Genomic DNA, 57,381 nt, shown 5'->3' on the forward strand with positions numbered 1-57,381 from the left:
CGGGCCACCCTGGCGACTGCGCCGTCCTTCTCGCGCGTGACGCGTCCCTCGACCGTCGACCTGATCCAGACCGAGCTGCGCAACGCGGTGTACGCGGGCGTGCTCGCCGTCGGCTCGCCGATCCGCGAGGTGGAGGTGGCGACGCAGCTCGGCGTGAGCCGCGGGCCGCTGCGGGAGGCCGCCCAGCGCCTGGTCCAGGAGGGGCTGCTGGTGGCGACGCCGGGGCGCGGCATGCGCGTCGCGACGATCTCGCGGGAGCGGCTCCCGGCGCTCTACGAGGCGCGCAAGTCGGTGGAGATCACCGCGGCCCGCCTGCTCGTCCGCTCCGGGGACGACGCCGCGCTGTCGAGCGTGCGCCGGGCGCACGACGAGCTCGTCGACGCGAACCGCACCGGTGACGCCCGCCGGGTCGGCGGGGCCGACCTGAACCTGCACTGGGCGCTCGTAGCGGCGACCGGTAACCCCTGGCTCACCCGCTGGATGACCACGCTCATCGTCGAGGTGCGGATGGCCACCTTCTCCGTGAGCGACGAGTACGTGGTCCGCAAGGACACCGCCGACGCACACGCCGTGATCGTCGAGCGGCTCGAGGCCCGCGACGAGGAGGGCCTCGTCAGGACCATCACCGACATGCTCGACGGCGCCGTCGCGCGGCTGCTCGGCAAGGAGGACAAGCCGGTCGAGACACTCGAGGAGCCGGCGGACGCGCCGGCGATCACCCTCGGCCCGATCGACGCGCCGGACGAGCCGTAGGGCTCGAGCCCGGCCCGCTGGTCGAGCCGTCTCGCTGGTCGAGCCTGTCGAGACCCGGCCCCCGACCGGCCGCCTAGACCCAGGCCGCCGGGTCCGCGAGCACGGCCTGCAGCACCTCGCGGGCACCGCCCGTCAGCGCTGCCTGCGGCCCGGCCTGCGCGGCCCTGACCTGCAGGTCCACGAACGGGGCCGCGAGCACGCGGTCGGCGAGCACGGCCTCGATGTCGGCGCGCAGCCACGGCAGCAGGTCGGTGTAGGCGCCGCCGAGCACGATCGTCGAGACGTCGAGCAGGTTCACGAAGTCGGCGAGCGCCGAGCCGAGGGCCCGCCCGGCGGGGAGGGCGCCGTCGGCCGACGCTCCCCCGCTGTCCGGCACCCCCGGGCCGCCGTCGGCGAGGCGTTCGACGAGCGCGGCGAGCGGGGCGTCGGGCGGTAGCCCCGCCGCGCGCATCATGGCCGCCTTGCCCGCGTACTGTTCCAGGCAGCCGAAGGCGCCGCACGAGCAGCGCGGCCCGGCGGGGTCGACGACGACGTGCCCGATCTCGCCGTTCCAGCCCCGCTCCCCCAGGAAGAGCGCGCGGTCGACGACGATGGCCGCGCCGATGCCGACGTCACCCGAGACGAAGACGAACGAGTCGGGCGCGGCGACGTCGGACCCGCCGGCGAGCTCCGCGAGCGCCGCGAGCTTGGCCTCGTTGGCGATGCGGACGGGCAGCTCGCCAAGGCCCAGCAGGCCGACCGGCTCGAGCGATGACCAGCCCAGGTTGGGCGCCACCTCCAGCAGGCCGGTGCGCGGGTCGACCAGGCCCGGCAGGGCGAGCCGCGCGCCCGCGACCGTCATGCCCGCCGCGGCGACGCCGTCGCACACCTCGCGGGCGAGCTCGCCGAGGCGGCCGAGCACCACGGCGGGGTCGCTGTCGTGGAACGCGCCCGGGACCACGCGGTCGGCCACGACCTCGCCGGTGAGATCGAGCACACGCACGCCCAGGTAGTCCACGTTGACCTCGAGGCCGAGGCCCACGAGGGACCGGGGTGCCGGGACCAGCGGGACAGCGGGCCGGCCGGCCCGGCCGCCGGTCACGGCGGGCAGCTCGCGCACCAGGCGCGCGGCCACGAGCTGGTCCACCAGCGTGGACACCGTGGCCCGGGCCAGACCGGTCGCGGCCGCCACCCCCGCGCGGGAGAGTGGTTCAGGCACCTCGAACACCGCGCGGGCGACGAGCTCCAGGTTGTGCTCGCGCAGGGAGTGCTGGCGGGCCGCGGCGGGGCCCGTCCGCGTGGAGGTGTCGTGGGCGGTCCCGGCGGTGGTCACGCCTTGACTGTAGCCGAGGGCCGGGTAATAGTTCAGTCGTACAACTAATGCGGCGCCGCATGCCGGGGCCGCCCTCGACGAGGAGACCCCGTGAGCGACATCAAGTACTCGTTCGGCCTGTGGACCGTCGGCTGGCCCGCCGCCGACCCGTTCGGCACGGCGACCCGCCCCGAGCTGGACCCGGCCGAGTCGGTCCGCAAGCTCGCCGACCTCGGTGCCTGGGGCTTCACGTTCCACGACAACGACGTCTACCCCTTCGGCTCGGACGACACCGAGCGCCAGAAGCACATCGACTCCGTCAAGAAGGCCTCCGCCGACACCGGCCTGGTCTGCGAGATGGTCACCACCAACACGTTCACGCACCCCGTCTTCAAGGACGGCGCGTTCACCTCCAACAACCGCGAGGTGCGCCGCTTCGGCCTGCGCAAGGTGCTGCGCAACGTGGACCTCGCCGCCGACATGGGCGCGTCCACGTTCGTCATGTGGGGTGGCCGCGAGGGCACCGAGTACGACAACTCGAAGGACCTCAACGCCGCGCACGCGCGCTACGCCGAGGGCATCGACACCGTCGCCTCGTACATCAAGGAGAAGGGCTACGGGCTGAAGATCGCCCTGGAGCCCAAGCCGAACGAGCCCCGCGGCGACATCTTCCTGCCGACCATCGGGCACGCCATCGCGCTGATCGACTCGCTCGACAACGCCGACATCGTGGGCCTCAACCCCGAGGTCGGTCACGAGCAAATGGCCGGCCTGAACTACACGCACGGCATCGCCCTGGCGCTGCACGTGGGCAAGCTGTTCCACATCGACCTGAACGGTCAGCACGGCCCGAAGTACGACCAGGACCTCGTGTTCGGTCACGGCGACCTGCTGTCCGCGTTCTTCACCGTGGACCTGCTGGAGAACGGCTTCCCGAACGGCGGCCCCCGCTACGAGGGCCCGCGCCACTTCGACTACAAGCCCTCGCGCACCGAGTACCTCGACGGCGTGTGGGAGTCGGCCGCGGCCAACATGAAGACCTACGACCTGCTCGCCGCCAAGGCGAAGCAGTACCGCGAGGACCCCGAGGTCCAGGCCGCGTTCGAGCAGGCCGGGATCTTCGAGCTGGGCCAGTCGACGCTCGCCGAGGGCGAGTCGTTCGACTCCTTCCTCGCCGAGGCCGACCCCGACGTCGACGCCCTCGCCGAGAAGGACTACGGCCTGGTCCGCCTGCACCAGCTGGCGCTGAACCACCTGATCGGCTGACCCCTCCGCCGGTCAAGCCACATCCGCTGGTCGAGCCGGCCCACCGCTGGTCGAGCTTGTCGAGACCTCACCAGGTCTCGACAAGCTCGACCGACGTGCGTCCGACACGCTCGACCAGCGTGCGTCCGACGCGCTGTAGCGTGTCAGTCGCCTCTCCCTACGAACCACCTCCTGGAGCACCGATGCCCCTCGTCGCCGGCGTGGACACGTCCACGCAGTCCTGCAAGATCGTCGTGCGCGACGCCGAGACCGGGGCGCTGGTCCGCACCGGTTCCGCCAAGCACCCCGACGGCACGGAGGTGGACCCGCAGCACTGGTGGGACGCCTTCCAGGAGGCGGCAGCCGCCGCGGGCGGCCTGGCCGACGTCGCCGCGATCTCGGTGGGCGGCCAGCAGCACGGCATGGTCACCCTCGATGCCGACGGCAACGTCGTGCGCCCGGCGCTGCTCTGGAACGACACCCGCTCCGCGCCGTCGGCCGAGGCTCTGATCAGCGAGCTCGGCGACGGCAGCCGCGAGGCCGGGGCGCAGGCCTGGGCCGACGCCGTCGGCTCCGTGCTCGTCGCGTCCCTGACCGTCACCAAGCTGCGCTGGCTGCGCGACAACGAGCCCGAGAACGCGGCCCGCGTCGCCGCCGTCGCGCTCCCCCACGACTGGCTGTCGTGGCGCATCGCGGGCTACGGCCCCGCGGGCGACCCGACCGCTCCCCTGGGCCCGCAGCTCGACAAGCTGTTCACCGACCGCTCGGACGCCTCGGGCACCGGGTACTACGACGCCGCCGTCGGCGAGTACCGGCCTGACCTGCTGGAACGCGCCCTGGGCCGGACCGACGTCGTGCTCCCGCGCGTGGTCGGCGTGGCCGAGGCGGGCGCCGTCGCACACCCGAGCATCGCGGGCGCCGACCTCGACCCTTCGACAGGCTCAGGGACCGGCTGCCTCATCGGCCCCGGCGCGGGCGACAACGCCGGCGCGTCCCTCGGGCTCGGCATGACGCCGGGCGACATCGCCATCTCGATCGGCACCTCCGGTGTGGTGTCCGCCGTCGCTCCCAAGCGCACCGCGGACGGCACCGGCGCGATCAACGGGTTCGCCGACGCGACCGGGAACGCCCTCATGCTCGCCGTCACGCTCAACGCGGCGCGCGTGCTGGACGCCGCCCGCGAGGTGCTCGACGTCGACTTCGACGAACTCGCCGAGCTGGCGCTCCAGGCCCCGCCCGGCTCCGACGGCCTGGTGCTCGTGCCGTACCTGGAGGGCGAGCGCACCCCCAACCGGCCCGACGCCACCGGCACGCTGCACGGCATCCGCCTCGCGACGTCGACCCGCTCGCACCTGGCGCGCGCCTACATCGAGGGCATGCTCTGCGGGCTCGCCGACGGTCTGGACGCGCTGCGCGCCCAGGGTGTCGCGGTGGAGCGCGTGATGCTGATCGGCGGTGCCGCGCAGTCCCCGGCCGTGCAGCAGATCGCCCCGCAGGTCTTCGGCCTGCCGATCGGCATCCCCGAGCCGGGCGAGTACGTGGCCGACGGCGCCGCGCGCCAGGCCGCGTGGACGCTCGCCGCGGCGTCGGCCCCGGGCGGCGCGGACGACGTCGCCGCACCCGCCTGGTCGACGACGATCGCGACCACGCTGGCGGCCGACCCGAAGCCCGTGGTTCGCGAGCAGTACGCGGCGGTCCGCGACCTGGTCTGAGCTGTCGGCGGGCGTGGCCGCGCCCGGGAACCACCACGAACTCGGGGTGTGTTGCTCTCAGTAGAACTTGTCTACGCAGAGCAACACACCCCGGATTCGTACGGTCACCCTGGCTGGTCGGAACGCGTGTACCGCAGGTGCCGGAACCGCAGCCCGGAGGACGACGTCGTCCACTCCGTCGCGGAGGCGACCGACCACTCCGGACCGATCTCCGGGGCGTACACGTCGCCCTCGACCTCGGTGTTGATCTCGCTCACCTCGAGCACGTCCGCGACGGGCATCGCGGCGTTGTAGATCTGCGACCCGCCCATCACCCAGATCTCGTCGCCGCCCGGCGCGTCGGCCGCGACCGTGAGCGCCTCGCCCAGGGTGCCGGCCGGCACGACGTCGCCGTCGGCGTCGGGCACCCCGTGAGGGCCGCGCGAGGAGATGACGATGTTGGTGCGCCCCGGCAGCGGACGCCTGGGCAGCGACTCCCAGGTGAGCCGGCCCATCACGACGGGGTGCCCGGCCGTGGTGCGCTTGAAGTGCGCGAAGTCCTCGGGCACGTGCCACGGGATGTCGCCGCCGGCGCCGATCACGGGCCGGCCTGCGGCGTCGCGCGCCTGCCCCCAGATGAGCCCGATCATCAGACGGCGATCGGGGCCTTGATGGTGGGGTGCGAGACGTACCCCAGCACCTCGACGTCCTCGAACTCGTAGTCGAAGATCGAGTCGCGCGGGGCGAGCCGCAACGACGGGTAGGGGTACGGGTCGCGCGCGAGCTGCGTCTCGACCTGCTCCACGTGGTTGTCGTAGATGTGCACGTCGCCGCCGGTCCAGACGAACTCGCCGACCTCGAGCCCGGTCTGCGCCGCGACCATGTGCGTCAGCAGCGCGTAGGACGCGATGTTGAACGGCACCCCGAGGAACAGGTCGGCCGAGCGCTGGTAGAGCTGGCAGCTCAGCTTGCCGTCCGCCACGTAGAACTGGAACAGGGCGTGGCACGGCGGGAGCGCCATGTCGTCCACCTCGGCCGGGTTCCACGCCGTGACGATGTGCCGCCGCGAGTCGGGGTTGGTGCGGATCTGCTCGACGACCTTGGCGATCTGGTCCACGTGCCCGCCGTCGGGAGTGGGCCACGAGCGCCACTGGACCCCGTAGACCGGGCCCAGCTCGCCCGACTCGTCGGCCCAGTCGTCCCAGATCTTGACGCCGCGCTCCTGCAACCAGCGCACGTTGGAGTCGCCGCGCAGGAACCAGAGCAGCTCGTAGACGACCGACTTGAGGTGCACGCGCTTGGTGGTGATCAACGGGAACCCCTTGGCCAGGTCGTACCGGATCTGCCGCCCGAACACGCTGCGCGTCCCCGTGCCGGTGCGGTCGCCCTTGCGGGCGCCGGTGGCGAGCACGTCACGGAGCAGGTCCTCGTACGGGGTGTCGATCTCGGTCATGGGGGCAAGCCTACGTCCGCGACCGCCGGGAGCCCGGGCAGCGCCACGGGTCAGGACCGGTCCGCCCGGAGCTCCTTGAGCCGGGCACCGCGCCGGCGGTAGAGCACGCCCATCGTCACGATCACGAGGGCCACGACGCCGCCCGCCACCGCGCCCCAGGCCGACCCACCACGGAACGCGGGCCCGTCGACGTCGAGGATCCGCTCGCCGGCGTGCGCCGCCGCCGAGGTGCCCATGACGATCCCGAGCGTCAGCAGGTTGGGCACCGCGAACACCACCGCCGCCGCGAGGTACCCGCTGCGCACCTGCCAGGACCGCCGGGTCAGCACGGCCTGCGCGAGGAACAGCACCGGGACCAGAGTGAAGACCGCGCCCACCATGAGCCCCCACCAGGCGCCCGCGGCGAACGAACCGTCCACCGCGTTGCCGATCACCTGGGCCCACCAGCGGGGCAGGAACGCGTCCAGGAACAGGTAGATCAGCCAGACGGCGAGGATCACGGCGGCTACGCCGAGCAGGCGCAGGCCGATGTCCTTCCAGTCCGGCCGCCACGCGGTTCTCCCCCCGCCCGACGTCGCCCCGGTCGCCCCCTGCTCGCCGCTCACGTTCTGCGCCATGGGTGAGATCGTCGCAGCGTACGGGCCGCTCTGCCCGGCGAACGGGAACGTCGCGGAGGCCGTTCGCGTTGAGCACTAGGCCGACCGACCGGGACCCGGAGCGTCCAGCTACGTGACCGTGTCGGTGAGCAGTGGAAGGATCACCCTCATGACGGAGCAGACCACCACCCCGGGAGCCACGCCCACCGAGGACGCCGTGACCCCCTCACCCACGGACCCGCTGTGGGTGGAGCGCAACGGCACGCGCACGTACACGGGCTTCTCGGCCCGCGGCGCGCGCGTGGAGATCGGACCGGCCAGCGCCGGTGCGGTGTTCACGCCGGGCGAGCTGCTGAAGGTCGCGCTCGCCGCCTGCGCCGGGATGAGCAGCGACCGCGCCTTCGCGCGCCGCCTGGGTGACGACTACAAGACCACGATCCGCGTCGAGGACCCCAAGGACATGGCGGAGGACCGGTACCCGGTGCTCACCGAGAAGTTCGAGATCGACCTGTCCGCCCTCGACGACGAGGACCGGGCCAAGCTCCTGACGATCGCCCAGCGGTCGATCGACAAGGCCTGCACCGTCGGGCGCACGCTCGAGGCGGGCGCCCGGATCCCGGACGCGCAGTTCAACCAGCCGGAGGGCTGACCATGACCGACGACAAGAAGCTGACCGCAGCCGAGTCCAACGGCAAGGCCACCCCGGGCGACTCGCTCGTCAAGCCCGACGGGTCGCTGCACGTCACCAAGGCGGACTGGCTCAACTACAAACCGGACGGCCCCCTCGACCATCTGGTGGACCGGGCCGTGACCATCCCCTCGGCCACCATCCACAAGCATGTGGACAAGGTGCGCGCGCGGAACCCCGACGCCTCGCCGGCGGAGATCATCAAGCTCCTGGAGAAGGAGTACATGCGGGTCATCCAGACCACGGGCAGTGCCGTCGGCGCGGCCGCGGCGATCCCGGCGGTCGGCACCGCCGCGAGCGTCGCGCTGTCGACGAGCGACGTGGCGACGTTCTTCGCGTCGTCCGCGGCGTTCTCGCTCGCCATCGCGGACGTGCACGGGATCGACGTCCAGGACGTCCCGCGCCGGCGCGCGCTCCTGCTCGCCACCGTGCTCGGTGACAAGGGTGCGAAGGACGTCGAGGACGCCATCGGCGGCTCCGGTGTCGCGTGGGGCAAGGTGCTGCTCACGAGCATGCCCCGCGGCACGCTCCAGCGCGTCAACAAGGCGCTGACCCACCAGTTCATCAAGAAGCAGATCGCCAAGCAGGGCAGCCTGCTGCTCGGGCGCATCCTGCCGTTCGGCATCGGGGCCGTCGTCGGCCTGGTCGGCGCCCGCGCGCTCGGCCACACCGTCATCGCGCAGTCCCGTGCCGCGTTCGGCCCGCCGCCGGACCGGTTCCCGCGCGTCATCGAGCAGAAGTAGGTCGTTCCCGGCACCGAGCGGCCGATATATGCGGGCGGCGAGGCGGGATTCCGGGACCCGACCTAGGCTGCGGGTCATGGCGGACACGACGCACGGCGCACTCGCCCCGACGTACCATCCCCTGCCGGTCACGATCGCGCGGGCGCACGGTACACACGTATGGGACACCGACGGCAACGAGTTCCTCGACTTCCTGTCGGGGTACTCGGCCCTGAACTTCGGGCACCTGCACCAAGGGCTGGTCGCGGCTGCGATGACGCAGCTGCGCCAGGTCACCCTCACGTCCCGTGCGTTCGACCACGACCGGCTCGAGGAGTTCGCCCAGCGGCTCGTCGAGGTGGTGGGCCCGCTGACGACCGGCGGCGAGGACAGCCTCGTGGTGCCGATGAACACCGGCGCCGAGGCCGTGGAGACCGCGATCAAGGCGGTCCGCAAGTGGGGCTACGACGTACGCGGCGTGCCGGAGGGCCAGGCGACGATCGTGATCGCCGGGGGCAACTTCCACGGCCGCACCACCACCTTGGTCGGGCTGTCGGACGACCCGGTCGCGCGCGACGGGTTCGGACCGTTCGCCCCCGGCTTCGTGCGGGTGCCGTTCGGTGACCTGCAGGCCGTGGCCGACGCCGTCGACGACACCACCGTGGCCGTGCTGATGGAGCCGGTGCAGGGCGAGGCCGGCGTGGTGATCCCGCCGGACGACTTCTGGCCCGGCCTGCGTGCCCTCACCACCGAGAAGAACATCGTCCTGGTCGCCGACGAGATCCAGTCGGGCCTCGGCCGCACCGGCACCACCCTGGCCTGCGAGCTCTGGGACGTGCAGCCGGACCTGGTCTGCCTGGGCAAGGCGCTCGGCGGCGGGATCGTGGCGGTCTCGGCCGTCGTCGGCAGGCCCGAGATCCTCGGCGTCCTGACGCCGGGCACGCACGGCTCCACGTTCGGCGGCAACCCGCTGGCGTGCGCGGTCGGCGTCGCCGCGCTCGACCTGCTCTCGACGGGGCAGTACCAGGCCCGAGCCGCGGCGTCGGGCAAGGTGCTCCAGGAGCGGCTCGACGCGCTGGTGGACCAGGGTCTGCTGACCGGTGCGCGCTGCGTCGGGCTCTGGGCCGGCGTCGACGTGGACCCGGAGCTCGGCACCGGCCGCGAGCTGTGCGAGGCGCTGCTCGAGCGGGGTGTGCTCGCCAAGGACACGCACGCCTCGACCATCCGCCTGTCGCCGCCCCTGTCGATCGTCCAGCCCGAGCTGGAGATGGCGCTCGACATCCTGGAGGAGTCCCTGGTGGCGCTGCGGGACGGCGGCCCGGGCGGCGGCGCCGGCGAGAAGCCGGACGACGACGGGTCGGACGGCGCGGGGGTAACCGAAGAGGCTGTGGCCGAGGAAGCTGTCGCCGAGTCTGAGCCTGCCGAGACGGAGCCTGCCGACGAGGCGCTGACCGACGAGGCACCGGCGACCGAGGCCCCGACCGAGAAGCCCGCGACCGAGGCCCCGACCGAGAAGCCCACCGACGAGACCGACAGCACAACTGCCCCATCCGCGGACACGTCAGACATCCCAGACGCGGAAGTCACCCCGCCCCGCAAGCGCCGCCGGTCACGGCTGTCACCGGCCGCCGGCTGAGCGTATTCTCCCGGGGGTGACCACTACGACGTCGTCCCACCACACCGCTATGCTCCCGGACCTCGCGCAGCTCCAGCAGGCCTACGCCGAGCTTCAGGCCAAGGGCCTGAAGCTGGATCTGACGCGCGGCAAGCCGTCCGCCGAGCAGCTCGATCTCGCCGAGCCGATGCTGGCCCTGCCCGGCGTGGGCGTGCACACCGACGAGACCGGCACGGACGCGCGCAACTACGGCGGGCTGGACGGCGGCATCACGATCCGCCGCATCTTCGCCGAGCTGCTCGACGTGCCCGTGGAGCAGCTCCTCGCGGGCGGGAACGCGTCCCTCACGACCATGCACGACGTCGTCGCGTTCGCCGAGCTGTTCGGCTTCCCCGACTCCCCCAGGCCGTGGGCGCGCGAGGAGAAGGTGCGCTGGATCTGCCCGGTGCCGGGCTACGACCGGCACTTCACGATCTGCGAGGCCTTCGGCATCGAGATGATCCCGGTGCCGATGACGGCGGACGGCCCGGACGCCGAGGCCGTCGCGGCGCTCGTCGCGGCCGACCCCACGATCAAGGGCATGTGGGTCGTGCCCACGTACTCCAACCCGGACGGCGCGGTCATCAGCGCCGACGTCGCCCGCGCGCTGGTCTCCATGCCCGCCGCCGCGCCGGACTTCCGCATCCTGTGGGACAACGCGTACGCGGTGCACCACCTGACCGACGACGAGGTGACCAGCCCGAACGCGATCGCCCTGGCCGCCGAGGCCGGACACCCGGACCGCGTGCTGCTGTTCGCCTCCACGTCCAAGATCACGTTCGCGGGCGCGGGCGTCTCGTTCCTGGGCAGCTCGGCGGCGAACGTCGCCTGGTTCAAGAAGCACCTGTCGGTCGCCTCCATCGGCCCGGACAAGCTGAACCACCTGCGGCACGCGATGTTCTTCGGCTCGGCCGACGGCGTGCGCGAGCACATGCGCAAGCACCGCGCGATCCTGGCGCCGAAGTTCGAGGCCGTGGTCGAGATCCTGACCGAGCGCCTGGGGGGCTACGGCATCGCGTCGTGGACCGAGCCCAAGGGCGGTTATTTCGTGTCGCTCGACGTCGCGCCGGGCACGGCGGCCCGGGTGGTGCAGCTCGCCAAGGAGGCCGGCATCGCGCTGACCCCCGCCGGCGCCACCCACCCGTACGGCAAGGACCCGCGGGACCAGAACGTGCGCCTGGCGCCGTCGATGCCTCCGCTGGACGAGGTCCGCACGGCGATGGACGGTGTCGCCACCTGCGTGCTGCTCGCCGCGGCCGAGGCCGCGCAAGCCTGACCGGCCCGCACCACTCACGAACGTGTCAGACCCTCAGGTCACTCCGGTGACCTGAGGGTCTGACACGTTCGAGGTACCGGTCAGTCCGGGCAGTGCTTGTTCACCACGAGCACCGGGCAGGCCGCGTGGTGCAGCACCGCCTGGCTCGTCGAGCCCAGCAGCAGCCCGCGGAACCCGCCGCGACCGCGCGAGCCGACGACGACGAGGTCCGACGCCGTGGAGAACTCCGTCAGCAGCTCCGCGCCCGTGCCGTCCAGCACGATGCGCCGGATGCGCAGGCCTGGGTTTTCGGCCTCGTACCGGTCGACGAGCACGTCCATGCCGGCCCCGATGTCGGCCAGCACCTGCTCCCGGTCGATCGACGACGGCAGCCACGCCAGCATCCCCGCGTTGCCCACGGGTACACCCGTGACGGCGGTCAGCTCCGCGCCCCACGCGTTGGCCTGGACGATCGCGTGCTGCAGCGCCCGTTCGGCCTGCGGCGACCCGTCCACGCCGACGACGATGCGGCGCACCTCCCGGATCTCCGCGACCCCGGGCGCCACGCCGGTCTCGGCGTCCGCCGCACCGGCGGCGGTGCCGGGCTCGTCGGAGCTGATGTCCGGCGGGGTCCAGGAGACGCCCCGGTTGGTCTCGGCCCGCAGCGGCACGACGACCACCGGACACTTCGCGTGCGCCGGCAGCGCGGACGACACCGTGCCCAGCAGGCGCTCCGTGAAGCCTCCCCGGCCGCGGGTCCCCACGACGGCGAGCCCGTAGTCCGCTGACAGCTCCACGAGCACGCCCGCGGCGTCACCGGTGGCGACCTCCGTCGTAGCGCGCACCCCGGCGTCGGCCACGCGGTTCTGCGCCTCGACCAGGACCGCCTTGGCGCCCTCCTGGATGGTGGTGTCGTCGAGGGCGGCATACCCGCCGTCGAGCGACGCGGCCGTGAACGACGGCAACGAATAGCTGCACACGATGTGCAGCGCCCAGCCCACGCGGTGCGCGTAAGCGGTAGCCCAGTCCAGCGCGTGCAGACTCGCGGCCGATCCGTCCACCCCGACCAGTACGACCTCGGATCGTGTCATCGCCAGTCCTTTCTATGGCAGTGCACCTTTGCCCTCCAACGCTACCGGCGGCGCGGCGGTCTTGGGTAACCGGAGGCAAAAAGTCTGCAGAAAGATGGCAAAGCAGAGCGCCCGCCCGGTCGTGACCGGACAGGCGCTCTGCGAGGTACTACGTGGCTGCGATCAGCCCAGGCGGATGAACGTCGGGTTCGACTGCCAGATGGTGCGGAAGTCGACCACGGTGCCCGGCTTGGACGCGTCGATCATGGTGTTGCCACCGGCGTAGATCGAGACGTGCCCGGGGGTCCACATCAGGTCGCCCGGCTGGGCCTCCGAGGCCGGCACCTGCGTGCCGTAGCCGGACTGCGCCGAGGACGAGTGCGGCAGCGCGATGCCGAGCTGGCCGTAGACGTACGAAGTAAAGCCCGAGCAGTCGAAACCGCTCGGGCTGCCGCCACCGGAGACGTACGGGACGCCGATGTACCGGCTGGCGATGGAGATCACGGAGTTGCCGATCGCCGACGCCGGGACGTCGACGGACGAGGCGGTCGAGACCGTGGTGGCTGCTGCGGCAGCGGCCTCGGCAGCCTCGGCGGCGGCGGCCTCAGCGGCCTCCTCCGCCTCCTTGGCGGCGAGCTCGGCCTGGTAGTCCTCGTTGTCGGCAGCGGAGACCACCGAGACGGCGGACTTCTCGACGCTGAGCTCGGCGTCGGGCGCGACGGTCACGACGGGAGCGTTGGACAGGGACTCACGGGCCTGCGACGTCAGCGCGTTGAGGTCCACGGAGTTCATCTTGGCGGGGCCGGTCTCCAGCGGAGCGGCCTGCGCAGCCATCGCGCCACCGAACGTCGAGACCAGGAGCGCGCCACCTGCGGCGGCGACCGCGGTACGACGACCCACTGCGGCGTTCTGGGCGAGCTCGGTGAGCGGAGTCACGGGGCGACGCGCAGCACGATGGCGTGCGCGGGTGGTACGTGCGGTCACGAAGTACCTCTCCTTGTACGCCTTCGAGGTCAGCTGTCGGGTTCGGGTGGGAGAAATCACCCGGCCGTGCGCTCCCGAAGGATTACCCGGCTTCACCCCTAGGACGCACCCTGGCGCCCGATGGTGGGTCCCCCGCCTCTGTCATGCGGTCGTCTTGGGGCCCCGGCCGGTGACAGAGTTCGGCGTCCGTCCGGAGACTCCCTCGGAATAAACTCCGCGGGAGCGGTCCGAACGTACCCGACGTCACCCCCGATGTCACGTTCCGGCAACGAATGTCATGCCGTGTCGGACAGAGGGTGACACCTTTCCGACAAAAACGACTATTTCGCACCCCTGTCGCCCCGTACCGGGGCGGCCGGATCAGGCCGTCGCGACGAAGAGGTGCCGGGCCAGGTCCTCGCCCAGCTCGAGCGCCGTCCCGGCGCCGTCGACCGTCACCGTGTACGTACCGTCGCTGAGCTCCGCCGTGATCCGCGAGCCGGGCACGAGGCCGGCGTCGGACAGGCGGGCCAGCAGCTCGACGTCCGTCTGCAGGGGCTCCGCGATGCGGGTCAGCGACGCCGCGAGCGGCTCGCCCTTCACGCCCTTCTTGGCCGCGGCCTCGAACGCCGAGGGCAGCGAGATCACGCCGGCCAGGAACGGCACGTCCGTGTAGGCCTCGCCCAGCTCCGACAGGCCGGGGATCGGGTTGCCGTACGGGTCGTGGTGCGGGTGGTCCAGCAGGCCCACGAGCCGCTTCTCCACCAGGTCGCTCATCACGTGCTCCCAGCGGCAGGCCTCGACGTGCACGTGCTCCCAGTCGAGCTTGATCACGTCGGTCAGCAGCCGCTCCGCCAGGCGGTGCTTGCGCATCACGCGCATCGCCTTCTCGTGCCCGAGCTCCGTGAGCTCGAGGTGGCGGTCCCCGGTCACGATCACGAGGCCGTCGCGCTCCATGCGCGCGACGGTCTGCGACACCGTCGGCCCGGAGTGCCCCAGGCGCTCCGCGATGCGCGCGCGCAGGGGGGTGATGCCCTCCTCGTCGAGCTCGTAGATCGTCTTGAGGTACATCTCGGTGGTGTCGATCAGATCCGTCACGTCAGCTCCCGTCATGCGCGCAGCCGTCCAGTCGCCCTGGGCTCGGCGCCCCGGGCGTCGGCCCAGGTTCTAGTCTAGTTCTGTGCCACTGACAATCCCGACACACCTGCTGCCCACCGACGGCCGTTTCGGCTCAGGCCCGTCCAAGGTGCGCCAGGGACAGGTAGATCATCTCGTGGCGAACGCCCACGTGCTCGGTACGTCGCACCGGCAGGCGCCCGTCAAGGACGTGGTCCGCCGCATCCGCGAGGGTGTCACGGAGCTGCTCGGCGCGCCCGACGGCTACGAGGTGGCGCTCGGCAACGGCGGCTCCACCGCCTTCTGGGACGTGGCCACCCTGTGCCTCGTGGAGCGCAAGGCGCAGCACGCGTCGTTCGGCGAGTTCGGCGGCAAGTTCGCCACGGCGACGTCGCGCGCCCCGTTCCTCGAGCCCTCCCAGGTGATCACCGCGGAGCCGGGCACCGTCGCCTACCTCGAGCCGGCCGACGACGTCGACACCTACGCCACGCCGCACAACGAGACCTCGACGGGCGCGATGGCGCCGGTGCTGCGCCCGTCCGGGCCGGACGGCGCGATCGTCCTGACGGACGCGACGTCCGGGGCCGGTGCGCTGCCGGTGGACCTGCGCCAGACCGACGCCTACTACTTCGCCCCGCAGAAGGCGTTCGCGGCCGACGGCGGCCTGTGGCTCGCCGTGCTGTCGCCCGCCGCCGTCGAGCGGGCCGCCCGGATCGAGGCCTCGGGCCGCTGGGTTCCGGAGTTCCTGTCGCTCACGACGGCGATCACGAACTCGCGCCTGGACCAGACGCTGAACACGCCCGCCGTCGCGACGCTCCTGCTCCTGGCCGACCAGGTGGAGTGGCTCCTCGCGCAGGGCGGCCTGAAGTGGTCGACGGAGCGGTGCGCGACATCGGCCGAGATCCTCTACACCTGGGCCGAGAAGCGCTCGTGGGCGACGCCGTTCGTGGCGCGCCCCGAGGAGCGGTCCACGGTGGTCGGGACCATAGACCTGGCCGACGAGATCGACGCCGGACGGGTACTCTCCGAGCTACGCGCCAACGGCGTCCAGGACGTGTTCGCCTACCGCAAGCTCGGGCGGAACCAGCTCCGCGTCGGCATGTTTCCTGCCGTCGAGCCCGACGATGTAGCCGCGCTCACCGAGTGCGTGGACTACCTCGTCGAGCGCATCTGACCAGGCTGATCACGTCCGCAATACCCCTTGGACGGGGAGTTCTGCCTATTGTCCGGTGCACGGGGGCTCTGTAACGTTTCCGCAACAGAGGGAACCATTTTGAGGGGCTGTTCAACAAGATGCCATTGATCGACCACTTCACCTTCGGGATCGTGACGCCCATCCTGGCGTTCGCGATCTCGTGCACCGGCGCTGCGACGGGCCTCGCCTGCACGTCCCGCGCCCGAGCAGCTGCGGGCGGAGCGCGCGCGGCGTGGCTCATCTTCGGCGCCATCGCGCTGGGCGGTACCGGGATCTGGGTGATGCACTTCGTCGCCATGCTCGGCTTCTCCGCCTCGGGCGTGACAATCCGCTACAACATCCCTGAGACCCTCCTCAGCGCCGCCATCGCGATCGTCGTCGTCGGGGCGGGCCTCTTCATCACCGAGCTCGGCAAGCGCAAGCTGCCCGCCATGCTGGTCGGCGGCGCGCTGGCCGGTGCGGGCGTCGCCGCCATGCACTACATGGGCATGGAGGCGATGGAGATGTCCGCACAGATCGCCTACAACCCGGTCTACGTCATCGCGTCGATCGTCATCGCGATCGTCGCGGCGACCGCCGCGCTCTGGTGCACCGTCCACATCCGCGGCACGCTCGCCACCATCGTGGCCACGCTGGTCATGGGCATCGCGGTGACGGGCATGCACTACACGGGCATGGCGGGCGTGTCCGTGGTCAACCCGGTCGACACCGTTCCCACGGGCGCCTCGACCATGCAGCTGCTCGTGCCGCTCGTCATGGCGGTGAGCGTCGTGACGTTCCTGCTCATCCTCGGCATCGGCCTCTGGCCCACCGAGGACGAGCTGCGCACGCAGGCCGAGTTCGAGAACCGGCTCAAGGCGCACAGCGAGCAGGGCCAGCGGTTCGAGAACGTGCAGCAGGAGCTCCAGCCGAGCGTCGGCCAGTTCGCGCAGTCGCACCGCGCGCGCTGACTCCTCGCGGCACCGTACGGCGAAGCGCCCGTCCCCCTTCCCCGGGGGCGGGCGCTTCGCCGTTCCCACCTGGGGCTTCTCCCGCCGTCCGACGCCGCGCGGTGTGACCACACCCACGTACCGTTAGCAAGGCTAATGAACTAGAATGGGGCGGGTGCCGTCGAGCTCCCGCAGGTCCAGCCGTAGCCCGGCGACCGTCGGGGGCGACCTCCGAGTCGCCCTCACCCGAGTGTCCCGCCGCCTGCGCGCCGAGCGCGGTGAGGCCGACCTCCCAGAGGGGCAGTTCGGGATCCTGACGGTGCTGCACCGACACGGCGAGATGTCCCCCGGCTCCCTCGCCGAGCACGAGCGCGTGCGCCCCCCGTCGATGACCCGAGCGGTGAACACCCTGGCCGAGCTCGGCCTCGTCGAGAAGGTGGAGCACGCGACCGACAAGCGCCAGGTCGTCGTCCGTCTCACCACGGCCGGCGAGCGCGAGGTCGCCGAGACCCGGCGGCGTCGCGACGCCTGGCTCACCAAACAGCTGTCCACCCTGACCGTAGAGGAGAGAGAGATCCTTGCAGGAGCCAGCGAGCTCCTGCTGCGGATCGCCGCTCGATGAGCGCAACCTTCGCCAGCCTTAAATATCGTAACTATCGTCTCTGGTTCGCCAGCGCTCTCGTCGCCAACATCGGCACCTGGATGCAGCGCGTGGCGCAGGACTGGGTCGTCCTGACCCTCCTGACCGACAACTCCGGCGTCGCGGTCGGCATCGTGACCGCGCTGCAGTTCATCCCGCACATCTTCCTGTCCGCGTGGGCCGGCCTGCTGGCCGACCGCGTCGACCGCCGCAAGCTCCTGATGATGACGCAGGGCGGCATGGGCGTACTGGGCCTCGGGCTCGGTGCGCTGGTGCTGTCCGGCGCTGCCGAGCTGTGGCACGTGTACGTGTTCGCCACCCTGCTGGGTGTCGTGAGCGCGATCGACGGGCCGGTGCGCCAGACGTTCGTCGCCGAGCTCGTGCCGACCAAGCGGCTCGCGAACGCCGTCGGGCTCAACTCGACGAACTTCAACGCCGCACGCCTCATCGGCCCCGGCGTGGCGGGCCTGCTCATCGCGGCCGTGGGCACCGGCTGGGTGTTCATCATCAACGGCATCGCCTTCGGTGCCGTGATCCTGGCGCTCACCCGCATGCGCGACCTGCGCGTGCAGCCCACCGCCTCGCGCGCCAAGGGGCAGATCCGCGAGGGCCTGTCCTACATCCGCGGGCGCAGCGACATCGTGGTGATCATGGTCGTGATGGGCGTGGTCTCCACGTTCGGCCTGAACTTCCAGCTCACCTCCGCCATGATGGCGCGCGTCGAGTTCGGACGGGGCGCCGGCGAGTACGGCATCCTCGGGTCCGTGCTCGCGATCGGCTCGCTCGCCGGTGCGCTCCTGGCGGCCCGTCGCGAGCGGCCGCGGGTGCGGCTCGTGCTCGGTGCTGCGTTCGCGTTCGCGATCGCCATGGGCATCCAGGCCGTCATGCCGACCTACCTCGGCTACCTGATCATGTGCATCCCGGTCGGCTTCGCGTCGCTGACCATGCTGACGTCGGCCAACGCCGCGATCCAGCTCTCGGTCGCGCCCGAGATGCGCGGTCGCGTCATGTCGATCTACATGATGGTGCTGCTCGGCACCACGCCGCTGGGCTCCCCCGTCGTCGGCTGGATCGGCGAGACGTTCGGCCCGCGGTACGCGGTGCTGATCGGGGCCGTGGCCACGCTGCTGGTCGCGGCGATCGCGACGGTCTGGGCCTACCGGACGTGGCACGTGCGGGTCCGCGCGCGGCTCTCCCGCGAGCACCGCATCCCGCGCCCGTACCTTCACGTGGAGTACCCGCCGGTGGCCGACCCGACCCCGGACCGCCAGGCCCTGGCGGCGTAGCCCGCGGGGCGGGCCGCGGGCCCGGCCCGGGAGGGTGGGCGCGAAGTGCGCTTCTACCCAGTCATTGGGCCCGGAATCGAGCTGATTCCGGGTCCAATGACTGGGTAGAAGCGCACCTTTCGTTTCGGGGTGACGACGACGGCCACGGCGGTCACGTCCGGGCCGACGGGCACAGCGGGCACGGCGGGGAGAGAGGAGCGGGACCACCGAAGGGACCACGCACGCCGGGGTGACTGACGACGAGCGCGACCACAGGGGGCCGTTCTCGACGGTTGTGCACAGGGCGGGCCGACGACGTCTGCCGCGCCGGCGCCGGGCTGGTGAAGTGGGTCCATGCCGAAGTCCTTCGTGATCCCGCGCGCCGCCGAGCCGATCCTGCGCCGGCAGGCCGGCCTGCTGTCCACGGTCCAGTGCGAGGAGCTCGGCATCGGCCGGGAGGTCCGGCGGCGTCTGGTCGGGCAGCTCCGCTGGACCAGCCCCGCGCGCGGCGTGTACGACACCGATCCCGTGCCGCTCGCCGGCCGGGTCCGGGACGACTGGTTCGACCACGCCGCGAGCTGGCGCACCTGGTTCGCGCTGCTCCTGCACGGTCCCGACGCCGTCGCCACCGGCTGCTGCGCGCTCGTGCTGCACGGCGTCTCCGGGCTGCCGCGGGACTTTCCCCTGGAGGTCGCTCGCGAGGACCGGTCGCCCCGGCGCACGCGGCACGACGTCGTCGTCGTGGACTACGCGCCGTTCCCCACGGTGCAGGTGGGCGACCGCGTGGTCGCCCGGATCGACCACGCCGCGGCGCAGGCGCTACGCCGGCTCCCCCGCCAGAACGCACTCGCCGTGCTCGACGACCTCGCCCGCCGGCACGGGTTCACCCCGACCCGGCTCGCAGAGCTGCACGACCTCGTCCGGCGTCGGCACGGCAGCGCCCGGCTCCACGAGCTCTTCGGGCTGGTCGACCCCCGCTCCGAGTCCTTCGCCGAGTCGGCGGCGCGACTGTCGTTCCACGACAACGGGGTGCCGCCCGACGACCTCCAGGTCCGGTTCGCGGCGGACGGCGTGGTCGTCGCGCGCGTCGACTTCGTCTGGCGGCTGCCCGCCGGGCGCTGGCTGGTCGTAGAGATCGACGGCGTCGGGCCGCACAGCACCCAGCAGGCCCTGGTCCGCGACGCCCCGCGCCAGAACCAGCTCCTGGCGGGCGGGCAGACGATCATGCTGCGCTTCCGTCCCGCGGAGAACGACCGACCCGGCGGCATCGGCGCGCAGGTCGCGAAGGTGCTCACGAGACATCACTGGCAACCGGGCCGGTACCCGTACGAGGGCACCCCGGTAAAGCTCCCCACCCCGGCCCTGTCCGGGACGGGAACGTAAAGGTGCGCTTCTACGCAGTCATTGGGCCCGAAATCGGCCTGATTTCGGGCCCAATGACTGGGTAGAAGCGCACCTTCCAGCGGCCGCAGGACGCGGGCCTCCCGCGGACGGCCGCGCGTCAGTGCTAGATGCCTACCGCAGCGCGGATCGGGCCCATCAGGAAGTAGACGAGGAACAGCACCGCCGCGACCCACAGCAGCGGGTGCACCTTGCGGACCTTGCCGACCGCGACCTTGAGCAGCACGTACGAGATGACGCCCGCGCCGATGCCGACCGTGATGGAGTACGCGAACGGCATCAGCACCATGGTGAGGAACGCCGGGATGGCGACCTCGAGGTTCTTCCAGTCGATGCCGGTCACCTGGACCACCATGAGGAAGCCGACGATCACGAGCGCCGGGGTCGCGGCCTCGTGCGGCACCATCTTCACGAGCGGCGCGAGGAACGTGGCGAGCAGGAACGCGATACCGGTCGTGACGGCCGCGAGGCCCGTGCGGGCGCCGTCGCCCACGCCGGACGCCGACTCGACGTACGCCGTGTTGGAGGAGACCGAGCCGGCGCCACCGCCGACGGCGGCCAGCGAGTCGACGATCAGGATCTGCTTGGTCCGGGGCGGGTTGCCCTTCTCGTCGAGCAGCCCCGCCTCGCCGCCGATGGCGACCATGGTGCCCATCGTGTCGAAGAAGTCGGCGATGAGCAGCGTGAACACGAGCAGGATGACGGCGATCGGACCGATCTTCTCGAACGAGCCGAAGAGCGAGAACTGGCCGATCAGCGAGAAGTCCGGCAGCGCCACCACGGAGTCGGGCAGCGCGGGGACGTTGAGCGACCAGCCGCCCGGGTTGTCCTCGGTGCGCTCGCCGATCTTCCCGACGGCCTCGATGACCACCGCGAGCACGGTCGAGGCGACGATCGCGATGAGGATGGCGCCGCGCACCTTGCGCACCATCAGGACGGCGGCCAGCAGCACACCGAACGCGAACACGAACAGCGGCCAGGCGCCGAGCGAGCCGCCCAGGCCGAGCTCCGTGGGCGTGGCGAGGGACGCGGGGATGCGCACGAAGCCGGCGTCGTACACGCCGATGAACGTGATGAACAGGCCGATGCCCACGCTGATCGCGATCTTGAGCTCGCGGGGCACGGCCTTGAAGACGGCCTCCCGGAACCCGGTGACCACCAGGATCAGGATGACGATGCCCTCCAGCACCACGATGCCCATGGCGTCGGCCCAGGTCATGCCCGGCAGCGCCGCCACGGAGAACGCGACGACGGCGTTCAGGCCGAGCCCCGCCGCGAGCGCCAGCGGGAAGTTCGCGATCACGCCCATGAGGATCGACATGACGCCGGCCACGAGGGCGGTCGCCGCGGCGATCGCCTCGATGTCGCCGCGGCCGTCCCCACCGCCGAGGAACTGCCCGGTGCCGTCGGGCACGCTCCCGAGGATGAGCGGGTTGAGCACGATGATGTAGCTCATCGTGAAGAACGTGACCAGGCCGCCACGCACCTCGGTCCACACCGTGGACCCGCGTTCGCTGATCTTGAAGAACCGGTCGACGGCGCCCATTCTCTGGGCCTGGTCCTGAACCATGGTGGGATGTTCCCCTTCGTTACCTGTTGTTGCCCGGCTACATGCCGCGCACCGCAGTCTGGAGCATCTTCTCCACGGAGCGCACCTGGGTCAGCACGTATCCGGCGCTGAGGTGGTGGAAGTCACGGTAGACGGGGTGGCTGACATCCCCGATCCGGCAGGTCTGCGTGTCACAGGTCTGCGCCCAGACGCCGTCCCAGGTGGAGACACCGTACTTCGCCGTTATTTCGGCGCTGATACGGGGAAGTTCACCGTTGGAGTCGTCCGCGTCGGCGCGCACCATGCTGCAGTCGCCGAGGCGGGGCCAGGGGCGGGTGAGGCACTCGAGAGGGTCGACGTCGAGCCGGGGGTTGTCCTTGACGGCCACCACGGCGGAGGCCACGTCGGTGAGGTGGGCGAACAGCTCTCCGTTGGCCTGCGCCCAGGTGCTGTTCGCCTCGGCCTCGGACATCAGGCTGCCGTCGGCGTGCAGCATGCGGTCGCCGTAGATGTGCGCCTGGCTGATCACCACGACGTCGGGTCGCAGGTCGTCGACGACACGCAGGGACTCGGCCTGGAAGGGCCCGCACGGGCCGCGGTCGGCGGGCTGCTCGACCTTGACCTCGGCGGCGGGGCAGCCGTGCCGCCAGCGGACGGCGAGGCGCAGGCCGGCGTCGGACGCGGCGGCGTCGAACGCGGGGATCCAGTGCATCGCGTGCGAGTCGCCGAGCAGCAGCACGGTGGTGGTCGAGGTGACGTCGCCGAGGAGGCAGACCTCGGTGCCCGTCGTCGTCTCGGTGTAGTCGGTGCAGCCGTAGGACGCGGGCTGGCCGCGCGTCTCCACGGCGGTGGCGTAGGGCTCCTGCTCCAGGACGGCGCTGGTCGCGACCCGCGTGCCCGCGACGACGCCGCCCACGGCGAGCCCGATGACCAGGGTCACCGCGGCGGTGCGGCGCCACGACCGCATGGCGCCGCTGAACCGGATCGGGTTCTCGACCCAGCGGTAGGTGGCGAACGCCGCGCCGAGGGCGGCGACCGAGGCGAGCACCTTGATCCAGGTCGCGTCGTTCTGCACCGCGGCCGTGGTGAGCACCACGAAGGGCCAGTGCCAGAGGTACCAGGAGTAGGAGACGTCGCCGAGGCGCTGCAGCACCGGCAGGTCGAGCACGCGGTCCACCCAGGTGCCGGGCGCCGAGACGCTGCCCGCCGCGAGGACCAGCAGCGCGCCGCCCACGGGCAGCAGCGCGATCGTGCCGGGGAACGGGTCGGTCTCGTGCACGAACGCGAACGAGAGCGCGAGCAGCACGAACCCGGCGGTGCCGAGCAGCGCCCGCAGCAGGGCGGGCCGCAGGCGGGAGCGCTCGGCGAGCCGGCCCCAGGGCAGGGTCGCGACGAGGGCGGCGCCCGCGAACTCCCAGGCGCGGGTGGGCAGGATGTAGAAGGCCCAGTCGGGGACGGTCGCCGTGAGCCACGCCGACGTCGCCAGCGACACCACGAAGGTGCCGGCGAACAGGAGCTGCAGCACGCGGCGGGACGGGACCCGGGTGCGCCGGGCCACGGCGACGGCCAGCAGGATCAGCAGCGGCCAGAAGATGTAGAACTGCTCCTCGATGCCGAGCGACCAGGTGTGCAGGTACGGGCTCGGCGTGACGGCGTCGGAGAAGTAGTCCTGCCCCTGGTACGGGAAGAGCAGGTTGGAGACGAACAGCATGGCCGACGCGGCGTGCCAGGCGAGGCGCCCCCAGACCAGCGGCGACAGGATCAGCAGGCACGCGAGCAGCGTGACCGTGACGACCAGCGCGAGCGCGGGCACGAGCCGGCGCATGCGGCGGGTCCAGAACTCGACGAGGTCGACGCGGCCGGTGCGGTCCACCTCACGCAGCAGCAGCGAGCTGATGAGGTACCCGGAGATCACGTAGAAGACGTCGACGCCGGTGAACCCGCCGGGGATCGCGATCCCCGCGTGGTAGACGACGACGGCGAGCACGGCGACCGCGCGCAGCCCGTTGATGTCGGTGCGGAACGCGTGGCCGGTGCCGGAGGTGGCGAGGGCCTGGTCCGCCCCGCCGGTCTCCCGGGCCGGGTCGGAAGGTCGGTCGACGGCGGTGGTCGTCGCCTGCGCCAATTTTTCTCCTGCGGTCGTTCCGGGCGGGTGCTCTTGCGCGCATCACACCATAACGGCCGCGGCGGGCCAGGTTGCCCCGGTATCGCGGAGGCCCTGGGGAGACTCGTCAGTCGAGGAACATGTGGGAGCAGACCAGCCTCGGCTGGGTCGCGGTGCCGCCGTCGGCGACGCAGCCGATCGCGCCGCGCCGCAGCTCCCCGCTGGCGAGGTTCTCGAGGTGCGCCGGGGAGTCGATCCAGGCCTGCACCACGGTCTGCGGCGGGTCCACGCTGCGGCTCAGGTTCTCGGCCACGAGCCCGCCCGGGCACTGGTCCCGCACGGGCGGCAGCGGAGCGTGGGTCAGCTCGGGCGCACCGATCAGCGCGGCGGCGCGCTCCACGGCGACGGGCTCGAGGCACGGCTCGTGCTCCAACGGGTCCAGGCCGATCTGGACCCGGGCGGCGTTCACGCCGTCCTCCAGCGCGGCGGCGTACTGGTCCGGGTCGGTCAGGTCGATGCCGGCGGGCGCGGTCCAGGTCGCCTGGGGCGTCGCCGTCAGCATCGGGGTGCCGCCCCTCCCGGGCAGCGTGGTGCAGGCGGTGAGCAGCGCGCCGGCGGCCACGAGGGTGACGGCGAGGCGGATCGGGTGACGGGGCACGCCGCAGGTTCTCATGCCAGGAACACGTGTGCGCAGATCATGACCGGTGCGGCGGGGTCGCCGCCGTCGGGCACGCAGGCGATCGCGCCGCGGGTCAGGCCGCCGTTCAGGATGTTGGCGCGGTGTCCCTCGGAGTCCATCCAGCCCTGGGCGGCCTCTGCCGGCGTCCAGCCGCCCTTGGCCAGGTTCTCGGCCACGGCCGTGGTGGGGCAGGCGTCGAAGATCGGGCCGAGCGGCGCGTGCGCCAGGTCCTTGCCGACGAGCGCCTGCGCGCGTGCGAGCGCGACGTCGTACGCGCAGTCGTCGTGCGCCAGCGCGGCCAGGCCGTTCGCCGTCCGGTGCCCGTTCACCGCCTCCTCCAGCGCCTGCGCGTACTGCACGGCGTCGGTCAGGTCGGGCGCGGCCGCGCCACCACCCGCGCCACCGCCGGAGCCCGCACCAGCGCCGCCCTCACCCGCCCCGGAGCCGCCACCCGCGCCCGAACCAGCGCCCTCGCCCGGCAGCGGCTCCCGGTCGTTCCCGCGCGACGCCGAGCCGCTGGGCGCTGCCTGCACGTCGACGGCGGCAGCCTCCTGGTCGCGCTCGCCCTCGATCGCCCCCACCGAGGTGGGACCGGCGGACGGTGCCCGCTCGACCGGTATCGCCACGCTGACCACCCCGGGAGCGGCGCCCGGCGCGGGCCGGGGCTCGGCGCCGGGGGTGAGGAGCGCGGCGCATCCCGTGAGGCTCGCGCACACCGCGACGGCCAGCAGGCCCCGTGCGAGCGGCGCCCGCGCCGGCCCACCACCCCCACGGGCGAGGGCCCCGCGCGTGGTGCGCGCAGGCGTGGCCGCGGACGACGTCGTACCGGGTGCTGGGGACACAAGCCGGGACAATACCGGCAAACACGATGGTATGGAATGCCTGAAAAGTCTTATCTATACGCACCGGGATTCGGCACTGTATGTCATGAAGGCCACGAATAGTCCGAACTCCGCACAAAGAAACCCGCCCGCGAATTACGGCGATCGGACGATTCGGGTCGCACGCGGTACATTCATCGCATATTTTTGCGGGGCACCAGCGACCCCTTTTTCGCCGAGCAGCTGAGGTACCCCCACATGTCCGGAACGAGCACGAGTGGCGCGCCCTGGAACGACCATCGACTCGTCTTCATCGGCGGCCTGCACCGCAGCGGCACCGCGCTCGTGGCCCGCATCATCGGGTCGAGCCCCGACGCCTCCGGACTGACCGGAACCGGTACCTCCATGGACGAGGGACAACACATTCAGGACGCTTATCCGGGCGCCCTGGGTAATACCTCCCAATGGTCCTTTCATCCGCAGGCGCACCTCACCGAGGAGGACGCGCGGCGCACCCCCGACGCCGCCGAGCGGATCTGGCAGAGCTGGTCGCCCTACTGGGACCTCGACCGCAGGGTGCTCGTCGAGAAGTCCGCGCCCAACCTGACCAAGACGCGCTACCTCCAGGAGCTCTTCCCGAAGGCGCGCTTCGTGGTGGTCACCCGGCACCCCGTGGTGCAGGCGCTGGCCGTGCGCAAGTGGGCCACCCGCACGCACGGGCGGTTCACCTACGGCTTCCCCCGGCTCGTCGAACACTGGGTGCACGCGCACGACGTCTTCGCGCAGGACGCGCTGCACATCGAGAACCTGCTCGTGCTGCGGTACGAGCACCTGATGCGCGAGCCCGTGCGCGAGCTCGACCGCCTCGCGCGGTTCCTGGACCTCGACCTGGCCGACGGCGGCCGGGTCCGCGCCATGGACACCGACCGCAGCAGCCGTTACGCCGAGCTGTGGGAGACCGGCGGCCGCGGGCACCTCGCGGGCCGCGTGCGGCACCACCTCGCGCACCTCGGCTCGCGGCGCGGCACGCCCCGGGGCGACCTGGTCCGCGACGTCACCGACGTGGCCCTGCTCCCCCGCTACCGGAGCGTGGTCAGCGAGCACCTCGGCGAGCGGATCCGGGCTCACGGCTACGACCTGGACGTACTGGACCGCGCGGTCCCGTGGGCCCCGGCGGCCGTCGGGCCGGCGCCCCTCGGCCCGGCGGCGGGTGCCCGATGACGACCGGTCCCCGCGTCGTCTACGTCACCGGCCCCGGCAACAGCGGCACCGGCACGCTCGCCGGCGCGCTGCGGCAGTTCGGCCTGACGGTGCCACGCCCGGAGGTCTTGCCGGACGCCCCGGACCCCCGCGGCTCCTCCGAGCCGCAGTGGGTCGTGGACTTCCACGAGGCCCTGCTGCAAGCGGCCGACGTGCAGCCGGCCGACCCCCGGCCCCTCGCCTGGCACCTCGTCGACCGGGCGGGCGCCGAGGCGGACGCCCCCGGCGAGATCCGGGCCTGGCTCGCCGCCCGGACGGCGGAGCACGGCGACCTGGTGATCAAGGACCCGCGGCTGCTCTGGTTCCTGGAGCACTGGCAGGCTGCGGCCGCCGCGACCGGCGCGGCGGCGTCGTGCGTCACGGTGCTGCGCCCGCCCACGGAGGTGGTGGGCAGCAGGGTGTCCGACGACGGGGACGCGCTGGTGGACCGGCTGGCCGGCTGGATCAACCTGATGCTCGGCACCGAGCTCGCCACGCGGGCCACGCCGCGCGCCTTCGTGCGCTACTGGGACCTGATCCACGACTGGGACGGCCCGGTGTTCGACGCCGCGGCCGCCCTCGACCTGCCGATGGTCGACCCGCGGGACACGAGCGCCGTCGAGCGGGTGGACGCGTTCATCGACCACACGCAGCACCGCGTCGAGGTCACGTGGGACGAGATGCCGGTGCCGGCGCCCCTGCGCGCGCTGGCGGACGACACCTGGGCCGCCCTCGACGCCCTCCCCGAGCACGACGACGCCGTGACGCGTGCCGAGTTCGACCGGCTGCGCGCCCTGTACCCGTACGTGCACCGGAAGGTCGCCGGGTCTCCCGCACGGCGGATCGCGCGGATGGTGCCGCCGGCCATGGTCCCGCCGCCGGTCCGGCGTGCCGGAATTCACCCGCGCGGCGTCGGGCTACGACGGGCTTGACGAGCCCTTGTCCGTACACTGACAAGGTGCCAACGATCCGCTCCCTGCTGGTCCACCCCGAGGAGCGACGCCCCAGCCCGCCGGCCCCGCACGCCGATCTCTACCGCGTGTTCGGCGCGGGGATCGGGCTGTTCGCGCTCGGGCTCGTGGTCGGGGTCGTGCTGCTCCTGACCGGGCGCGGCACCGTCGAGGGCGTTGCCATCTGCGGCACGGGCGTTGTGCTCGGCGGGCTGGGCCTCGTCTGGGCCCGCCGCCACCGGTAAGGCTCCGGCGCTCAGTCCCGCCCGCTGTCCCAGGCCCGCTCGGCACTGAGCACCTCGGCCCGGTCCGGGTCCCGCAGCACCGCCTCCAGCAGGAGGGGGTCCGCCCCGGTCAGCTCGGCCAGCGCCCGGGCGAGGCCCGCGGGCGACACGGCGTGCGGTACCTCCCCGGCCGGTGTCGCGGAGACCCACCACGCGACGGGCCGGCCCTCCACGGTGAGGACGTCGTGGCTGCGCCACGTGTCCGGGGCGCCGGGAACGACGGCGCGGACCCGGGCGTCCAGCTCACTCACCTCCCCGGGCCCGTCCGGGGCGAGGTCGGACGCGTCCTCCAGCGGGAGGTCGAGGAGCTCGGCCAGGGCCCCGGCGACGTCGGGCGGCGCGGGGACCACCGGACCGAGCTGGGCCCACCGGGGCGACGCCGCCACCGCGAGGTCGTCCGTGCTCTCCACCGTGACGCCGTCAGGGCCGAGCGCGGGCAGCCGGCCGGGCGCGATGCCGGGCCCGTCCGCCCGCGCGAGCGCGGCGAGTCCCGACCAGACGGCGCGGGCGACGACGGCGGGCACCCGCCCGGCCGGCCCGGACCCGGCGTCGGGCAGCCGGTCGAGCACCGTCGCCCAGTCGCGTCCGGGCAGGTCAGCCAGGTCGTGCAGGCCGCCGAGGGCGGCCAGGAGGTCGTCGTCCAGGCCCGCAGTCGCGGGCGGCGCGGGCGGGAGCAGCGGCGTGTCCCCGAGCGCGAACGGCGCCCCGAGCCGGCGGCGCAGGAACCACGCCGTGTACGACACCGCCTGCCGGTCCGGGGCGTCCGGCGAGCGCACCGGGGTGAGCAGCGCGCGGCGCAGGTCGGGGTCGGCCGCGATGCGGGTCAGCACGGCGGCGAGCGGGCCGGCTCCGGCGTCCGCGCCGTCGGGCAGGGCGTCGAGGTCGGGCACGGCCGGCACGTCGCCGATCCACGCACCCGCGCCGAGCTCGTCGGCCAGGTGGTCCAGGTAGTCGTCCCAGTCGGAGAGCCAGCCGGCCGGGTCGTCGGGGCCGTAGTCCGCCTCGTCGTCCTCGTCGGGCGTCACGACGTCGGCCACCCGGTAGACGCCCAGGTCGGCGCGGGCCCCGGCGGCGGCGAGGGTGTCGGCGCCCCAGCGCGTGACGACGTCGTCGGGCACCTGGACCAGGTCGAGGTGCCGGGCCGCCCAGGTGCCGGGCAGCGCGACCTCGCGCAGCGGGGCCACGCCGTCGTCCGCCGCGACGGGCAGCTCCCCCAGCCAGAACGGGAGGTCCCCCGGACCGGACTCGGCGACCGCGAGCCGCACGAGCTCGAGCACGGCCGACACGGTCTCGTCGGGAGCCGGGTCGCCGTCGTCGAGCACGTCCTCGGCCGCGGCGAGGGCAGCGGACCGGACCCCGGCGTCCGCGAGGAGCCCGCGCGGGGTGGTCGGCGTGGCGCCGGCCCGTTCCAGCACGGGGTGGGCGGCGTCCGGGTGGACCACGCGGACGCCGAGCGCGCGGGCGATACCGGCGAGCCGCGGGGCGTCCAGCAGCACGGTCCCCCGGGGACCCCGGGTCACGCGGCCGTCCGCGAGCGGCAGCGGGGCCCCGGCGACCGCCTCCAGGACCGCGGGCTCCGCGGTGTGCGCGGCCAGGGCGTCGAGCGCCGCGTGCACCACGCCCGGTTCGGGCGGGAGGGCCTCGACGAGGTCGGCGAGGTCCAGCGGGTCCGCGCCGAGCGAGCGCGCGAGGGCCTGGTGCCGCACGGGGACCGTGACCAGCGCCCTGGGGGCGCCGGGGGCGAGCGCGCGGGCGAGCGCCGGATCCTCGCCGAGCGGCCCCGTGACGAACGCGGCCTCCCGCGGGGCCACGAGCGGCACGTCACCGCGCTCGACGGCGCTGTCCGGCTCCCCCGGCTGCCCGGGCGAGGCGGGCGGGAGCAGGGGTACGTCACGCAGCGCGACGTCGGCCGCGGCGCGGACCGCCGCGTCCACGTCGCCCGCCGGGAGCCCGGTGGGGACCAGCCCGAGCACGTCGGGACCGCCGACGCCATCGCCCGGCCGCCCGGCCCCGAGCTCGCCCAGGAACGCTGCGTAGGCGCGGCCGGCCTCGGCGGCGACCCGGTCCGACGTCGGCCCCGGGAGCACGCCGCGGCGTCCGGGGTCGACCGGGAACGAGGCGATCAGGAGCGCGGGGAACGTGAGCCGTACGTCCGTCGGGGTGGGCGCGTGCAGCGTCGGCCCGGCCGCCGTGCGGCTCCCCGACGTGGGCAGCGCCCAGAGCACCGACCAGTCCGCGCGGCGCGCCTCGGACGGCAGCGAGTCGTCGGGCTCCAGGGTTCCGGACGCCCGGTGCACCCGCCAGCGCGTGCCGACGTCGCGCAGCACCCGCGGGGTGGCCCGGTGTGCCGCGCTGCCGGGTTCAGAACCCGGCTGACCTGCGAAGTCGTCCTCGATCACCAGCTCGTCGAGCGCGGGCAGCGCGAGCAGCAGCCCGTCGTCGACGGCGGCGAGCTGGGCTCGGACGGCGGCGACCGCCGCGGCGTCGCGCAGAAGGAGCTCGACGACGGTGTCGGGCTCGTCGGGAGTGGTCCCGGGCGCGGCGAACGGAAGCCGCAGCACGGGCAAGGCGCTCCCCCGCGCGCCTGCCACACCCACCACCCGGTCCCCGGCCGCGAGATCGGTCGGTTGCCCTGAGACCGGTCCGACGTCGGACCGGTCTCGATGCAGGGGACCGATCTCGTCCGCGCCGCCGGGCGCCAGCCCCAGCTCCGCGCGCGTGTCCGCGAGCGAGAAGCGCACGCCGCCCGTGCGCGAGCGCACCTGGATCTCGTCCGACACCGACCGGACCGCGGCGAACCCCACCCCGAACCGGCCCACGACGCCGTGGGACGGCCCGGCTCCCGCGCCACCGGCCCCGCCGGACTTCGCGGAGGCGCGCAGGGCGGCCAGCGAGGCCACCCCGTCGACGTCGAGCGGGGCGCCGGTGTTGGTGGCGACGAGCCACCACCCGGGCTCGACGCCGGCCGCGCCGGCCGCATCGCCCGTCCCACCCGTGTCGGGGCGCGGCTCCAGGGTCAGCGTCAGCCGGCCCGGCACCCCGGCGCGCGCGGCGGCGTCCGCCGCGTTCTGCGCGAGCTCCACCACCACCCGGTCGCGGTACCAGCCGCGCGCGTGGTCCTCCTCGGAGTTCGCGTCCTCGCGGAAGCGCGTCGGGGACGCGCGCCACGCCTCGGTCACCGCGCGCCGCAGCGCGCCGGTGCCGAAGGGGTCGTGGGTCACGCGGAGGGTTCGTCCCCGCTGCCCGCGGGCGCGTCGGAGGCCGTGGCCACCTGCTCGACCTCGTTCTCGTCGATCAGCGGGGCCGGCGCCGGCCAGTCGGTCGGGTGGGCCTCGACGTCGGTCTCCGAGTGGGCGCCGCAGCCGTGGTCGAGCGAGACGACCTTGCCGTCGTCGGGCGACCACTCGTTGGCGCAGACCCCGAAGAGCTGGCCCATCGGGCCGGACAGCGGGATGAGGAACGCGCAGTCCGTGCACTCGGCCGCCGCGGCGACGGCGCCGGCGGACGTCGGCCCGCGCGAGCCGCGGTACCAACGCTCGGCCGCCTCGTCGCGGCCCTGCGGGGACAGCACGCGGGCGCGGGCGAGGGCGAGCTCGTCGATCGCCACCTCGTCGACCTCGGGGTCACCGGTCGCGGTGTAGCCGGGCTCGAGCCGCGGGTCGTCGGCGCGGAAGGGCAGCACGTCGCCCGGGCCGACGTCGCCCGGGCGCAGCCGCTCGGACCACGGCAGCCAGGCGGGGGCGAGGATCGCCTCGTCGCCGGGCAGCAGCTCGACCTCGCTGATCGTGGCGGTACGGCCGCGCGGCACACGCGTCACCGTGACCGTCCAGTGCCAGCCGCGGTAGCCCCGCATGGTGGCGGCGAAGCGGTGCGAGACCACCCGTTCGTCCTCGAAGAGGGTGCCGAGGTGCTCCCCGACGTCCTCGGGTCGCTCGGCGACCTCCTGTGCGGCGGCGCGCGCGAGCTCGGCGGCACCGTTCAGGACGGCGTCTCGGCTGGAGCGTGCGGTGAGCCGCCGGAAGGGCGTTCGTGCGGCGGGCGCGGTGATCGTCACCATGTTCCTCGGGACCTCGTGGGTTTCAGGCGTCGAAGTCGTCTGCGACCTTGCGCAGCATCTTGGCAAGCGTCTCCGGGTTCTTCGGATAACGCCCCTTGCGCAGGTCATTTGCCACCCGGTCGAGCATCTGCGTCAGATCACCGACGATGACAGCCATGTCGTCGGCGGGCTTCCGCTTCGCCTTGGCGACCGACGGCGCGGCGTCGAGCACCTTGACCGCGAGCGCCTGCGGACCGCGGCGGCCGTCGGCCACCCCGAAGTCCACGCGCGCGCCGGGCTTGGGCACGACGCCGTCCGGCAGCGCGGAGGCGTGCAGGAACACCTCGCCGCCGTCCTCGTTGGCGATGAAACCGAAGCCTTTGTCGGTGTCGAACCACTTGACCTTGCCGGTGGGCACTGCGACCTTCTTCTGTGCTTGTCGGTACTGCTCGCGAAACTGCTCATGGTGGCCCGGGGTGCTGCGGCTGACGCGCTCTCTCCGGACTCGTTGCACAAGGTTACCGGGCGGATGCCTGCCGCGTCGCATGCATTGACCACTCTTCGCCCACGGGGTTCCTCCTGGCCGCCCGTTCGCGGGCCTCAGGCCCCGATCCCGAGGTCGGCGGCGAGCCGGCGCGCCACCTCGTCGAGCCACGCCTCCGGGTCCGCGACCGAGCCGACCTGGTGCCCGAACAGCTCGAAGGAGATCAGGCCGAACAGCGTGGTCCACGCCATGATCGTGCGCCGCACCGCCTCGGCCACGGCGTCGTCCGCCAGGTCGGTGCCCGACCACAGCTCGTGGTCCGCGATGAACGCGAGCGCGGGCGCGACCGTCACGGGCGCGCCCCCGGGCCCGCCCGGACCCGGCGCGGCCACCGGCCGCGCCCCCGCCGCGTAGGCGTCGCCGACGATCCGGGCGAGCACGGTGACGACGCGGACGGCGGGGACCACGGTGTCCCGCGGCGCGGCGTATCCGGGCACGGGGGTGCCGTACAGCAGCCCGAACTCCCCGGGGTGCGCCACGCACCAGGCCCGCACGGCGCGGAGGACGGCCAGCCAACGGGCACCGGCGTCCGCCCGGTCGGCGACGGCGGCGTCGGCGGCCTCCGCGGCCTCGCCGAGCTCGTCGTACGACTCGATGAGCAGGGCGGTCAGCAGGGCGTCCCGGCTCGGGAAGTACCGGTACACGGCCGAGGACACCATCTCGACGTCCCGCGCGACGGCGCGCAGGGAGAGGGCAGCGGCGCCGTCGGTGGTCAGCCGCGCGCGGGCGGAGTCGAGGATCTCGCGGGTGATCGTCTCGCGGGCGAGGGCGCGGGCGGTGCGGGCGGGACTCATGCCGCCCAGGTTCGCATGGTGGATCACTGCACACAACCGAGAGCACCGCTCTTGCCAAGGCGCATCCGCTCGTGCCACGCTTACGGCACGAGTTGAGAGCACTGCTCTCGGATTGGAGCATCGATCATGTCTGACCGTCACCTCATCGTCGGCGCCGGCCCCGTCGGCCGCCATGTCGCCGCCCTCCTGGCCGAGCGCGGGTCACAGGTCACCGTCGTGAGCCGCTCGGGCCGCAGCACCGGGATCGACGGCGTGGAGCACCTCGCCCTCGACGCCTCCGACGCCGACGCCCTGGCCCGCGCGGCCGAGGGCACCGACTACCTCTACAACTGCGCCAACCCGGCCGACTACACCCAGTGGGAGCGCGTGTGGCCGCCGCTCGCCGCGTCCCTGCTGTCCGCCGCGGAGCGCTCGGGCGCGGTCTACGCGATCACCGGCACCCTGTACCCGTACGGCCCCGTCGACGTGCCGATCTCGGAGGACCTGCCCGACGCCGCCACGGACCACAAGGGCGTGCTGCGCGCCCGGATGTGGGCCGACGCCCGCGCCGCGCACGAGGCCGGGCGCGTGCGGGCCGTCGAGATCCGGGGCTCCGACTACATGGGCCGCGGCGTGGGCGGCAACGGCCACGTCTCGCGCGTCGTGCCGGACGCGCTGCGGGGCAAGCGGGTGCTGATGATGGGCCGCACCGACCAGCCGCACACCTTCACCGACGTCGCCGACGCCGCCCGCACGCTGGTCGCCGCCGCCGAGGACCCGGGCGCGCACGGCCGCGTCTGGCACGTGCCGAGCAACGCGCCCGTCACGCAGGCGCGGGCCCTGGCCGACGTGCTCGCGACCGCGGGGAAGCCTCCGGTGCGGATCACGTCCCTGCGCGGCGCCGGGCTGGCGGCGGCGGCCCTGGCCGTCCCCTTCATGCGGGAGATGCGCGAGATCATCTACCAGTGGGAGCGGCCGTACGTGCTGGCCGACGCCGACGCCCGCGCCCGCTTCGGCATCACCCCGACGCCGTGGGCGGAGGTCTGCCGCCGCACCGCGCAGGTCTGACGGCGCCCCGGCGCCGGCGGCGAGCACCGCTGAGGGCGAACAGCGCTGACGGCGAACAGGGTGGACCGGCCGGACTGCGCCGGGGGAAACCCGCGTAGCATCGTCAGGATGGCCTCCTCGCTCCCCGCAGCGCCGGCGGCGACCACGCGGCACTTCGCCGACGACCTCCGGCAGCGCTCGGACACCGCGCTCGCCGCGCTCCTGCGCGCCCGTCCTGATCTTGCCGCCCCCTCCCCCTCGACGCTCCGGTCGCTCGCGGCCCGCGCGTCCAGCCGCACCTCCCTCGAACGCGCCCTGGCCCGCGCCGACGCCCTGACCCTGCAGGTCCTGGAGGCGGTGCTCGCCCTCGAACCCGTCTTCCGCGCCCCGCCCGGCGGCGCCGACGCCGGCGGACCGCCGCTGCCCGGACCGCTCAGCCCCGAGGTGGTCACCTGGGCGCTGGGCGGTTCCGCGGACGACCGCTCCCTGGTGGAGGCGGCCGTGCACCGGGCCGTCGAGCAGGCCCTGCTGTGGGACGGCGGGCCGGGCACCGAGCAGAGCGACGGCCAGGGCTCCGACCGGGCCGCGGACCTGCGCACCTCGCCGGGCCTCGACGAGCTGCTCGGCCCCAACCCCGCGGGCCTGGGCCCGCACGTCGAGCCCGTGCCGGACGGCCTGGCCGAGGCGGTGGGCCGCTCGCTCGGCTCCGCCCCGGGCCGCACCGGCACGAACGCCACGGAGGCCGCGCTCGACACGCTCCTCGCCGACGCGCCCGGCGGAGCCCGCGCGATCCTCGACGCCCTCACCTGGGGACCGCCCGTCGGCGTCGTCCCGCCCGCGGGCTCCCGGCCACGGGACGCGGTGAACTGGCTGGTCACCGCGCACCTCCTGGTCCGGTCGGACGCGCGGCACGTGGTGCTGCCGCGACTGGTCGGGCTGGCCCTGCGCGGCGGCCACACCCACCGCGCGCCGCACACCCGGCCGCCCGAGCCGCAGGGCCGCACCGTGCCCACGGCCACCGCCGACGCCGAGGCCGCGAGCGCCGCCCTGGAGCTGGTGCGCCGCGTGCGCTTGCTGCGCCAGTCCTGGGACGACAGCCCGTCGTCCGTGCTGCGCGCCGGCGGCCTGGGCGTGCGCGACCTGCGCCGGATCGCCGCGCTGCTGGAGGCGGACGAGCCGGCGACGGCGTTCGTGGTCGAGGTCGCGGCACTGGCCGGCCTCGTGCGCGACGACGGTGAGGCGCCGCCGTCGTACGTGCCCACGGTGACCGACTGGGACGACCTGGACGACGCCGCCCGCTGGGCCCGGCTGGCCGAGGCCTGGCTGACGGCGCGGCGCGCGCCGTGGCTCGTGGGCTCCCGCGACGACAAGGGTGCGCTGCGCGCCCCGCTGTCGCCCGACCTGCAGCGGCCCTGGGTGCCGCGGCTGCGCCACAGCGTGCTCGGGGTGCTGGCGGCGGCCCGCGACGCGGACGCCGTGCTCGCGCCGACGCCGGACGCCGTGGTCGAGGTGCTGACCTGGCACACGCCGCGCTCGGTGCCGCCCGCCAGCGCGGTCGAGGGACTGCTGGCCGAGGCGGAGTGGCTGGGCGTGACGGGCGCGGGCGCGCTGTCGGCGCCAGGGCTGGCGCTGCTGGAGCAGGACGCGTCGGCCAACCGCACCGCGGGCTCGCCCGCCGGCCAGGAGCCGTCCGACGTCGCCGGGGTGCTGCGCGCGGTGCTCCCGCACGAGGTGGACGAGATCCTGCTCCAGGGCGACCTCACGGGGATCGTGCCGGGTCGGCCGTCGCGGGAGCTCGCGCGGCTCCTGGAGCGGTCCACGGACGTGGAGTCGCGCGGCGCGGCGACGACGGTGCGGTTCAGCCCGGCGTCGGTCACGCGTGCGCTCGACCAGGGCGAGACGGCGGACGGCCTGCTCGACGAGCTCGCGCACCGCTCCCCCGTACCCGTCCCGCAGCCCCTGGAGTACCTGGTCCGGGACACCGCGCGGCGGCACGGCGCGGTGCGGGTGGGTTCGGCGTCGGCGTACCTGCGGGCCGCCGACGCGACCGTGCTCGCCGGGCTGGAGCACGACCCGTCCCTCACGGGCCTCGGCCTGGTGCGGCTAGCGCCGACCGTGCTCGCGGCGTCCGTCCCCGCGGCCGCGCTGCACGAGGCGCTCCGCAGCCGCGGCCTGGTCTCGGCCCTGGAGGGGCCGGACGGCAGGGTCCTGGTGGCCCGGCGCGGCGTCACGGGCCGGGCCATACCCGCCCCACGCTCGGCGGCGGCGATCCGGATGGGTTCCGCGGCCGACGTCGCGACGCGCGCCCCCGATCCCGAGGCCCTGGTCGCGGAGCTGCGGGCCGTCGAGGCGGCGGCCCGGGCCGGCGCCAGGGCCCGCGCGGACGCGGCCGAGGTGGCGCACTCCGTGGCGGCGCCCGGCGCCGTCCCCCTGCGCGGCTACCGCGTGGTGAGCCCCGCGGTCCCGGTGACCGCCGACGAGGTGACGGTGACGGCGCCACCCGAGCCCGCGCCGTCGTCGTCGAACGGGCCGGACGCGCCGCTCGACGACGACCCGGGAACACAGCACCCCGCCGACGGGTTGGCACTCTTGCGCGACGCGCTCCGCGACGGCTCCACCGTGATCATCGAGGTGGCCGGACACACCGGCCGGCTGGAGCGCCGCGAGCTGAAACCCCTGAACCTCGACGGCGGCAGGCTGCGCGCGCTCGACCCGGACCGTGAGGCCGAGCTGACGATCGCCGTCCACCGCATCGCGTCGGTCCTGCCGACGACACCACGCCCTGAGGCGAACCAGAACTGAGACTGAGGGAGACCACATGCCCGACGGCCCGTTGATCGTGCAGAGTGACAAGACGCTCCTGCTGGAGGTCGACCACCCGAGCGCCGAGCAGGCGCGCCGCTCGATCGCGCCCTTCGCGGAGCTGGAGCGCGCGCCCGAGCACGTCCACACCTATCGCCTGACGGCGCTGGGCCTCTGGAACGCGCGCGCCGCCGGGCACGACGCCGAGCAGGTGGTGAACACGCTCATCGAGTTCAGCCGCTACCCGGTGCCGCACGCGCTGCTGGTCGACGTCGCCGAGACGATGTCCCGGTACGGCCGCCTGCAGCTCGCGCAGGACCCGGCGCACGGCCTGGTGCTGCGCACCACCGACCGCGCGGTCCTGGCCGAGGTGCTCAAGTCGAAGCGCACCGCGGGCCTGGTCGGCGCGCGGATCGACGAGTCCACCGTGACGGTGCACCCCTCCGAGCGCGGTCACCTCAAGCAGGTGCTGGTCAAGCTCGGCTGGCCGGCCGAGGACCTCGCGGGCTACGTCGACGGCGAGAAGCACCCCATCGAGCTGAGCCCCACCACCCACCCCCGGACGCCGCACGAGCAGGCGGCCCCGTGGGAGATGCGGCCCTACCAGGCGCAGGCCGTGGACGGCTTCTGGCACGGCGGCTCGGGCGTCGTGGTGCTGCCCTGCGGCGCCGGCAAGACGATCGTCGGCGCGGGCGCCATGGCCAAGTCGGGCACCACCACGCTGATCCTGGTGACGAACACCGTCAGCGCGCGCCAGTGGCGCGACGAGCTGGTGCGACGCACCACGCTGACCGAGGACGAGATCGGCGAGTACTCCGGCACCAAGAAGGAGATCAAGCCGGTCACCATCGCCACCTACCAGGTGCTCACCACCAAGCGGAAGGGCGTCTACACGCACCTCGAGCTGCTCGACGCCCGCGACTGGGGCCTCGTCCTGTACGACGAGGTGCACCTGCTGCCCGCGCCGGTCTTCCGCATGACGGCGGACCTGCAGGCGCGCCGCCGGCTCGGCCTGACCGCCACGCTGGTGCGCGAGGACGGGCGCGAGGACGAGGTGTTCAGCCTGATCGGGCCCAAGCGGTTCGACGCGCCGTGGAAGGACATCGAGGCGCAGGGCTACATCGCGCCCGCAGACTGCGTCGAGGTGCGCCTCACGCTCCCGGAGTCCGAGCGGATGACCTACGCGACGGCCGAGACGGAGGACAAGTACCGGCTGGCCGCGTCGGCGTCGGGCAAGAAGAAGGTGGTGGAGCAGATCGTGGCGCGCCACCCCGACGACCAGGTGCTGGTCATCGGGCAGTACATCGACCAGCTCGAGGAGCTGGCCGAGCACCTCGGGGCGCCGATCATCACCGGGCAGACCACCAACAAGGAGCGGCAGCGGCTGTTCGGGGCGTTCCGCGAGGGCGAGATCAGCCGGCTCGTGGTGAGCAAGGTCGCCAACTACTCGGTGGACCTGCCGGAGGCGTCCGTCGCCATCCAGGTGTCGGGGTCCTTCGGGTCGCGGCAGGAGGAGGCGCAGCGGCTCGGGCGCATCATGCGGCCCAAGGCCGACGGGCGCACCGCGCACTTCTACGCCGTGGTCGCGCGGGACACCGTCGACCAGGACTTCGCGGCCCACCGGCAGCGGTTCCTGGCCGAGCAGGGGTACGCGTACCGCATCGTGGACGCCGAGGACCTGGACGGCTCGCCGGCCGATTCGACGGCCCCCTGACATTCACCCTGATCAGGACGTGAAAATACCCTTCACGCTGGGCATTCACCTGAGGATTCGTTGCACATACGCAACGTTTGGGCCTCCGATTGCGATGTGTCGGACCCGGGGTGACGATCAGGGACGTGATCGAGTCCCGAGCAAGAGCCGAGCACTCCCACGATCCCGGCACGCGCGTTTCCGGGGGCTGGGTCATCGTGGCGTTCGCCGGCCTGGTCGGCGTGGTCCTGGCGGCCACGTCCCAGGCCGCCAACGCGACCGTCGTCCGGCCCGCCGAGCCGCTGCCGTCCGTGTCGCCCCGCCTCACGGCCGCGATGCAGGCGGAGCTCATGAAGGACGTGCTGCCGGCCTCGCCGCCGATCACGCTCACGGACGCCGTGACCGACGGCGCGGGCGTGCTCACCGACGCCGAGCGCCAGGACGTGCTGGACGCCGTGGACCGGCTCGCCGACGAGACCGACCTGCGCATGTTCGTGGTGTACATCGAGAGCTTCGACGGCACCGACCCGGTGGACTGGGCCAATGCGAGCGCGAACCAGTCCGGGCTCCGCACCGACGACCTGCTCCTCGCGATCGCCACCGCGGACGGCGAGTTCGGCCTGTCCGCGGACAGCAACGTGACACTCACCGAGGGCCAGCTCCGGCAGGTCGACGGCGCCGTCACGGCCGCCCTCGAGGACGAGCAGTGGGCCCCGGCCGCCACCGACGCCGCCGACACCGTCCGCCAGGGAGCCGGCAGCGCCACCAGCCCGCTCCTCGTGGCGGGCATCGTCCTGGCGGCGGTGCTGCTGCTGGTCGCGCTCGGGTTCGTGCTGTGGCGGTTCGCGGTGCCCCGGCTGCGCCCGCTCCTCGCCCAGCTCCGGGACCGCACCCCGGTGGCCGTCGCCCCGGCCGCGGGCGCCTTCGCCGACCTGACCCTGGACGAGCTGGACGAGCGCGCCGCCGCCGCACTGGTCGGCATCGACGACGCGCTCAAGACCTCCGAGCAGGAGCTCGGCTTCGCCCGCTCGGAGCTCGGCGCCGACGCGACGCGGGACTTCGAGCTGATCCTCGCGGGGGCCGCCGGCGACGTCCGCGAGGCGTTCGCGATCCGGCAGGCGCTCGACGTCGAGCGGGAGGGCGCGTCGGCCGGTACGCCCGTGGCCCCCGCCGGTGCTGTCGTGGCTGCCGGCACTGCCGGGAGCGATGAGGAGGGCGAGGCCGGCGCGGACGCCGCGCAGCCCGAGGCCCCCGAGTCCCCCGAGGACGCCGCCCGCCGCGAGCGCCTGGCCCGGATCATCGCGCTGTGCGATGCCGCAGCGGACACACTCGACGCACGTACCCGCGCGTTCGACGACCTGCGCCGCCTGCAGCAGCGCGCCGCCGAGCTGCTGGCCGACGTCGTGACCCGCGAGGCCGAGCTGTCCCAGCGGGTCGCGGCCACGCGGAGCCTGCTGACCCAGCTCGACCGGCGGTACCCGACGGGGCCGCTGGCGACCATCGTGGGCAACCCCGAGCAGGCGGAGCTGCTGCTGGCCAACGCCAAGGAGGCCGCGGCCGCGGGGAACTCGGCGCTGGCCGCCGGGCAGAAGGCCGTCGCGGTGGCGCACGCCCGCGGCGCGCAGAACGCGCTGGGGCAGGCCGCCGTGCTGCTGGACGCCGTGGACGCCACCGCCCTGCACCTGCGCGACGCCGTGAGCCGGCTCGACAAGTCGATCGCCTCGCTCACGCAGGACGTGGCCTCCGCGAAGGCCGTCGAGGGCGACCTGCGGGTCACCCTCGCGCGCGCCGCCGCCCAGGCCTCGCTCAAGCACGTCGAGGTGACCCGGCAGGGCGGCGACCCGCTGGCCGGGCTGCAGCGCATCGCCACGGCGGAGGCGGCCCTGGACGCCGCGCTGGCGTCCGTCCGGGACAACACCGAGGTCAAGGCCCGGGCGTCCGCGCTGGTCCGCGACACCCTGGTCCGGGTCGACGCGCAGCTGCGCCAGACCGGCGACTTCGTCGCCACCCGCCGCGGCGCCGTCGGCGCGACGGCGCGCACGCGGCTCGCCGAGGCGGTCCGCCTGGCCGACGTCGCACGCACCCTGCACCCGACCGACCCGACCGCGGCGCTGGGCGAGGCCCAGGATGCGAGCGCAATGGTCCGGGAGGCCGCCCGGCTGGCCCGCGAGGACGCGGACGCCGTCGTGGCGGCGGCCGCCGCGGCCGAGCCCGACGCCGAGGGCACCGACGCGAACGGGCCGATCACCGGCGGCATGATGCTCGGCGGCATCCTGCTCGACCCGAACCTCGTGCGGTCCCGCAAGCGCGCCCACACGGCGCGCATCGGCGGCGGGTTCGGCGGGGGCGGCTTCGGCGGCGGCCGCCCGGCCGCGCACCGCAAGCTGGGCACGGTCCGGGCGTGGTGGCCGGCGTCCGCTCGCTGACGACGGCAGGATCACGGATCAGGATGGGCGAAAGGTCGGGTTTTCGGTAGTTTTACGCTGCCGACAACCCAGCCTCTGCCGTTCGCACGGATCACCCCTCCGGAGTACACGTTGAAGAAGTTCGCGCTGCCCGCCGTCCTGCTCCTCACCCCGCTGCTCGCCTCGTGCGGCGCCAGCCCGGCCGCGGACGACGCAGCCACCGCAGGCCCGCCACCCGGCCTGGGCGGAGAGGTGCACTGGTCGTACGACGGCGCGGAGGGCCCGGCCGAGTGGGGGCACCTGTCCACCGACTTCGAGGCGTGCTCGACCGGCAACGCCCAATCGCCCATCGACCTGCCCGCCCATGCCGACCAGAAGGCGGCGGAGCAGCCGACGATCACGTCGTCCCCGACCGTCGGCGAGTCGGTCGACACGGGCCACACCGTCCAGCTCGTACCCGAGAGCGGGGCGTCGGCCGTCGAGTGGGACGGCACCGAGTTCACGCTCGCCCAGACGCACTTCCACGTGCCGTCGGAGCACACGGTCGAGGGCGAGGCGACGGCCGCCGAGTTCCACCTGGTCCACACCGCCGCCGACGGGCACACGCTCGTGATCGGAGTCCTCGCCGAGGAGGGTGCGGAGAATGCGGCGTGGCAGCCGTTCGTCGAGGGCGCGGCGACGCCGGGCACCACCGATCTGCCGCTCGACGTCGCGGCGATGCTCCCGGAGGACCCCACCTACGAGGCGTACGAGGGCAGCCTGACGACGCCGCCGTGCACCGAGGGCGTCCAGTGGGTCGTCTACACGACGCCGGTCGAGCTGTCGGCCGACCAGATCGCCGTGCTCGACAAGGCGTCGCACGGGCACAACGCCCGCCCGACGCTGCCCCAGGCCGGCCGCACCCCGTACGAGGGCACGCTCGCCCTGGGCGAGTAGCGCGGGGCCAGCGACCTACAGGTAACGCAGCGGGTCGAACTCCTCGATGGGGATGATCCGGACACGCGGCAGCATGGTTGTGAAGGCGTCGGCGTCGCCCTCGAGGTCGTACATGACCAGGCCGCGCTGCTCCAGGTCCGTGAACCGGGCGTTGACGAACTCGCGGAAGCCCAGCAGACCGACGCGGCGGTCGTCGTCGGCCAGCAGCGCCTCGATCTGCGGCAGGAAGTCGCCGTCGTGGCTCGCGAGCAGCACGTCGCCCGGCCGGTCCAGCAGCGCGTCGAGGGTGCGCTGGATACCGACGTCGACGACCTTCTCCGAGCCCTGCGCGGCCAGGGGGATCGGCTTGTAGCCCATGGCGAGCAGTGCCTGGACGAACGGCATCGGCATCTGGCCGGACGTCGCGTTCAGGAAGAACAGCGGCACGACCTCCTGCGACCAGACCTTCTCGGCGAACGAGGAGATGCGGTCCCAGCGGGGGCGCTCCTCCGGGGCCGGCCGGCGGTTCAGCACGTTCATGCCGAGCGTGGCGTCGATGTTCTCACCGTCGACGATGAGATACGTGCGCCGGGGCGTCTGTCCGGGCTCCTGCGGGGACGGTGCTGACATGCGACACAGCCTAGGCCGTGTGGCGGCAATCGCGGAGCCGAACCCTGACCGGACGGTCAGCCGGTGCCCCGGGAGGCGGTCCGGGCGATTTCCCGGGCGAAACTCAGGCAGCCTTCAGGAAGCGGCCGCACACTGGAAACATGGCTACTCCCGAGGCGCGTCTGGTCGTCGTGGACGACGAACCGAACATCCGCGAGCTCCTGTCCACGTCCCTCCGCTTCGCGGGCTTCGAGGTCCATGCCGCCGCGGACGGCAACGGCGCGCTCCAGCTGGTCCGCGACGTCGAGCCGGACCTCGTGGTGCTCGACGTGATGCTCCCGGACATGGACGGTTTCACGGTCACGCGCCGTATGCGGGCGACCGGCCGGCACACCCCCGTCGTCTTCCTGACCGCCAAGGACGACACGCAGGACAAGGTGCAGGGCCTGACCGTGGGCGGCGACGACTACGTGACCAAGCCGTTCAGCCTGGAGGAGGTCGTGGCCAGGATCCGCGCGGTGCTGCGCCGCACGGGCGTGCCCGCCCCCGAGGAGGAGGCCGTGCTGCACGTCGGCGACCTCGAGATGGACGAGGACTCGCACGAGGTGCGCCGGGCCGGCGTCGAGGTGGACCTGTCCCCCACCGAGTTCAAGCTGCTGCGGTACCTCATGCTCAACTCCGGCCGGGTCCTGTCCAAGGCACAGATCCTGGACCACGTGTGGCAGTACGACTGGGGCGGCGACGCGAACATCGTCGAGTCCTACATCTCGTACCTGCGGCGCAAGATCGACACGCTCGAGGTCGGGGGCGAGACCCTGCCCCCGCTGATCCACACCAAGCGGGGCGTCGGGTACCTGCTGCGTGCCCCGCAGCCCGTCCGTGCTTAAGGAGCGCCTCGCCGGCATTCCCCTGCGCGCACGGCTCGTCGCGATCATCTCGTTGCTGCTGGCGGCGGGGCTGGGCATCGCGGCGGTCGCTACGACGACGGTGGTCTCGACCTTCCTGGTGCAACAGGTGGACGACGAGCTGGACTCGGCCTCGCGCAACCTGTCGTCGACCATCGACTCCCTCCAGCCGGGGTCCACGCAGGCGCTGCCTTCCGACTACTACGTGAAGATCGTGGGCGAGCAGAGCGAGCCCGAGGAGCACGGGGTCTCCGCCATCCTCAGGTTCGGCAGACCCGAGCTGCCGGACGTCACGTACGAGGAGGCCGCCGCGAGCAAGGGCGAGGAGTTCACGACGTCCGGGAAGAGCAACGGAGCCGGCACCAAGAGATGGCGCGTCGTCACCGTGGCCGCGCAGTACACGACGGGCGAACCCGCGGTCGTCTACGTCGCGCTTCCCCTGGTGGGCATGGACAACACCGTCTCGATCCTGACGCGCACCCTGATCATGTCCGGCCTCGGCATCGTGCTGCTCGGCGGGCTCACCGCCTGGGTGCTGGTCGAGCGGTCGCTCCGGTCGCTGCGCTCGGTGGAGCACACGGCCGCGCAGATCGCCGCGGGCGACCTCACCCAGCGCGTACCCGAGGCCCCCGCGGGCACGGAGATGGGCTCGCTCTCCACCTCGCTGAACGCGATGCTGACGCAGATCGAGCGCGCCTTCGCGGCCCAGGAGGCCTCCGAGGTGCGGATGCGGCAGTTCGTCTCGGACGCGTCCCACGAGCTGCGCACGCCCGTCGCGACGATCCGCGGGTACGGCGAGCTGTACCGGATGGGCGCCCTGGACACCACGGACAAGGTCGACGACACGATGGTCCGCATCGAGGACGCCGCCCGCCGCATGGGCACGCTGGTCAACGACCTGCTGGTGCTGGCCCGGCTGGACGAGGGCCGCCCCGTGGCCCGGGAGGACGTCGACCTGGCCGCCCTCGCGCGCGACTCGGCCCAGGACCTGCACGCGCTCGACCCGACGCGCGAGGTCACCGTGGTGCCGCTCACGGAGGGCGGCGCCGTGCCCGAGAAGCTGGTCGTCGAGGGCGACACTGACCGTCTGCGCCAGGTGCTCACCAACCTCATCGGCAACGTCGCGCGGCACACGCCGGCGGGCACGCCCGCCGAGATCGCGCTGGGCGTGCTGCCCGGCGCGGCGGGTGCGAACGGCCTCCCGCAGCCGGGCAAGGACGGCGAGAACGGCGAGCACGCCCCGGGCGGGGACAAGCCGGCGTCGGACGGCGTGGCCGTGCTCGAGGTGCGCGACCACGGCCAGGGCCTCACGGAGGAGCAGGGCCGGCGGATCTTCGAGCGGTTCTACCGCGCGGACTCGTCGCGCACCCGGGAGTCGGGCGGCTCCGGGCTCGGGATGGCGATCGTCGCGGCGATCGTGGGCACGCACGGCGGGCACGTCGAGGTGGCGCAGACGCCGGGCGGCGGCCTCACGGTCCGCCTCACTCTCCCCCTCTGACGTGTCAGACGTACAGATCCCCCGGGTGACCTGTACGTCTGACACGTCGGTGCCGAACCGTGATCACGGTTCCCGGACCGCGGTAGCCGCCACTGACCGTTTCGGTAATAGGCTGGTCGTGGAGTGACCGACATCGACCGTTAGGCAGAGTTCACATGGGCGTGCTGACGTCTGACGCGCCGCAGTGGTTCCTCAAGTCCTTCGTCCGGAGCGCGGTGGGCGCGGGGGCCACGGCGGAGACCGACTCGATCGAGGAGATCGGCCAGTCGCTCCTGAACCGCTGGGCCGACGAGAACCGGCACTTCCACAACCTGCGCCACCTGGCCTCCGTGCTGCACCGGGTGGACGAGCTGGCCGAGGAGACGCACGAGCCCGACCTGGTGCGCCTCGCCGCCTGGTACCACGGCGCGGTGTTCAACGCGGAGCGCAAGGTCGCCGACGCCTCGCAGGGCGGCGAGCAGACCACGGCCTCCGCGGCCCTGGCGCACCAGGAGCTGACCGGCCTCGGGGTGCCCGAGCGGGCGGCGGATCGGGTCGCGGCCCTGGTCAACGCCATCGTCCGGCACGCACCCGACCCCGCGGACTTCGACGCCGCGGTGCTCAACGACGCCGACCTCGCGATGCTCGCCGCCGAGCCGCAGCGCTACAAGGACTACAAGTCCGCGGTGCGCGCCGAGTACGCGCACATCCCCACGGGCGACTATCTCCGGGCCCGGATCCGCGTGATCGAGCGGCTGCTCGCCCGCAAGTCGCTCTTCCTGAGCCCCATGGGCGCCGCGTGGGAGGAGCCCGCGCGGCAGAACCTGGACATGGAGCTGCACCGGCTGCGCAAGGAGCAGGCGAAGCTCGAGACGACCTGAGCGCCGGGTCGACAGGCCCTCCGCACGACCCCGCAGCGGTTCGAGCGCGACCACACCCCCGCTTTCCACACCCCTGTGCACAGCCTTGCCCGGCACCGCCCCGCCGTCGTCGGCGGTGTGCCTAACGTCGTCCGACGACGCCGGACGGCCCGGCGTGCGGGGAGGTGAGGGCCATGCGGTTCGAGGTCGACAGCGACCAGGTGGAGCAGGCGAGCGCGGCGGTGGCGGGCTCGGTGGCGACGGTGCGCACCGAGGTGGGGGCGCTCATGCGCAACCTCGACGCCCTCCAGGCGACGTGGCAGGGGCCCGCCGCCGCGGCGTTCGGCGGCACGGTGGCGCAGTGGCGGGGCGCGCAGGCGCAGGTCGAGGGCGCCCTGGACGCGATCCAGGCCGCGCTGGCGGCGGCCGCCCGCACCTACGCGGAGGCCGAGGCGGCGGCCACCCGCATGTTCTCCTGACCGGGAGCAGGCAGAAAGAGGCCGACGCCGGCCGGTCACCCTCCGCGTGAGAGGTTGACCGACCGGCGTCGGACAGGTTCCCGGGCCGGAGCCCGAGCGGGTCAGGCCGGACTCAGAAGTCCATGCCGCCCATGCCACCGGACGGGTCGCCGGCCGGGGCGCCGACGGGCTCCGGCTTGTCGGCGACGACGGCCTCGGTGGTGAGGAACAGCGCGGCGATCGACGCGGCGTTCTGCAGCGCCGAGCGGGTCACCTTGACCGGGTCGTTGACGCCCGCGGCGAGCAGGTCCTCGTAGACGCCGGTCGCGGCGTTCAGGCCCTGGCCGGAGGGAAGGTTGCGCACCTTCTCCGCCACGACGCCGCCCTCGAGGCCGGCGTTCACGGCGATCTGCTTCAGCGGGGCGTCGATCGCGGCACGCACGATCGAGGCACCGGTCGCCTCGTCACCCTCGAGCTCGAGCTTGGCGAACGCCACGGCGCCGGCCTGGATGAGGGCCACGCCACCACCGGCGACGATGCCCTCCTCGACGGCAGCCTTCGCGTTGCGGACGGCGTCCTCGATGCGGTGCTTGCGCTCCTTGAGCTCCACCTCGGTGGCCGCACCGGCCTTGATGACGGCCACGCCGCCGGCCAGCTTGGCGAGGCGCTCCTGCAGCTTCTCGCGGTCGTAGTCCGAGTCGGACTTGTCGATCTCGCTGCGGATCTGGTTCACGCGACCGGCGATGAGGTCGGCGTCGCCGGCACCCTCGACGATCGTGGTCTCGTCCTTGGTGACGACGACCTTGCGCGCCTGGCCGAGCTCCTCGAGCGTGGCGTTCTCCAGCTTGAGGCCCACCGTCTCGGTGATGACCTGGCCGCCGGTGAGGATCGCGATGTCCTGCAGCATGGCCTTGCGGCGGTCGCCGAAGCCCGGGGCCTTGACGGCGACGGACTTGAAGGTGCCACGGATCTTGTTCAGCACCAGGGTCGCCAGGGCCTCACCCTCGACGTCCTCGGCGATGATGAGGAGCGACTTGCCCGACTTCATGACCTGGTCGAGCAGCGGCAGCATGTCCTTGACGTTCGAGATCTTCGACTCGACGATCAGGACGTACGGGTCCTCGAGCACGGCCTCCTGGCGCTCGGGGTCCGTCTCGAAGTAGCGGGCGAGGAAGCCCTTGTCGAAGCGCATGCCCTCGGTGAGCTCGAGCTCCAGGCCGAAGGTGTTCGACTCCTCGACGGTGATGACGCCTTCCTTGCCGACCTTGTCGAGGGCCTCGGCGATGAGCTCGCCGATCGCCGGGTCACCGGCCGAGATGGCGGCCGTGGCAGCGATCTCTTCCTTGGTCTCGATCTCCTTGGCGGCGTTCAGCAGCTGCTCGGTGACGGCCTCGGTGGCCTTCTCGATGCCGCGCTTGACGGCGATCGGGTTGGCACCGGCGGCAACGACACGCAGGCCCTCCTTCACGAGCGCCTGGGCGAGCACGGTGGCGGTGGTGGTGCCGTCACCCGCGACGTCGTCCGTCTTCTTGGCGACCTCCTTGACGAGCTCCGCACCGATCTTCTCGTACGGGTCGTCGAGCTCGATCTCCTTGGCGATGGAGACACCGTCGTTCGTGATCGTGGGGGCGCCCCACTTCTTGTCCAGAACGACGTTGCGGCCCTTCGGGCCGAGCGTGACCTTCACGGTGTCGGCGAGCTGGTTGAGCCCGCGCTCCATGCTCCGACGAGCTTCCTCGTCGAAAGCGATGATCTTGGCCATGGGGATGAATCCTCCGCTGGTGGCTTGTCCAGGCCGGCCGGTGCCCGCGACGGACGGCCACCACCCCGGCGATCATGTCTCGCCACGGCAGAAGGCCTCACCATTCGACCCTGCTGGTAATGCTGTCACTCTCCAACGGAGAGTGCTAAGACATTATTGGCACTCGGACCATGAGAGTGCAAGGCGCGTACACCGCTGGCGAACGCACGCCTACGCGGGCGCCAGCCCCGGGACGTGCCGGACGTCGAACTCCCGCAGCAGCGCCCGGCGCGCCGCGTGCCAGCCGGCCATGCCGTGCACGCCGGGCCCGGGCGGGGTCGACGCCGAGCAGAGGTACACGCCCTCGGCGAGCTGGTACGGGTCGGGCGCGAGGGACGGCCGGGCGAACATCTGCCAGATGCTGGCCGCCCCCGCGGAGATGTCGCCGCCCGGGTAGTTCGCGTTGTGCAGCTCCATGTGGCTGGCGGGTATGCACCGCGAGCCGACGACGACGTCGCGGAAGCCGGGCGCGAACCGCTCGATCTGCCGGGTGACCGCCTCGGTGAGGTCCTGCGTCGAGCCGGCGGGCACGTGGGCGTAGGTCCACAGCGGCCGCCTCGTGCCGCGCACGCGCCCCGGGTCGGCGACGCCCGGGTCGCTGAGCAGGACCATCGGCCGGTCGGGGTGCGTGCCGTTCGCGACGGCGTCCTCCGCGATGACCATCTCGGCGCGGGTGCCGCCGACGTGCACGGTCGAGGCGCGCCCGACGTCGGGCACCGTCCAGGGCACGGGCTCCGACAGCACGAAGTCGACCTTGGCGGCCGCGTTGCCGTACCGGAACCGGTGCAGCGCGGTGCGGCGCGGCGCGCTGATCCGGTCGCCCATGATCGACAGCACGGCCCGCGGGGTGGTGTCGAAGAGGACGGCGCGGGCGGGCGGCAGGTCGTGCCAGTCCTCGACGGCACGCCCGGTCTCGACGGTGCCGCCGTGCGCCTCCAGGTCGCGGACGAGGGCGTCGGTGATCGCCTGCGAGCCGCCCACCGGGACGGCCCAGCCGCCGTCGGCGTGCGCGAGGGCCGCCAGGAGCAGGGCCGTGCCCGCGCCCGCGTACGACGGGAGCGGCGTGATGGCGTGCGCCGCGACGCCCGTGAGCAGCGCCTTGGCCTCCTCGGTGAGGAACCGGCGGTCCCAGCGCGGGCCGCCCTGCTCCAGGAGCGCGGCACCGAACCGCAGCCCGGGCCGCACCGCCGAGGCGGCACCCCACGCCGACGACGCCGGCCCGCCGCGCACGCCCTCCAGCATGCCGCGTACGGTCCGCTTGTCCCCGAGCGCGAGCGCGGTGATCTCGCGCCAGCTGTCGGCGAGCGGGGCGATCAGGTCGCGCCACGCGTCGCCGTCCGGCCCCAGGCCGTCCGCCGTCCGGTCGAGGTCACGGAAGGCGAGGCCCGCACGGCCGCCGCCGAGCGGCTGGGCGTAGGCGATCTCGGGCGCGACGAGCTCCACACCGTGGGCGGCCAGGTCGAAGGCCCGGAAGAACGGTGAGGCCCACGCCATGGGGTGCACGGCGGAGCAGAGGTCGAAGACGAGGTCGTCGGCGAGCTCGGGAACGGGGAGCGTGCGCGCGCCTCCGCCGATCGTCGGCTGGGCCTCCAGGACCCGGACCCCGAGCCCGGCGCGCGCGAGCGTCACCGCGGCTGCCAGCCCGTTCGGGCCGGAGCCCACCACTACGGCGTCGAGGAGCGTCACCGACCCATCGAATCATGGTGCTCGCGGGGCTGGGGGTGCCGGGCGGGAACCAGAGCGAGCAGCCGCGGTACGGGCGGCTGCTCGATGGCGTCGGGCATCGTCGTCCGACATCGTGCGATACCGGTCGTCATCGACCGTCCAGTGCGGACGCCGGGGTCTGGGTCCCAGCATCCATCGAGGGGGGTGGCGGGCGACGGGTGGGAGTTCCCACCCGTCGTCCCATCGAGTCAGACTGGACGAACCTGTTCTGCCTGCGGGCCCTTCTGCCCCTGCCCCACCTCGTACTCGACTTCCTGACCCTCGTCGAGGGACCGGTAGCCGTCACTCTGGATCGCACTGTAGTGAACAAAAAGGTCCTGGCCGCCGGCAGTCGGGGTGATGAAGCCATACCCCTTCTCGGCGTTGAACCACTTGACGGTGCCCTGGGCCATGCGTAGTTCTCCTTGTACCTCTGCACGGGCCATGCGGTCGACCCGTGGTGGTTCGAGCCTAGTGGTCCGTCTCACACCAGGGAACCCTCTATGCCCGGTATGTGGCATTAAGCGCATGGCGAACGTGCAGGTCAGAGGGCTGCGGAGATAGCCAGGGAAGTGAATATCAGGCTGGTGGTACCGGTTGGCAACATCAACCGACGCGTTACTTGATGATGACGATGACCGCGTACGGCGACGACGTGACCTCTGCCGACTCGATGGCGGACGTCGCACCGATCGCCTCCGCGACGGCCGCGGCGGTGTCCGCGCGCTCCGCGCCGTACAGCACGGTCGTCTCCGCGTAGCCCTGGCCGAGGCCCGCGGTGTCGTCGGCGGCGTCGACCGTGCCGGTGAAGCCAGCTGTCTTGATCGTCTCCGCGGCGGTCCCGGCGGCGCCGGTGGGACCGCCCGAGTTGAGGACCTGCACCCCTGCGGTCAGGTCCGCATTTGCCGGGTTGCCGCTCACCGACGACGGCGCCTCCTCCGAAGCCTCTCCCGACGGCTCGCCGCTGGGCTCGCCCGAAGGTTCACCCGAGGAATCACCCGACGCCGACGGCGACGGGGAGACCGGCGCGGAGGCCGAGGGCGACGCGTCGCCCGATGCCTCGGCGCCACCACCGTCCCCGGACAGCAGCGTGATGCCACCCCACGCCACGGCGGCGCAGACTACGGCGACCAGCAGGAACGGCCAGGCCGAGCTCCAGCCGCTGCGCGGCGCACGGTGCACACCCACTGGTGCGCCCCCGGGGACAGCGACGTCGAACTCGTCGGGCGGGTAGGGGTAGCCACTCTTCGTCACGGCAGAGAGAGTAGCGGGTTGTTGTGACAGAACGGTGCGTTCTCAGTGGTTCTCATCCGCCAACCGTCGTGTAGTACGTGCCCGCTGCCGGGTGGAGCGCAGCCTGCGCAGGCGCTTGACCAGCATCGGGTCGTGCTCCAGGGCCGCCGGGGAATCGATCAGCGTATTGAGAACCTGGTAGTAGCGCGTGGCCGTGAGCCCGAACAGCTCACGCGCCGCCTCCTCCTTGGCGCCGGCGTACTTCCACCACTGGCGCTCGAACGCGAGGATCTCGCGGTCCCGGTCGGAAAGCCCCTGGTCGGCACCCGCAACCTCGGGAGCGGGTGCCTCCACGTGCGCCACCAGCGTCTCGCCGGTCTGCTCGCCGTAGCCCGGGAGCATGTTCCTGTCGTCCACCTGAGTCCTTACTCACGTCGTCCACGCCGGCCGTCCGCCGGCGCCAAGGCTGGGCCGCGCCCTTACGGCAGGCGCCAGTCGACCGGCTGCGCGCCCTGCTGCTCGAGGAGCGCGTTGGCCTTCGAGAACGGCTTGGAGCCGAAGAAGCCGCTGCGCGCCGACAGGGGCGACGGGTGGGCGCTCTCGACCACGGGGACGTCACCGAGCCACGCCTTGAGGTTGCGCGCCTTCGCGCCCCACAGGATCGCCACGAGCGGGCCGCCACGGGTCACGAGCGCGCGGATGGCGGCCTCCGTGACCTCCTCCCAGCCCTTGCCCGCGTGCGAGTCCGAAGAGCCCGGGCGGCAGGTCAGCGTCCTGTTCAGCAGCATGACGCCCTGGTCGGCCCAGGGGCGCAGGTCGCCGTTGCCCGGGATCGGCAGGCCGAGGTCGTCCTGCAGCTCCTTGTAGATGTTGACGAGCGACCGCGGCACCGGGCGCACGTCCGGCTGCACCGAGAACGACAGGCCCATGGCGTGCCCCGGCGTCGGGTACGGGTCCTGGCCCACGATCAGCACGCGCACGTCCGCCAGCGGACGCTTGAAGGCGGCGAGCACGTTCTCCCCCGCCGGGACGTAGGTACGCCCCTCGGCGACCTCGTTGCGCAGGAAGTCGCCCATCGCATGGATGCGGGGCTCGACGTCGGCCAGGGCCTCGGCCCAGTCCGGCGCGATGACCTGCGACAACGGGGGCCGGCCAGCGGCAGCGGCGGCGTCGGCAGGGGGTGTCGGGTTCACGGTGGTCTCCACGTTCAGGAGGTTACCGGGACCCACTGACAGCGACCGTCTGTGCCGCCCGACACACCCACTTGTGACGACTCTTCACCGGGTTGGCGCAACAATGAGGAACGTGAGCGCGACGACGACCCCAGAACCGGAAGGCCCCTCCACCTCCCCCACCGCGACCGCCCCCGTCCGCTGGACGCGGTACGTCGCCATGGGCGACTCCTTCACGGAGGGCCTGTGGGACCCGTATCCCGACGCGCCGGACGTGCAGCGCGGCTGGGCGGACAACCTCGCCGCCGCGCTCTCCGCACGCCGCATCGCGGCCGGCGAGGACCCGCTGGAGTACGCGAACCTGGCCATCCGCGGCCGCAAGCTGCGCCCGATCGTCGCCGAGCAGCTCGGCGCGACGCTCGACGCGAAGCCGGACCTCGTGTCCCTGGTCGCAGGCGGCAACGACATCCTTCGGGCAACGGCCGACGTCGACGCGATCTCGGCCGCGCTGGAGGACGCCGTCGCCCAGCTCCGCGCGTCGGGCGCCGACGTCCTGATGGGCACCGGGTTCAAGGCGGGTGCCGCGCTGAGCTGGACCAACGGCCGGGTGGGCATCTTCAACGCGAACGTCTGGTCCATCGCCCGGCGCCACGACGCGCGCGTCGTCGACCTGTGGGGCATGCGGTCGCTGGCCGACCTGCGCGTCTGGTCCTCCGACCGCATCCACCTCACGCCCGAGGGGCACCAGCGGGTGGCCAACGCCGCCCTGGTCGCGCTGGGCCTGGAGCCGGACGACGACGCGTACGACGTGCCGCTCGACGCCGCGCCGCCGGCGGCCTTCCGGGAGACGGCGCGCGCCAACGCCGCCTGGATGCGCCAGCACGTGGGCCCGTGGGTCAAACGTCGCCTGACCGGCACCTCCAGCGGCGACGGCCGCTCCGCGAAGTGGCCGACGCCGGGGGCCTGGCCGCGCGCGTAGAACCTTCACCCGGCCCTACACTTCGAGGGTGAATCTCAGAAGCCTCTCGGTGCTCGCACCGAGGGGCTTCTGACGTCTCCACGACCCCCACCCTGACCGCGTAACTTAACCTTCTAGATGGTACATTTACAACCATGACGATGAGCCCTCCGCGCAGTGCGGGCGCGTCCCAGCTCGGCACCGGGCGGCGCTGGACCCTCCTGGTCACCGTCGGCACCGGCCTGCTGCTGATCACCCTGGACAACTCGATCCTGTTCACAGCGCTGCCGACCCTCACACGCGAGCTCGACGCGAGCTGGAGCGAGAGCCTGTGGATCATCAACGCCTATCCCCTGGTGATGACGGGCCTCCTGCTCGGCTCGGGCACCCTGGGCGACCGGTTCGGCCACCGGCGCATGTTCATCGCCGGGCTCGTGGTCTTCGGGTTCGCGTCCTTCCTCGCCGCGACGGCGCCCACGCCCGAGGTGCTGATCGCGGCGCGCGGGCTGCTCGCCGTCGGCGCCGCGGCGATGATGCCGGCCACGCTCGCGCTGATCCGCGTGACCTTCACGGACGAGCGTGAGCGCAACATCGCGATCAGCGTGTGGGGCAGCCTGTCGGTGGTGGGCGGCGCCCTCGGGCCGATCGTCGGCGGGCTCCTGCTGGCGCACTTCGCGTGGGGCTCGATCTTCCTGATCAACGTGCCGGTGGTCGTGCTGGCCGTCATCGTCGGCCTCGCCGTCGCACCGCAGGACGAACCGCACCCCGGGACCCGCTGGGACTTCGTCTCGTCCGTGCAGGCCCTGGTCACCCTGGTGGGGCTGGTGGTGCTCATCAAGGAGGTCGCCAAAGCTGACCGCTCGGGGACCGTCATCCTCGGCGCGGCCGCGGTGACGGCCGTGGGCTGGTTCGTCTTCGTGCGCCGGCAGCGCAAGCTGCCGTTCCCGCTGCTCGACCTGGCGATCTTCCGCAACCCCGCGTTCACGTCCGGGGTCCTGGCGGCGGCGATCGCCATGTTCGCGATGGGCGGCCTGCAGCTCGCCACGACGCAGCGGTTCCAGCTCGTGGCGGGGTTCACCCCGCTCGAGGCGGGCCTCCTGGTGGCCGCGATCGCCCTCGGCTCGCTGCCCTCCTCGCTGCTGGCCGGGGCGTTCCTCCACGTCGTGGGCCTGCGGGTGCTGATCGGCGGCGGGCTGGCCGTGGGCGCCGTCGGCGTGGCCGGCACGCTGTACGGCGTGCAGCAGGGCATGTGGTGGCTGCTCGGGGGCCTGCTGGTGACCGGCCTCGGGCTGGGGGCGGCGATGTCGGTGGCGTCCACCGCGATCATCGGCAACGTGCCCGCCCGCCGGGCCGGCATGGCGTCCTCCGTGGAGGAGGTCTCCTACGAGTTCGGCAGCCTGGCCGCCGTCTCCCTGCTCGGCTCGCTGCTGACCACGATCTACACCGTGACGGTCCAGCTGCCCGACGACGCGCCGCCCGAGGCGGCCAGGTCCATGACCGACGCCCTGACCGCCGAGGGCACCGGCCCGGAGGTGCTCGCCGCCGCCTTCACCGCGTTCGGGAACAGCTACTGGGTGGTCATGGTGATCTGTGCCGCAGTGCTGGCGCTCGGCGCTATCGTCACCACGGTGCTGCTGCGGTCCTACGGTCCGGGGTCGGCATCCTCCGCCTACGGTTCGGGACACTGAACCGCGCCCCCTATCGCGACGCAGCCCCGCAGGAGACCCCGTGCGACCGAGCAACCGCGACCGCATCCTCGAATCCGCCGTGCGCCTGGTCCAGCGCGAGGGCGTCACGGCCGTGACGTTCGACTCCGTGGCGGCCGAGGCCGAGCTGACCCGCGGCGGGATCATGTACCACTTCCCCTCGCGCGAGGGCCTGCTCGTCGCCATCCACGAGCACCTGGCCGAGCGGTGGGAGGGGACGCTGGAGGCGGACGCCGGCCGCCCGGCCGACGAGCTCACCGCCGGCGAGCGGCTGGCCGCCTACATCCGCGTGAGCGCCGAGTCGGCGACCCGCGCGGAGCTGCAGCTCATGCTGGAGGCCGCCACCCGCCCCGAGTGGGCCGCCCCGTGGAGCGCCGTCCTGGAACGGTGGGCCCCCGTGCCCGACGACGCCGAGTCCGATCCCGCCGCGCTGTCCCTGCTGGTGGCCCGCCTCGCCGCCGACGGGCTGTGGATGTTCGAGTCCCTCGCCTACCGGTCGATGCCGGACACCCAGCGCCGCGCCGTCGCGGAGCACCTGGTGCGGGCCGTGGCGGAGGCGCCAGGGGTCTGAGGGAGCGCGCCCGCCACGGCCCCGCTCAGGTGCCCTCGACGCGGGCCAGCAGCTCGTCCAGGAAGCCGCAGGCCTCGGCGACGGCGCGCTCCGGGTCCCGCCCGGCGATAGCGTCGGCCAGGTCCTCGTGGCCGATCTCGGGCGCGTGCTCGACGCCGGGCGTGATGGTGGACGTCGCGGCGACGCTCGCGGTGATGACCTCCGTCAGCCCCAGGTAGAGCTCCGTCAGCAGCCCGTTGTGCCCGGCGCGGACGACGGCCCCGTGGAACTCGGCGTCGGTCCGCGCGAAGTCCTCCCAGCGCCCCTCGGCCAGCTCGGTCGCGCGGCGGGCGAGCAGAGAGTGCAGCTCGGCGACCTCCTCCTCGGTCCGCTCGGTTGCGGCGAGCCGGGCGCCCTCGACCTCGAGGGTGCGCCGCACCTGCAGCACCTCCCGCAGCTCCGAGCCGGCGAGCCGGCGGATCGCGCCGGAGACCTCGCTCGTGGCGCGCACGTACGTGCCGTCCCCCTGGCGGACCTCCAGCAGCCCGGTGTGCGCGAGCGCGCGCACCGCCTCGCGGATGGTGTTGCGGCCGACGCCGAGCTGCTCGCAGAGCTCGGGCTCGGTGGGGATGCGCTCGCCGATCGGCCACTCGCCGTCCCGGACGGCGGTCCGCAGCTGTTCGATGACCTGGTCGACGAGGCCGACCCGGTGCGTGGTGGCCAACGGCACAGTGGAATCCTTTCGTCCAATCATCCTACGTATGCCATGGTAGCGGTCATGCGCGTCGAACACAGTGGACCTGGCCTGGAAGCCGAGCTGGACGGCGCCGTGGAGATCAGGACGCCGGGCGTGGTCGCCGCCGGGGCGCTGCTCGCGGTCGCCGTTGTGCTCGTCGCCCTCAACCTGCGCCCGGCCATCACCGGCGTCGGCCCGATGCTCGAGGAGATGCGCCTCGACCTGGGGGTCTCCGCGGTCTGGGCGGGCGTGCTCACGACGCTGCCGACGCTGTGCTTCGCCGGCGCGGGGCTCGTCGCGCCGCTGCTGGCCCGCCGGGCCGGGATCGGCGCCGCCATCGCGGTCGCGCTGACCACGCTCGCCGGCGGTCTCGTGCTGCGCGTGCTCGACGGGCCGTTCGTGGTGCTGGGCGGCACCCTGGTCGCGACCGCCGGGATCGCCCTCGTCAACGTGCTGATCCCGGTCGTCATCAAGGACTCCTTCCCGGCGCGTATCGGACTCATGACCGGGGTCTACACGGCGGCCCTGCAGGGCGGTGGCGCGCTCGGGTCGGCGGTGACACCGCAGCTCGGCGACGCGTTCGGCGGCTGGCGCCCGGCGCTGGGCGCCTGGGCGGTGCTGGCCGCCGTCGCGCTGCTGGTGTGGCTCCTCGCGGCCCGCGGCTCGGGCCGGGCGCCCCGCCGGGCCGAGACCGCCGACGGCGGCCGCTCGCTGCTGCGCAACCGCCTGGCCTGGATCGTCACCGGCTTCTTCGGTCTCCAGGGCTTCTACGCGTACGCCGCGATGGGCTGGTTCCCGCAGGTGCTGATGGACGCCGGCGTGCCCCGCTCCGAGGCCGGGCTGCTGATGGGCCTGGTCTCGCTGGTCGCCGTCCCGATCAGCCTGTTCGTCGCCCCGCTGGCCGCGCGTGGTCGCGGGCAGGGCGGATGGATCATCGCGCTCAGCGTCCTGGGCGTCGCCGGGACGGCCGGGCTGATGCTGGCCCCGGCGTGGTCGCCGCTGCTGTGGAGCCTGCTGGCGGGCCTCGGGATGAGCGTGTTCTCCCTCGCCCTGACCGTGATCGCGCTGCGTGCGCGGACGGGCGCCGACACCGCCCGGCTGTCCGGGATGGCGCAGGGCTTCGGCTACCTCTTCGCCGCGCTCGGCCCGTTCCTGTTCGGCCTGCTGCACGACGTCACGGGCAGCTGGTTCGTCCCGCTGGCCATGCTGCTGGCGGTGCTGGTGGCCCAGATGGTCTTCGGCGCGCTCGCCGGCCGCCGCCGGTTCGTCTGACGGTTCGGGACGCAGCACGAAGGCCCGGGATCGCTCGGATCCCGGGCCTCTGGAGCCGCCTGTCGGGTTCGAACCGACGACCTTCCGCTTACAAGGCGGGAGCTCTACCAGCTGAGCTAAGGCGGCGGGCGGGGAACAGCCTAACCGTTCCTGCCGCCGTCAGCCGAGTCCC

General features: G+C 73.2%; 51 protein-coding genes, 1 tRNA gene and 1 riboswitch (1 of these 53 cut by a window edge). Of the genes, 28 read left to right on the forward strand and 24 right to left on the reverse strand.

The window, feature by feature from the left end:
• On the forward strand, positions 1–753 hold the 3' portion of the coding sequence (locus H291_RS31205; protein ID WP_020017231.1) for a GntR family transcriptional regulator. The gene continues 15 nt to the left of window position 1, outside the view; the window shows 753 of its 768 coding nt (coding positions 16–768); its start codon lies beyond the left edge, outside the window; the stop codon is at positions 751–753.
• A 73-nt stretch (positions 754–826) separates the two neighbouring features.
• On the opposite strand, the gene H291_RS0122220 is transcribed toward H291_RS31205, so the two are convergent.
• Positions 827–2,065, reverse strand: coding sequence for an ROK family transcriptional regulator (locus H291_RS0122220; protein WP_020017232.1), 1,239 nt, complete (start codon positions 2,063–2,065; stop codon positions 827–829).
• A gap of 90 nt (positions 2,066–2,155) precedes the next feature.
• On the opposite strand from H291_RS0122220, the gene xylA reads away from it, so the two are divergent.
• Both xylA and xylB read left to right on the forward strand, forming a co-directional pair.
• Positions 2,156–3,310, forward strand: a complete 1,155-nt coding sequence (xylA, locus tag H291_RS0122225) for a xylose isomerase (protein WP_020017233.1) — start codon at positions 2,156–2,158, stop codon at positions 3,308–3,310.
• 182 nt (positions 3,311–3,492) lie between these two features.
• Positions 3,493–5,001: a xylulokinase gene (xylB, locus tag H291_RS0122230; protein ID WP_020017234.1), complete on the forward strand. Its 1,509-nt coding sequence runs from the start codon at positions 3,493–3,495 to the stop codon at positions 4,999–5,001.
• A gap of 104 nt (positions 5,002–5,105) precedes the next feature.
• Here the strand turns inward: xylB and H291_RS0122235 are convergent, their stop codons facing one another.
• From H291_RS0122235 to H291_RS31210, 3 genes are read right to left on the reverse strand one after another with little or no spacing between them, the layout of a single operon-like run.
• Entirely contained in the window at positions 5,106–5,630 is a 525-nt protein-coding gene (locus tag H291_RS0122235) for a dihydrofolate reductase (RefSeq protein WP_020017235.1), read from the reverse strand.
• Positions 5,630–6,433, reverse strand: a complete 804-nt coding sequence (locus tag H291_RS0122240) for a thymidylate synthase (RefSeq protein WP_020017236.1) — start codon at positions 6,431–6,433, stop codon at positions 5,630–5,632. Before H291_RS0122240 ends, H291_RS0122235 begins: the two co-directional genes overlap by 1 nt.
• 50 nt (positions 6,434–6,483) lie before the next feature.
• A complete protein-coding gene (locus tag H291_RS31210) occupies positions 6,484–7,050 on the reverse strand; it encodes a hypothetical protein (protein WP_020017237.1) in 567 nt (188 codons plus the stop codon).
• 148 nt (positions 7,051–7,198) lie between these two features.
• Between H291_RS31210 and H291_RS0122250 the strand changes: the two genes are divergently transcribed.
• The 4 genes from H291_RS0122250 (at position 7,199) to H291_RS0122265 (ending at position 11,369) form a co-directional block, all read left to right on the forward strand.
• A complete protein-coding gene (locus H291_RS0122250; RefSeq protein ID WP_020017238.1) occupies positions 7,199–7,678 on the forward strand; it encodes an OsmC family protein in 480 nt (159 codons plus the stop codon).
• A 2-nt stretch (positions 7,679–7,680) separates the two neighbouring features.
• Positions 7,681–8,460 carry a hypothetical protein gene (locus H291_RS0122255; RefSeq protein ID WP_020017239.1) on the forward strand — a complete coding sequence of 260 codons (780 nt, stop codon included), beginning with the start codon at positions 7,681–7,683 and terminating at the stop codon, positions 8,458–8,460.
• A 76-nt stretch (positions 8,461–8,536) separates the two neighbouring features.
• Positions 8,537–10,075, forward strand: coding sequence for an ornithine--oxo-acid transaminase (gene rocD, locus H291_RS31215; protein WP_020017240.1), 1,539 nt, complete (start codon positions 8,537–8,539; stop codon positions 10,073–10,075).
• Between the two features lie 49 nt (positions 10,076–10,124).
• Complete coding sequence (locus H291_RS0122265) at positions 10,125–11,369, forward strand: aminotransferase class I/II-fold pyridoxal phosphate-dependent enzyme (RefSeq protein WP_020017241.1); 1,245 nt, start codon at positions 10,125–10,127, stop codon at positions 11,367–11,369.
• An 80-nt stretch (positions 11,370–11,449) separates the two neighbouring features.
• Here the strand turns inward: H291_RS0122265 and H291_RS0122270 are convergent, their stop codons facing one another.
• The 3 genes from H291_RS0122270 to H291_RS0122280 form a co-directional block, all read right to left on the reverse strand.
• Complete coding sequence (locus H291_RS0122270) at positions 11,450–12,439, reverse strand: universal stress protein (protein ID WP_020017242.1); 990 nt, start codon at positions 12,437–12,439, stop codon at positions 11,450–11,452.
• Positions 12,440–12,601: 162 nt separating this feature from the next.
• Positions 12,602–13,354 (reverse strand): C40 family peptidase, encoded by a 753-nt coding sequence (locus tag H291_RS0122275; protein ID WP_020017243.1) that lies wholly within the window; start codon positions 13,352–13,354, stop codon positions 12,602–12,604.
• Positions 13,355–13,404: 50 nt separating this feature from the next.
• Positions 13,405–13,597: riboswitch (cyclic di-AMP (ydaO/yuaA leader) on the reverse strand.
• 165 nt (positions 13,598–13,762) lie between these two features.
• A complete protein-coding gene (locus H291_RS0122280; protein WP_020017244.1) occupies positions 13,763–14,479 on the reverse strand; it encodes a metal-dependent transcriptional regulator in 717 nt (238 codons plus the stop codon).
• Positions 14,480–14,567: 88 nt separating this feature from the next.
• Here H291_RS0122280 and serC point away from each other — a divergent pair, with 88 nt between their 5' ends.
• The 5 genes from serC to H291_RS32855 all read left to right on the forward strand — a co-directional run bounded on the left by serC (position 14,568) and on the right by H291_RS32855 (position 19,909).
• On the forward strand, positions 14,568–15,671 hold the full coding sequence (gene serC, locus H291_RS0122285) for a phosphoserine transaminase (RefSeq protein WP_420038575.1): 1,104 nt from the start codon (positions 14,568–14,570) through the stop codon (positions 15,669–15,671).
• A 119-nt stretch (positions 15,672–15,790) separates the two neighbouring features.
• Complete coding sequence (locus H291_RS31220) at positions 15,791–16,642, forward strand: MHYT domain-containing protein (protein ID WP_051109588.1); 852 nt, start codon at positions 15,791–15,793, stop codon at positions 16,640–16,642.
• 145 nt (positions 16,643–16,787) lie between these two features.
• Entirely contained in the window at positions 16,788–17,243 is a 456-nt protein-coding gene (locus H291_RS0122295) for a MarR family winged helix-turn-helix transcriptional regulator (RefSeq protein WP_020017247.1), read from the forward strand.
• On the forward strand, positions 17,240–18,547 hold the full coding sequence (locus tag H291_RS31225) for an MFS transporter (RefSeq protein ID WP_051109589.1): 1,308 nt from the start codon (positions 17,240–17,242) through the stop codon (positions 18,545–18,547). The genes H291_RS0122295 and H291_RS31225 overlap by 4 nt, the downstream gene beginning before the upstream one ends.
• Positions 18,548–18,880: 333 nt before the next feature.
• Positions 18,881–19,909, forward strand: coding sequence for a hypothetical protein (locus tag H291_RS32855; RefSeq protein WP_020017249.1), 1,029 nt, complete (start codon positions 18,881–18,883; stop codon positions 19,907–19,909).
• Between the two features lie 124 nt (positions 19,910–20,033).
• Here the strand turns inward: H291_RS32855 and H291_RS0122310 are convergent, their stop codons facing one another.
• From H291_RS0122310 to H291_RS0122325, 4 genes are all read right to left on the reverse strand, one after another.
• Positions 20,034–21,497 (reverse strand): NCS2 family permease, encoded by a 1,464-nt coding sequence (locus H291_RS0122310; protein ID WP_026366017.1) that lies wholly within the window; start codon positions 21,495–21,497, stop codon positions 20,034–20,036.
• Between the two features lie 37 nt (positions 21,498–21,534).
• Positions 21,535–23,601: an acyltransferase family protein gene (locus H291_RS0122315; RefSeq protein WP_020017251.1), complete on the reverse strand. Its 2,067-nt coding sequence runs from the start codon at positions 23,599–23,601 to the stop codon at positions 21,535–21,537.
• A gap of 106 nt (positions 23,602–23,707) precedes the next feature.
• Positions 23,708–24,238 carry a CAP domain-containing protein gene (locus H291_RS0122320; RefSeq protein ID WP_020017252.1) on the reverse strand — a complete coding sequence of 177 codons (531 nt, stop codon included), beginning with the start codon at positions 24,236–24,238 and terminating at the stop codon, positions 23,708–23,710.
• Positions 24,239–24,249: 11 nt separating this feature from the next.
• Entirely contained in the window at positions 24,250–25,101 is an 852-nt protein-coding gene (locus tag H291_RS0122325) for a CAP domain-containing protein (RefSeq protein ID WP_157237251.1), read from the reverse strand.
• A gap of 237 nt (positions 25,102–25,338) precedes the next feature.
• On the opposite strand from H291_RS0122325, the gene H291_RS0122330 reads away from it, so the two are divergent.
• Genes H291_RS0122330 through H291_RS0122340 form a run of 3 tightly spaced genes read left to right on the forward strand, consistent with a single transcriptional unit; the run spans position 25,339 to position 27,514 of the window.
• Positions 25,339–26,301 (forward strand): sulfotransferase family protein, encoded by a 963-nt coding sequence (locus H291_RS0122330; protein WP_020017254.1) that lies wholly within the window; start codon positions 25,339–25,341, stop codon positions 26,299–26,301.
• Positions 26,298–27,251, forward strand: coding sequence for a sulfotransferase family protein (locus tag H291_RS0122335; protein ID WP_157237252.1), 954 nt, complete (start codon positions 26,298–26,300; stop codon positions 27,249–27,251). Before H291_RS0122330 ends, H291_RS0122335 begins: the two co-directional genes overlap by 4 nt.
• A gap of 26 nt (positions 27,252–27,277) precedes the next feature.
• Entirely contained in the window at positions 27,278–27,514 is a 237-nt protein-coding gene (locus H291_RS0122340) for a hypothetical protein (protein WP_020017256.1), read from the forward strand.
• Positions 27,515–27,525: 11 nt separating this feature from the next.
• On the opposite strand, the gene H291_RS33895 is transcribed toward H291_RS0122340, so the two are convergent.
• From H291_RS33895 to H291_RS0122360, 4 genes are all read right to left on the reverse strand, one after another.
• Positions 27,526–30,774, reverse strand: a complete 3,249-nt coding sequence (locus tag H291_RS33895) for a sacsin N-terminal ATP-binding-like domain-containing protein (RefSeq protein WP_020017257.1) — start codon at positions 30,772–30,774, stop codon at positions 27,526–27,528.
• A complete protein-coding gene (locus H291_RS0122350; RefSeq protein WP_020017258.1) occupies positions 30,771–31,610 on the reverse strand; it encodes a DUF3027 domain-containing protein in 840 nt (279 codons plus the stop codon). Before H291_RS0122350 ends, H291_RS33895 begins: the two co-directional genes overlap by 4 nt.
• A 22-nt stretch (positions 31,611–31,632) precedes the next feature.
• Positions 31,633–32,007 (reverse strand): cold-shock protein, encoded by a 375-nt coding sequence (locus tag H291_RS34825; RefSeq protein ID WP_020017259.1) that lies wholly within the window; start codon positions 32,005–32,007, stop codon positions 31,633–31,635.
• 182 nt (positions 32,008–32,189) lie between these two features.
• Positions 32,190–32,927 carry a TetR/AcrR family transcriptional regulator gene (locus H291_RS0122360; protein WP_026366018.1) on the reverse strand — a complete coding sequence of 246 codons (738 nt, stop codon included), beginning with the start codon at positions 32,925–32,927 and terminating at the stop codon, positions 32,190–32,192.
• A 126-nt stretch (positions 32,928–33,053) separates the two neighbouring features.
• On the opposite strand from H291_RS0122360, the gene H291_RS0122365 reads away from it, so the two are divergent.
• The 5 genes from H291_RS0122365 (at position 33,054) to H291_RS31245 (ending at position 41,789) form a co-directional block, all read left to right on the forward strand.
• A complete protein-coding gene (locus H291_RS0122365; protein WP_020017261.1) occupies positions 33,054–33,974 on the forward strand; it encodes an NAD-dependent epimerase/dehydratase family protein in 921 nt (306 codons plus the stop codon).
• Between the two features lie 108 nt (positions 33,975–34,082).
• Positions 34,083–36,755 (forward strand): helicase-associated domain-containing protein, encoded by a 2,673-nt coding sequence (locus H291_RS0122370; RefSeq protein ID WP_020017262.1) that lies wholly within the window; start codon positions 34,083–34,085, stop codon positions 36,753–36,755.
• 16 nt (positions 36,756–36,771) lie between these two features.
• Positions 36,772–38,469 (forward strand): DNA repair helicase XPB, encoded by a 1,698-nt coding sequence (locus H291_RS0122375; protein WP_020017263.1) that lies wholly within the window; start codon positions 36,772–36,774, stop codon positions 38,467–38,469.
• A gap of 125 nt (positions 38,470–38,594) precedes the next feature.
• Positions 38,595–40,874, forward strand: a complete 2,280-nt coding sequence (locus H291_RS32860) for a TPM domain-containing protein (protein WP_157237253.1) — start codon at positions 38,595–38,597, stop codon at positions 40,872–40,874.
• Positions 40,875–40,985: 111 nt separating this feature from the next.
• Positions 40,986–41,789, forward strand: coding sequence for a carbonic anhydrase (locus tag H291_RS31245; protein ID WP_020017264.1), 804 nt, complete (start codon positions 40,986–40,988; stop codon positions 41,787–41,789).
• Between the two features lie 15 nt (positions 41,790–41,804).
• Here H291_RS31245 and H291_RS0122390 read toward each other — a convergent pair whose 3' ends face one another.
• Positions 41,805–42,398, reverse strand: a complete 594-nt coding sequence (locus H291_RS0122390; RefSeq protein ID WP_020017265.1) for an NYN domain-containing protein — start codon at positions 42,396–42,398, stop codon at positions 41,805–41,807.
• A gap of 140 nt (positions 42,399–42,538) precedes the next feature.
• Here H291_RS0122390 and H291_RS0122395 point away from each other — a divergent pair, with 140 nt between their 5' ends.
• The 4 genes from H291_RS0122395 (at position 42,539) to H291_RS0122410 (ending at position 46,098) form a co-directional block, all read left to right on the forward strand.
• On the forward strand, positions 42,539–43,264 hold the full coding sequence (locus tag H291_RS0122395; protein WP_026366019.1) for a response regulator transcription factor: 726 nt from the start codon (positions 42,539–42,541) through the stop codon (positions 43,262–43,264).
• On the forward strand, positions 43,257–44,780 hold the full coding sequence (locus H291_RS0122400; protein ID WP_033327747.1) for a sensor histidine kinase: 1,524 nt from the start codon (positions 43,257–43,259) through the stop codon (positions 44,778–44,780). Before H291_RS0122395 ends, H291_RS0122400 begins: the two co-directional genes overlap by 8 nt.
• Before the next feature lie 155 nt (positions 44,781–44,935).
• The gene (locus H291_RS0122405) at positions 44,936–45,640 is read left to right on the forward strand and encodes an HD domain-containing protein (RefSeq protein ID WP_020017268.1); all 705 of its coding nucleotides are present in this window, start codon (positions 44,936–44,938) and stop codon (positions 45,638–45,640) included.
• A gap of 173 nt (positions 45,641–45,813) precedes the next feature.
• Positions 45,814–46,098 (forward strand): WXG100 family type VII secretion target, encoded by a 285-nt coding sequence (locus H291_RS0122410; protein ID WP_020017269.1) that lies wholly within the window; start codon positions 45,814–45,816, stop codon positions 46,096–46,098.
• Positions 46,099–46,210: 112 nt separating this feature from the next.
• On the opposite strand, the gene groL is transcribed toward H291_RS0122410, so the two are convergent.
• The 6 genes from groL to H291_RS0122440 all read right to left on the reverse strand — a co-directional run bounded on the left by groL (position 46,211) and on the right by H291_RS0122440 (position 51,957).
• Positions 46,211–47,839, reverse strand: coding sequence for a chaperonin GroEL (gene groL, locus H291_RS0122415; RefSeq protein WP_020017270.1), 1,629 nt, complete (start codon positions 47,837–47,839; stop codon positions 46,211–46,213).
• A 210-nt stretch (positions 47,840–48,049) separates the two neighbouring features.
• Positions 48,050–49,564: a phytoene desaturase family protein gene (locus H291_RS0122420; RefSeq protein ID WP_020017271.1), complete on the reverse strand. Its 1,515-nt coding sequence runs from the start codon at positions 49,562–49,564 to the stop codon at positions 48,050–48,052.
• Between the two features lie 227 nt (positions 49,565–49,791).
• Positions 49,792–49,995 carry a cold-shock protein gene (locus tag H291_RS0122425; protein ID WP_020017272.1) on the reverse strand — a complete coding sequence of 68 codons (204 nt, stop codon included), beginning with the start codon at positions 49,993–49,995 and terminating at the stop codon, positions 49,792–49,794.
• 205 nt (positions 49,996–50,200) lie between these two features.
• Complete coding sequence (locus H291_RS32865) at positions 50,201–50,836, reverse strand: LytR C-terminal domain-containing protein (protein WP_198012568.1); 636 nt, start codon at positions 50,834–50,836, stop codon at positions 50,201–50,203.
• Between the two features lie 42 nt (positions 50,837–50,878).
• Positions 50,879–51,232 carry a DUF3263 domain-containing protein gene (locus tag H291_RS0122435; protein ID WP_020017274.1) on the reverse strand — a complete coding sequence of 118 codons (354 nt, stop codon included), beginning with the start codon at positions 51,230–51,232 and terminating at the stop codon, positions 50,879–50,881.
• 62 nt (positions 51,233–51,294) lie between these two features.
• A complete protein-coding gene (locus H291_RS0122440; protein WP_020017275.1) occupies positions 51,295–51,957 on the reverse strand; it encodes a uracil-DNA glycosylase in 663 nt (220 codons plus the stop codon).
• Between the two features lie 250 nt (positions 51,958–52,207).
• On the opposite strand from H291_RS0122440, the gene H291_RS0122445 reads away from it, so the two are divergent.
• The 3 genes from H291_RS0122445 to H291_RS0122455 all read left to right on the forward strand — a co-directional run bounded on the left by H291_RS0122445 (position 52,208) and on the right by H291_RS0122455 (position 55,222).
• Positions 52,208–52,966: an SGNH/GDSL hydrolase family protein gene (locus H291_RS0122445; protein ID WP_020017277.1), complete on the forward strand. Its 759-nt coding sequence runs from the start codon at positions 52,208–52,210 to the stop codon at positions 52,964–52,966.
• Between the two features lie 134 nt (positions 52,967–53,100).
• Positions 53,101–54,633: an MFS transporter gene (locus tag H291_RS0122450; protein WP_020017278.1), complete on the forward strand. Its 1,533-nt coding sequence runs from the start codon at positions 53,101–53,103 to the stop codon at positions 54,631–54,633.
• 40 nt (positions 54,634–54,673) lie between these two features.
• Positions 54,674–55,222: a TetR/AcrR family transcriptional regulator gene (locus tag H291_RS0122455; protein ID WP_020017279.1), complete on the forward strand. Its 549-nt coding sequence runs from the start codon at positions 54,674–54,676 to the stop codon at positions 55,220–55,222.
• A gap of 25 nt (positions 55,223–55,247) precedes the next feature.
• Here H291_RS0122455 and H291_RS0122460 read toward each other — a convergent pair whose 3' ends face one another.
• Positions 55,248–55,931 (reverse strand): FadR/GntR family transcriptional regulator, encoded by a 684-nt coding sequence (locus H291_RS0122460; RefSeq protein ID WP_020017280.1) that lies wholly within the window; start codon positions 55,929–55,931, stop codon positions 55,248–55,250.
• Between the two features lie 48 nt (positions 55,932–55,979).
• Between H291_RS0122460 and H291_RS0122465 the strand changes: the two genes are divergently transcribed.
• Positions 55,980–57,209 carry a CynX/NimT family MFS transporter gene (locus H291_RS0122465; RefSeq protein WP_020017281.1) on the forward strand — a complete coding sequence of 410 codons (1,230 nt, stop codon included), beginning with the start codon at positions 55,980–55,982 and terminating at the stop codon, positions 57,207–57,209.
• A 50-nt stretch (positions 57,210–57,259) separates the two neighbouring features.
• On the opposite strand, the gene H291_RS0122470 is transcribed toward H291_RS0122465, so the two are convergent.
• Positions 57,260–57,335 (reverse strand) — tRNA-Thr (locus tag H291_RS0122470).
• Positions 57,336–57,381: the final 46 nt, after the last annotated feature.

The sequence above is a fragment of the Promicromonospora sukumoe 327MFSha3.1 genome, assembly GCF_000385135.1.
Classification (GTDB): domain Bacteria; phylum Actinomycetota; class Actinomycetes; order Actinomycetales; family Cellulomonadaceae; genus Promicromonospora; species Promicromonospora sukumoe_B.

What these genes read in the sequence shown, in the direction of transcription:
- xylB (WP_020017234.1), top strand. Translation starts at nt 3,493, where the DNA reads ATGCCCCTCGTCGCCGGCGTGGACACGTCCACGCAGTCCTGCAAGATC.
- H291_RS0122235 (WP_020017235.1), bottom strand. Translation starts at nt 5,630, where the DNA reads ATGATCGGGCTCATCTGGGGGCAGGCGCGCGACGCCGCAGGCCGGCCC.
- H291_RS0122240 (WP_020017236.1), bottom strand. Translation starts at nt 6,433, where the DNA reads ATGACCGAGATCGACACCCCGTACGAGGACCTGCTCCGTGACGTGCTC.
- H291_RS31210 (WP_020017237.1), bottom strand. Translation starts at nt 7,050, where the DNA reads ATGGCGCAGAACGTGAGCGGCGAGCAGGGGGCGACCGGGGCGACGTCG.
- H291_RS0122250 (WP_020017238.1), top strand. Translation starts at nt 7,199, where the DNA reads ATGACGGAGCAGACCACCACCCCGGGAGCCACGCCCACCGAGGACGCC.
- H291_RS0122255 (WP_020017239.1), top strand. Translation starts at nt 7,681, where the DNA reads ATGACCGACGACAAGAAGCTGACCGCAGCCGAGTCCAACGGCAAGGCC.
- rocD (WP_020017240.1), top strand. Translation starts at nt 8,537, where the DNA reads ATGGCGGACACGACGCACGGCGCACTCGCCCCGACGTACCATCCCCTG.
- H291_RS0122265 (WP_020017241.1), top strand. Translation starts at nt 10,125, where the DNA reads ATGCTCCCGGACCTCGCGCAGCTCCAGCAGGCCTACGCCGAGCTTCAG.
- H291_RS0122270 (WP_020017242.1), bottom strand. Translation starts at nt 12,439, where the DNA reads ATGACACGATCCGAGGTCGTACTGGTCGGGGTGGACGGATCGGCCGCG.
- H291_RS31220 (WP_051109588.1), top strand. Translation starts at nt 15,791, where the DNA reads ATGCCATTGATCGACCACTTCACCTTCGGGATCGTGACGCCCATCCTG.
- H291_RS0122295 (WP_020017247.1), top strand. Translation starts at nt 16,788, where the DNA reads ATGGGGCGGGTGCCGTCGAGCTCCCGCAGGTCCAGCCGTAGCCCGGCG.
- H291_RS31225 (WP_051109589.1), top strand. Translation starts at nt 17,240, where the DNA reads ATGAGCGCAACCTTCGCCAGCCTTAAATATCGTAACTATCGTCTCTGG.
- H291_RS32855 (WP_020017249.1), top strand. Translation starts at nt 18,881, where the DNA reads ATGCCGAAGTCCTTCGTGATCCCGCGCGCCGCCGAGCCGATCCTGCGC.
- H291_RS0122310 (WP_026366017.1), bottom strand. Translation starts at nt 21,497, where the DNA reads ATGGTTCAGGACCAGGCCCAGAGAATGGGCGCCGTCGACCGGTTCTTC.
- H291_RS0122330 (WP_020017254.1), top strand. Translation starts at nt 25,339, where the DNA reads ATGTCCGGAACGAGCACGAGTGGCGCGCCCTGGAACGACCATCGACTC.
- H291_RS0122335 (WP_157237252.1), top strand. Translation starts at nt 26,298, where the DNA reads ATGACGACCGGTCCCCGCGTCGTCTACGTCACCGGCCCCGGCAACAGC.
- H291_RS0122350 (WP_020017258.1), bottom strand. Translation starts at nt 31,610, where the DNA reads ATGGTGACGATCACCGCGCCCGCCGCACGAACGCCCTTCCGGCGGCTC.
- H291_RS0122360 (WP_026366018.1), bottom strand. Translation starts at nt 32,927, where the DNA reads ATGAGTCCCGCCCGCACCGCCCGCGCCCTCGCCCGCGAGACGATCACC.
- H291_RS0122365 (WP_020017261.1), top strand. Translation starts at nt 33,054, where the DNA reads ATGTCTGACCGTCACCTCATCGTCGGCGCCGGCCCCGTCGGCCGCCAT.
- H291_RS0122370 (WP_020017262.1), top strand. Translation starts at nt 34,083, where the DNA reads ATGGCCTCCTCGCTCCCCGCAGCGCCGGCGGCGACCACGCGGCACTTC.
- H291_RS0122375 (WP_020017263.1), top strand. Translation starts at nt 36,772, where the DNA reads ATGCCCGACGGCCCGTTGATCGTGCAGAGTGACAAGACGCTCCTGCTG.
- H291_RS0122390 (WP_020017265.1), bottom strand. Translation starts at nt 42,398, where the DNA reads ATGTCAGCACCGTCCCCGCAGGAGCCCGGACAGACGCCCCGGCGCACG.
- H291_RS0122395 (WP_026366019.1), top strand. Translation starts at nt 42,539, where the DNA reads ATGGCTACTCCCGAGGCGCGTCTGGTCGTCGTGGACGACGAACCGAAC.
- H291_RS0122405 (WP_020017268.1), top strand. Translation starts at nt 44,936, where the DNA reads ATGGGCGTGCTGACGTCTGACGCGCCGCAGTGGTTCCTCAAGTCCTTC.
- H291_RS0122410 (WP_020017269.1), top strand. Translation starts at nt 45,814, where the DNA reads ATGCGGTTCGAGGTCGACAGCGACCAGGTGGAGCAGGCGAGCGCGGCG.
- groL (WP_020017270.1), bottom strand. Translation starts at nt 47,839, where the DNA reads ATGGCCAAGATCATCGCTTTCGACGAGGAAGCTCGTCGGAGCATGGAG.
- H291_RS0122425 (WP_020017272.1), bottom strand. Translation starts at nt 49,995, where the DNA reads ATGGCCCAGGGCACCGTCAAGTGGTTCAACGCCGAGAAGGGGTATGGC.
- H291_RS0122445 (WP_020017277.1), top strand. Translation starts at nt 52,208, where the DNA reads ATGGGCGACTCCTTCACGGAGGGCCTGTGGGACCCGTATCCCGACGCG.
- H291_RS0122450 (WP_020017278.1), top strand. Translation starts at nt 53,101, where the DNA reads ATGACGATGAGCCCTCCGCGCAGTGCGGGCGCGTCCCAGCTCGGCACC.
- H291_RS0122465 (WP_020017281.1), top strand. Translation starts at nt 55,980, where the DNA reads ATGCGCGTCGAACACAGTGGACCTGGCCTGGAAGCCGAGCTGGACGGC.